Origin of the sequence: Pseudonocardia oroxyli (assembly GCF_900102195.1) — a bacterium.
Lineage (GTDB): Bacteria > Actinomycetota > Actinomycetes > Mycobacteriales > Pseudonocardiaceae > Pseudonocardia > Pseudonocardia oroxyli.
Genome location: NZ_FNBE01000003.1, coordinates 114,081 through 171,751, shown reverse-complemented (window position 1 = coordinate 171,751; position 57,671 = coordinate 114,081). Strand labels below are relative to the sequence as shown.

At 73.1% G+C, this 57,671-nt stretch carries 50 protein-coding genes (1 of these 50 only partly in view); 27 read left to right on the top strand and 23 right to left on the bottom strand.

From position 1 onward, the window contains the following. On the bottom strand, positions 1-94 hold the beginning of the coding sequence (gene purT / locus BLS43_RS05800) for a formate-dependent phosphoribosylglycinamide formyltransferase (protein WP_093077879.1). 1,118 nt of this gene lie to the left of the window's left edge; the window shows 94 of its 1,212 coding nt (coding positions 1-94); the start codon lies at positions 92-94; its stop codon lies beyond the left edge, outside the window. A 4-nt stretch (positions 95-98) separates the two neighbouring features. After that, positions 99-572: a VOC family protein gene (locus BLS43_RS05795; RefSeq protein WP_093077877.1), complete on the bottom strand. Its 474-nt coding sequence runs from the start codon at positions 570-572 to the stop codon at positions 99-101. Between the two features lie 67 nt (positions 573-639). On the opposite strand from BLS43_RS05795, the gene BLS43_RS05790 reads away from it, so the two are divergent. After that, positions 640-1,134 (top strand): Lrp/AsnC family transcriptional regulator, encoded by a 495-nt coding sequence (locus BLS43_RS05790; protein ID WP_218129720.1) that lies wholly within the window; start codon positions 640-642, stop codon positions 1,132-1,134. A gap of 87 nt (positions 1,135-1,221) precedes the next feature. Here BLS43_RS05790 and BLS43_RS05785 read toward each other — a convergent pair whose 3' ends face one another. From BLS43_RS05785 to tkt, 7 genes are read right to left on the bottom strand one after another with little or no spacing between them, the layout of a single operon-like run. Continuing rightward, complete coding sequence (locus BLS43_RS05785; protein WP_093077871.1) at positions 1,222-1,590, bottom strand: PIN domain-containing protein; 369 nt, start codon at positions 1,588-1,590, stop codon at positions 1,222-1,224. Further along, entirely contained in the window at positions 1,590-2,357 is a 768-nt protein-coding gene (pgl, locus tag BLS43_RS05780) for a 6-phosphogluconolactonase (protein ID WP_093077868.1), read from the bottom strand. Before pgl ends, BLS43_RS05785 begins: the two co-directional genes overlap by 1 nt. After that, entirely contained in the window at positions 2,357-3,301 is a 945-nt protein-coding gene (opcA, locus tag BLS43_RS05775) for a glucose-6-phosphate dehydrogenase assembly protein OpcA (RefSeq protein WP_093077865.1), read from the bottom strand. Before opcA ends, pgl begins: the two co-directional genes overlap by 1 nt. Positions 3,302-3,320: 19 nt before the next feature. Continuing rightward, on the bottom strand, positions 3,321-4,883 hold the full coding sequence (zwf, locus tag BLS43_RS05770) for a glucose-6-phosphate dehydrogenase (RefSeq protein WP_093077862.1): 1,563 nt from the start codon (positions 4,881-4,883) through the stop codon (positions 3,321-3,323). A gap of 22 nt (positions 4,884-4,905) precedes the next feature. Next, on the bottom strand, positions 4,906-6,663 hold the full coding sequence (locus BLS43_RS05765) for a hypothetical protein (RefSeq protein ID WP_143029949.1): 1,758 nt from the start codon (positions 6,661-6,663) through the stop codon (positions 4,906-4,908). A 28-nt stretch (positions 6,664-6,691) separates the two neighbouring features. Next, positions 6,692-7,816: a transaldolase gene (gene tal, locus BLS43_RS05760; RefSeq protein WP_093077856.1), complete on the bottom strand. Its 1,125-nt coding sequence runs from the start codon at positions 7,814-7,816 to the stop codon at positions 6,692-6,694. A gap of 11 nt (positions 7,817-7,827) precedes the next feature. Continuing rightward, positions 7,828-9,918 (bottom strand): transketolase, encoded by a 2,091-nt coding sequence (gene tkt, locus BLS43_RS05755; RefSeq protein ID WP_093077853.1) that lies wholly within the window; start codon positions 9,916-9,918, stop codon positions 7,828-7,830. A gap of 309 nt (positions 9,919-10,227) precedes the next feature. Here tkt and BLS43_RS05750 point away from each other — a divergent pair, with 309 nt between their 5' ends. Beyond that, complete coding sequence (locus tag BLS43_RS05750; protein WP_245707323.1) at positions 10,228-11,106, top strand: heme o synthase; 879 nt, start codon at positions 10,228-10,230, stop codon at positions 11,104-11,106. 47 nt (positions 11,107-11,153) lie between these two features. On the opposite strand, the gene BLS43_RS05745 is transcribed toward BLS43_RS05750, so the two are convergent. Continuing rightward, positions 11,154-13,136: a S9 family peptidase gene (locus BLS43_RS05745; RefSeq protein WP_093077848.1), complete on the bottom strand. Its 1,983-nt coding sequence runs from the start codon at positions 13,134-13,136 to the stop codon at positions 11,154-11,156. Between the two features lie 75 nt (positions 13,137-13,211). On the opposite strand from BLS43_RS05745, the gene BLS43_RS05740 reads away from it, so the two are divergent. Beyond that, positions 13,212-14,402, top strand: coding sequence for an MFS transporter (locus BLS43_RS05740; RefSeq protein WP_245707322.1), 1,191 nt, complete (start codon positions 13,212-13,214; stop codon positions 14,400-14,402). A 30-nt stretch (positions 14,403-14,432) separates the two neighbouring features. Here BLS43_RS05740 and BLS43_RS05735 read toward each other — a convergent pair whose 3' ends face one another. Genes BLS43_RS05735 through mptB form a run of 4 tightly spaced genes read right to left on the bottom strand, consistent with a single transcriptional unit; the run spans position 14,433 to position 18,809 of the window. After that, a complete protein-coding gene (locus BLS43_RS05735; protein ID WP_245707321.1) occupies positions 14,433-15,371 on the bottom strand; it encodes a COX15/CtaA family protein in 939 nt (312 codons plus the stop codon). A 47-nt stretch (positions 15,372-15,418) separates the two neighbouring features. Then, complete coding sequence (locus BLS43_RS05730; RefSeq protein WP_093077843.1) at positions 15,419-16,195, bottom strand: ABC transporter permease; 777 nt, start codon at positions 16,193-16,195, stop codon at positions 15,419-15,421. Further along, positions 16,192-17,103, bottom strand: coding sequence for an ABC transporter ATP-binding protein (locus BLS43_RS05725; protein WP_093078510.1), 912 nt, complete (start codon positions 17,101-17,103; stop codon positions 16,192-16,194). The genes BLS43_RS05730 and BLS43_RS05725 overlap by 4 nt, the downstream gene beginning before the upstream one ends. Before the next feature lie 20 nt (positions 17,104-17,123). Continuing rightward, positions 17,124-18,809, bottom strand: coding sequence for a polyprenol phosphomannose-dependent alpha 1,6 mannosyltransferase MptB (gene mptB / locus BLS43_RS05720; protein ID WP_176921186.1), 1,686 nt, complete (start codon positions 18,807-18,809; stop codon positions 17,124-17,126). A gap of 94 nt (positions 18,810-18,903) precedes the next feature. Between mptB and BLS43_RS05715 the strand changes: the two genes are divergently transcribed. The 7 genes from BLS43_RS05715 to BLS43_RS05685 are packed head-to-tail and all read left to right on the top strand — an operon-like array spanning position 18,904 to position 25,138. Then, positions 18,904-19,659 (top strand): helix-turn-helix transcriptional regulator, encoded by a 756-nt coding sequence (locus BLS43_RS05715; protein WP_245707320.1) that lies wholly within the window; start codon positions 18,904-18,906, stop codon positions 19,657-19,659. Continuing rightward, complete coding sequence (gene sufB, locus BLS43_RS05710) at positions 19,643-21,079, top strand: Fe-S cluster assembly protein SufB (RefSeq protein ID WP_093077840.1); 1,437 nt, start codon at positions 19,643-19,645, stop codon at positions 21,077-21,079. The genes BLS43_RS05715 and sufB overlap by 17 nt, the downstream gene beginning before the upstream one ends. After that, positions 21,076-22,254, top strand: coding sequence for a Fe-S cluster assembly protein SufD (sufD, locus tag BLS43_RS05705; RefSeq protein WP_093077837.1), 1,179 nt, complete (start codon positions 21,076-21,078; stop codon positions 22,252-22,254). Before sufB ends, sufD begins: the two co-directional genes overlap by 4 nt. A 23-nt stretch (positions 22,255-22,277) precedes the next feature. Then, entirely contained in the window at positions 22,278-23,033 is a 756-nt protein-coding gene (gene sufC, locus BLS43_RS05700) for a Fe-S cluster assembly ATPase SufC (RefSeq protein ID WP_093077834.1), read from the top strand. After that, positions 23,030-24,313 (top strand): cysteine desulfurase, encoded by a 1,284-nt coding sequence (locus tag BLS43_RS05695; protein WP_093077831.1) that lies wholly within the window; start codon positions 23,030-23,032, stop codon positions 24,311-24,313. The genes sufC and BLS43_RS05695 overlap by 4 nt, the downstream gene beginning before the upstream one ends. A gap of 1 nt (position 24,314) precedes the next feature. Next, the gene (sufU, locus tag BLS43_RS05690; RefSeq protein ID WP_093077828.1) at positions 24,315-24,761 is read left to right on the top strand and encodes a Fe-S cluster assembly sulfur transfer protein SufU; all 447 of its coding nucleotides are present in this window, start codon (positions 24,315-24,317) and stop codon (positions 24,759-24,761) included. Further along, entirely contained in the window at positions 24,758-25,138 is a 381-nt protein-coding gene (locus BLS43_RS05685; protein ID WP_093077825.1) for a metal-sulfur cluster assembly factor, read from the top strand. Before sufU ends, BLS43_RS05685 begins: the two co-directional genes overlap by 4 nt. An 87-nt stretch (positions 25,139-25,225) precedes the next feature. On the opposite strand, the gene BLS43_RS05680 is transcribed toward BLS43_RS05685, so the two are convergent. The 4 genes from BLS43_RS05680 to BLS43_RS05665 all read right to left on the bottom strand — a co-directional run bounded on the left by BLS43_RS05680 (position 25,226) and on the right by BLS43_RS05665 (position 28,722). After that, positions 25,226-26,263: an adenylate/guanylate cyclase domain-containing protein gene (locus tag BLS43_RS05680; protein ID WP_093077822.1), complete on the bottom strand. Its 1,038-nt coding sequence runs from the start codon at positions 26,261-26,263 to the stop codon at positions 25,226-25,228. A gap of 10 nt (positions 26,264-26,273) precedes the next feature. Then, positions 26,274-26,723 carry a universal stress protein gene (locus BLS43_RS05675; protein ID WP_093077819.1) on the bottom strand — a complete coding sequence of 150 codons (450 nt, stop codon included), beginning with the start codon at positions 26,721-26,723 and terminating at the stop codon, positions 26,274-26,276. Between the two features lie 86 nt (positions 26,724-26,809). Beyond that, positions 26,810-27,946 (bottom strand): lycopene cyclase family protein, encoded by a 1,137-nt coding sequence (locus tag BLS43_RS05670; protein WP_093077816.1) that lies wholly within the window; start codon positions 27,944-27,946, stop codon positions 26,810-26,812. Between the two features lie 8 nt (positions 27,947-27,954). Beyond that, positions 27,955-28,722 (bottom strand): SDR family oxidoreductase, encoded by a 768-nt coding sequence (locus BLS43_RS05665; RefSeq protein WP_093077813.1) that lies wholly within the window; start codon positions 28,720-28,722, stop codon positions 27,955-27,957. A 129-nt stretch (positions 28,723-28,851) separates the two neighbouring features. Between BLS43_RS05665 and BLS43_RS05660 the strand changes: the two genes are divergently transcribed. The 4 genes from BLS43_RS05660 to BLS43_RS05645 all read left to right on the top strand — a co-directional run bounded on the left by BLS43_RS05660 (position 28,852) and on the right by BLS43_RS05645 (position 34,358). After that, entirely contained in the window at positions 28,852-30,474 is a 1,623-nt protein-coding gene (locus tag BLS43_RS05660; RefSeq protein WP_093077810.1) for an ABC-F family ATP-binding cassette domain-containing protein, read from the top strand. A 190-nt stretch (positions 30,475-30,664) separates the two neighbouring features. Further along, positions 30,665-30,874 carry a helix-turn-helix domain-containing protein gene (locus tag BLS43_RS05655; protein ID WP_028932228.1) on the top strand — a complete coding sequence of 70 codons (210 nt, stop codon included), beginning with the start codon at positions 30,665-30,667 and terminating at the stop codon, positions 30,872-30,874. A gap of 125 nt (positions 30,875-30,999) precedes the next feature. After that, the gene (locus tag BLS43_RS05650) at positions 31,000-32,919 is read left to right on the top strand and encodes an ABC transporter ATP-binding protein (protein ID WP_093077808.1); all 1,920 of its coding nucleotides are present in this window, start codon (positions 31,000-31,002) and stop codon (positions 32,917-32,919) included. A 23-nt stretch (positions 32,920-32,942) separates the two neighbouring features. Beyond that, positions 32,943-34,358 (top strand): MFS transporter, encoded by a 1,416-nt coding sequence (locus BLS43_RS05645; RefSeq protein WP_093077805.1) that lies wholly within the window; start codon positions 32,943-32,945, stop codon positions 34,356-34,358. On the opposite strand, the gene BLS43_RS05640 is transcribed toward BLS43_RS05645, so the two are convergent. Beyond that, positions 34,348-34,926 (bottom strand): TetR/AcrR family transcriptional regulator, encoded by a 579-nt coding sequence (locus BLS43_RS05640; RefSeq protein ID WP_093078504.1) that lies wholly within the window; start codon positions 34,924-34,926, stop codon positions 34,348-34,350. The genes BLS43_RS05645 and BLS43_RS05640 overlap by 11 nt on opposite strands. Before the next feature lie 154 nt (positions 34,927-35,080). Here BLS43_RS05640 and egtA point away from each other — a divergent pair, with 154 nt between their 5' ends. From egtA to ggh, 9 genes are all read left to right on the top strand, one after another. Next, complete coding sequence (gene egtA, locus BLS43_RS05635; RefSeq protein ID WP_245707319.1) at positions 35,081-36,421, top strand: ergothioneine biosynthesis glutamate--cysteine ligase EgtA; 1,341 nt, start codon at positions 35,081-35,083, stop codon at positions 36,419-36,421. After that, the gene (gene egtB, locus BLS43_RS05630; RefSeq protein WP_093077799.1) at positions 36,408-37,700 is read left to right on the top strand and encodes an ergothioneine biosynthesis protein EgtB; all 1,293 of its coding nucleotides are present in this window, start codon (positions 36,408-36,410) and stop codon (positions 37,698-37,700) included. Before egtA ends, egtB begins: the two co-directional genes overlap by 14 nt. Next, positions 37,693-38,430: an ergothioneine biosynthesis protein EgtC gene (egtC, locus tag BLS43_RS05625; RefSeq protein WP_093077796.1), complete on the top strand. Its 738-nt coding sequence runs from the start codon at positions 37,693-37,695 to the stop codon at positions 38,428-38,430. Before egtB ends, egtC begins: the two co-directional genes overlap by 8 nt. Positions 38,431-38,516: 86 nt before the next feature. After that, complete coding sequence (gene egtD / locus BLS43_RS05620) at positions 38,517-39,497, top strand: L-histidine N(alpha)-methyltransferase (protein WP_093077793.1); 981 nt, start codon at positions 38,517-38,519, stop codon at positions 39,495-39,497. Positions 39,498-39,565: 68 nt separating this feature from the next. Continuing rightward, on the top strand, positions 39,566-40,891 hold the full coding sequence (locus BLS43_RS05615) for an ABC transporter substrate-binding protein (protein ID WP_093077790.1): 1,326 nt from the start codon (positions 39,566-39,568) through the stop codon (positions 40,889-40,891). Beyond that, positions 40,881-41,747 carry a carbohydrate ABC transporter permease gene (locus BLS43_RS05610; RefSeq protein WP_093077787.1) on the top strand — a complete coding sequence of 289 codons (867 nt, stop codon included), beginning with the start codon at positions 40,881-40,883 and terminating at the stop codon, positions 41,745-41,747. The genes BLS43_RS05615 and BLS43_RS05610 overlap by 11 nt, the downstream gene beginning before the upstream one ends. Beyond that, complete coding sequence (locus tag BLS43_RS05605; protein WP_093077784.1) at positions 41,744-42,538, top strand: carbohydrate ABC transporter permease; 795 nt, start codon at positions 41,744-41,746, stop codon at positions 42,536-42,538. The genes BLS43_RS05610 and BLS43_RS05605 overlap by 4 nt, the downstream gene beginning before the upstream one ends. 10 nt (positions 42,539-42,548) lie before the next feature. Further along, positions 42,549-43,559 (top strand): ABC transporter ATP-binding protein, encoded by a 1,011-nt coding sequence (locus tag BLS43_RS05600; RefSeq protein WP_093077781.1) that lies wholly within the window; start codon positions 42,549-42,551, stop codon positions 43,557-43,559. A 247-nt stretch (positions 43,560-43,806) separates the two neighbouring features. Continuing rightward, entirely contained in the window at positions 43,807-45,165 is a 1,359-nt protein-coding gene (gene ggh, locus BLS43_RS05595) for a glucosylglycerate hydrolase (RefSeq protein ID WP_176921185.1), read from the top strand. 840 nt (positions 45,166-46,005) lie between these two features. Here the strand turns inward: ggh and BLS43_RS05585 are convergent. From BLS43_RS05585 to BLS43_RS05570, 4 genes are all read right to left on the bottom strand, one after another. After that, complete coding sequence (locus tag BLS43_RS05585) at positions 46,006-46,890, bottom strand: type IV toxin-antitoxin system AbiEi family antitoxin domain-containing protein (RefSeq protein ID WP_093077775.1); 885 nt, start codon at positions 46,888-46,890, stop codon at positions 46,006-46,008. Positions 46,891-47,817: 927 nt separating this feature from the next. Next, positions 47,818-48,204 (bottom strand): VOC family protein, encoded by a 387-nt coding sequence (locus BLS43_RS05580; protein WP_093077772.1) that lies wholly within the window; start codon positions 48,202-48,204, stop codon positions 47,818-47,820. Between the two features lie 250 nt (positions 48,205-48,454). Further along, positions 48,455-51,256, bottom strand: coding sequence for an aconitate hydratase AcnA (gene acnA / locus BLS43_RS05575; protein ID WP_093077769.1), 2,802 nt, complete (start codon positions 51,254-51,256; stop codon positions 48,455-48,457). Between the two features lie 189 nt (positions 51,257-51,445). Beyond that, a complete protein-coding gene (locus tag BLS43_RS05570; RefSeq protein WP_093077766.1) occupies positions 51,446-52,933 on the bottom strand; it encodes a hypothetical protein in 1,488 nt (495 codons plus the stop codon). Positions 52,934-53,189: 256 nt separating this feature from the next. Here BLS43_RS05570 and BLS43_RS05565 point away from each other — a divergent pair, with 256 nt between their 5' ends. The 4 genes from BLS43_RS05565 to BLS43_RS05550 all read left to right on the top strand — a co-directional run bounded on the left by BLS43_RS05565 (position 53,190) and on the right by BLS43_RS05550 (position 57,647). After that, complete coding sequence (locus tag BLS43_RS05565; RefSeq protein ID WP_093077763.1) at positions 53,190-54,494, top strand: NlpC/P60 family protein; 1,305 nt, start codon at positions 53,190-53,192, stop codon at positions 54,492-54,494. A 97-nt stretch (positions 54,495-54,591) separates the two neighbouring features. Continuing rightward, entirely contained in the window at positions 54,592-55,665 is a 1,074-nt protein-coding gene (locus BLS43_RS05560) for an AAA family ATPase (protein ID WP_093077760.1), read from the top strand. After that, entirely contained in the window at positions 55,662-56,600 is a 939-nt protein-coding gene (locus BLS43_RS05555; RefSeq protein ID WP_093077757.1) for a DUF58 domain-containing protein, read from the top strand. The genes BLS43_RS05560 and BLS43_RS05555 overlap by 4 nt, the downstream gene beginning before the upstream one ends. Before the next feature lie 57 nt (positions 56,601-56,657). Continuing rightward, positions 56,658-57,647, top strand: a complete 990-nt coding sequence (locus BLS43_RS05550; RefSeq protein WP_093077754.1) for a VWA domain-containing protein — start codon at positions 56,658-56,660, stop codon at positions 57,645-57,647. Positions 57,648-57,671 lie beyond the last annotated feature (24 nt).

Sequence of the window (57,671 nt, the reverse complement as noted above, 5' to 3'; positions counted from 1 at the left end):
CGACCTCCTTGCCCAGCTCACCCGCCCCGAGCAGCATGACGCGAGTGGCGGAGGGACTGAGCGGAGTGCCGATGCGCACGGGGCCGGAGTTCATGGGCTCAGCCTAGATAAGCCTTCCGGAGCGTCTCGATGTCCAGCTTGCCGTGCATCTGGAGCATCGCGGCGAAGACGCGGTTCGCCTTCTCGGGATCGGGGTCGCGCATCCACTCGTCGGCCTCCACGGGCACGACCTGCCACGACACGCCGAACCGGTCCTTGAGCCAGCCGCAGGGCTGCTCGGACCCGCCCGCCACGAGCGCGGCGTAGTAGTGGTCGTTCTCCTCGTCCGACTCGACCGGGACCACGAAGGAGACCGCCTCGCTGTGCGGGAACTGCGGACCGCCGTTGAGCCCGGCGAACTCCCGCCCGTCGAGGGTGAACTCCACGTACATGACCTCGCCCGTCGGGCCCGGCGCGCCCTCGGGGTAGTACTGGACGCGGGTGATCCGCGAGTTCGGGAACACCGAGCAGTAGAACTCGGCGGCCTCCCGGGCCTGTCCGTCGAACCAGAGGCAGTTCTGGATGCTCTTCATGCGGGGAGGACCGGCCGCGCGCCGGGTACTCATCGGTGGCGGTGGAATCCACGGCTATTCTCCCGCTGTGCCCACGGAATCCCTGGACGATACGGACTGGCGCCTGCTGGAAGCCCTGCAGCGCGACGGTCGCGCCAGCTACGCCGATCTCGGCAGGCTGGTCGGGCTCTCGCCGAGTGCGGTCACCGAGCGGGTGCGCAGGCTGGAGGACTCGGGCGTGATCACCGGGTACGGCTGCGAGGTCGACGCCGAGAAGCTCGGGCTCCCGATCATGGCGCTCGTCCGGCTGCGCTACCCGAGCGGCAACCATCTGCCGTTCCGGGACCTCCTCGGCACCACACCGGAGATCGTCGAGGCCCACCACGTCACGGGCGAGGACTGCTTCGTGATCACGGTGCGGGCGCGGTCGATGCGCCACCTCGAGGAGGTGACGGGCCGGATCGCGGGGCTGGGCGGGGTCACGACGAGCGTCGTGTACTCCAGCCCGCTCCCGAGGCGGTCGGTGGTGTCGAGCGCGGTGCGGGCCAGCGCCGCCGCGGCCGCCGCGAGCCGTCGCCGCTGACCGCACTGTGGAGCCATAACGCGCGTTCCCGGCCCCGAAAAGCCCATTATGGTTCCACAATGCGCTAATCCGGCCTCGAAAAGCCCGTTATGGTTCCATAATGCGGAGGAGGGTGCGGGGGGAGACGGTGCGGGCGCCGAGGGCGGTCACCAGGCGGATGAGCTCGCGGTCCGCGGTCACCACCGTGACCTCGTCGGGGGACTCGTGCACCAGCTCCACCATCGTCGAGTCCCCGTCCCGCGGGGCGAGCAGGACCTCCAGGTCCTCGGGCACGGCCGCGCCGCGGGCCTCGCCCTCCAGCACCAGGACCACCCGGTCGCCCAGGGCCGCGAGCGCGCCCGACCGCCGGGCCGCGGCGAGCTGTGTGGCGAGGCGTTCCGCCGCGCCCGCGCGGTCCCGCCACCACCCGTCCGGACGGGAGCCGACGACGTTGGCCCCGTCCACGACGAGCAGCATCAGCCCCGGTGCAGGTCGGACGGCAGTTTCGACGCCGCCTCCCGGTCCAGCAGCCACCGCGTGTGCAGCCGCCCCCGCGCCCCGGCCACCGGGATCGCGACCTCACCCGCGCCGCCCAGCGCGAGCGAGACGGCCGCGGCCTTCGCCGACCCGCCCGTGATGATCCAGACCTCCTGGGCCGTGCGGATCGCGGGCAGCGTCAGCGAGACGCGGGTGGGCGGCGGTTTGGGGCAGTTGTAGACCGGCACGACCGTCCGCTCGGTCTCGTAGACGGCCGGGGACTCGGGGAAGATCGAGGCGCAGTGCCCCTCCCCGCCCATGCCGAGCATCAGCACGTCGAACGCGGGGACCTCGCCGTGGTCCTCCGGGCGGGCCTTGCGCGCCAACAGGTCCGCGTACTCCGCGGCGGCCTCGTCGGCCCCCGACGGCCCGTGGCCCACGTCCGCGCCCATCGGGAACACCAGCGACGGGTCGACGTCGACGTGGTCGAGCAGCGCCTCGCGGGCCTGGGTCTCGTTGCGCTCCGGGTGCCCGGCGGGGAGGAAACGCTCGTCCCCCCAGTAGAACTCGATCCGCGACCAGTCCACCGCCGCGCGGGCGGGGGAGTCGCGGATCTGCTCCAGCATCGCGATGCCGACGCCGCCGCCGGTCAGCACGACCCGCGGGATCCCACCCCCCGCCTGCAGGTCGACCAGCTTCGTGACGAGCCGGGCCGCGCACGCCGCGGCCAGGACGTCCGAGTCGGAGTGGATGACGATCTCGGCCATCAGACCTTGACCGCCGACCGGCCGCGGGACACGGCCTCGACGCCCGCGAGCGCCTCGCCGTACGTCTCGTCCGGGTCCAGCCTGCGCAGCTCCTCGGCGATGCAGTCCGGCACGCCGCGGCGCGCGAGGGCGATCATCCGGTCCGGCTGGCCGGGCTGCGACAGCGTGGCCGTCTTCCCGTCCGGACGCGACAGCTCGACCTTGCCCGAGGCGCGGGTGAGCTGCACGAGCGTCATGCCCTGGCCGCCGGCGGCGGGGGAGCGCTTGACCTTGACCCCGAGCCGGGTGGCCAGCCAGCCCGCCAGCAGGTCGGTCGAGGGGGACACCTTCTCCCCGACGACGAGCGCGGACGTGACCTCCTCGTGGGGCGGGAAGTCGAGCGCCGCGGCGAGCAGGGCCCGCCACTGGGTCAGCCGCGTCCAGGTGAGGTCGGTGTCGCCCGCCACGTGGGTGGCGCGGCGCTGCTCGAAGGCCTTGATCGGGTCCTTCGCCGACAGCGCGTCGGTGATGCGGCGCTGGGCCAGCACGCCGATCGGGTCCTCGGCGGGCACCGCGGGCGCCTCGGCGGGCCACCAGGCGACGACCGGGGCGTCCGGCAGCAGGAGCGGCATGACCATGCCCGCACCCGCCTCGCCGCCCGCGAGGGGGCCGTAGCCGCGCAGCACGATCACCTCGCTCGCGCCCGCGTCACCCCCCACGCGGATCTGGGCGTCCAGCCGCGCTGCCGCCCGGCGCGCCCCGCGGGCCAGCACGATCACCCGGCAGGGGTGCTCGTGGCTCGCGGTGTTGGCCGCCTCGATCGCGCTCTCGATGCCCGCACCGTCGTCGGTGACGATCACCAGCGTGAGCACCCGGCCCTGCGCCTGCACACCACCGGACTCGCGCAGCTCGACGAGCTTCTTGTTGACCGCCGAGGTGTTGCTCGACGGGAGGTCGACGATCATCCTCTGCTCCTGCTCGCGCTCACGGCCGACGCCACGTGCGTCCGGTCCGGGCCAGCATCTCGTTGGCCTGTTCGGGCCCCCACGATCCCGCGGGGTACCCGGGCGGGCCCTCCGGGAGCGAGTGCCAGTGCTCGATCACCGGGTCGAGGATCTCCCAGGACCGCTCGACCTCCTCGTTCACCGGGAACAGCGACGGCTCGCCGAGCAGCACGTCGAGGATCAGCCGCTCGTACGCCTCGGGCGAGGCCTCGGTGAACGCCGTGCCGTAGCCGAAGTCCATCGTGACGTCCCGGACCTCCATCTGGCTGCCCGGCACCTTGGACCCGAAGCGCATGGTGATGCCCTCGTCCGGCTGCACCCGGATGACCAGCGCGTTCTGCCCCAGCTCCTCGGTCATCGTGGAGTCGAAGGGCAGGTGCGGCGCCCGCTTGAAGATCACTGCGATCTCGGTGACCCGCCGCCCCAGCCGCTTGCCCGTGCGCAGGTAGAAGGGCACCCCGGCCCACCGGCGGTTCTCGACCTCGAGGGTGATCGCCGCGTACGTCTCGGTGGTGGAGTTCGGGTCGTAGCCCTCCTCCTCCTTGAGGCCGCGGACCAGCTCGCCGCCCTGCCAGCCGCCGGTGTACTGCCCGCGCGCGGTGGTCGCGTCCAGCGGGCCGACGAGCTTGGTCGCGTTCAGGACCTTGATCTTCTCGGTGCGCAGCTCGTCGGAGGAGAAGGACGTCGGCTCCTCCATCGCCGTGAAGGCGAGCAGCTGCAGCAGGTGGTTCTGGATGACGTCCCGGGCCGCGCCGATGCCGTCGTAGTACCCCGCGCGCCCGCCGAGGCCGATGTCCTCGGCCATGGTGATCTGCACGTGGTCGACGTAGTTGCTGTTCCAGATGGGCTCGTAGAGCTGGTTGGCGAAGCGCAGCGCGAGGACGTTCTGCACCGTCTCCTTGCCGAGGTAGTGGTCGATCCGGAAGACCGAGTCCTCGGGGAAGACGTCGTTGACGATCGCGTTGAGCTCCCGCGCCGACGCGAGGTCGTGCCCGAAGGGCTTCTCGATCACCACCCGGCGCCACTGGTCCGCGTTCTGCGCGGACAGCCCGGAGCGGGCGAGCTGCTTGCACACCACCGGGAAGGCCGACGGCGGGATCGACAGGTAGAACGCGTGGTTGCCGTTCGTGCCGCGGACCCGGTCGAGGTCGTGGACGGTCTGCTCGAGCCGGTCGAACGCGTCGTCGTCGTCGAAGGTGCCCTCGACGAACCGGAAGCCCTCGGCCAGCCGGTCCCAGACCTCCTGCCGGAACGGCGTGCGCGAGTGCGCCTTCACCGCGTCGAGGACGATCTGCCCGAAGTCGTCGTTCGACCAGTCCCGGCGGGCGAAGCCGGTCAGCGCGAAGCCCGGGGGGAGCAGCCCGCGGTTGGCGAGGTCGTAGATGGCGGGCATCAGCTTCTTGCGCGACAGGTCCCCGGTCACACCGAAGATCACCAGACCGCACGGGCCCGCGATCCGCGGCAGCCGCTTGTCCCGGGGGTCACGCAGCGGGTTCACCCAGGCCGCCGTATGGGCCGGGATTCCCTTCGTACCGCTGGTCATGGCAGCAAGCCTTCCACTGTTGTCACGGTCTCCGCAGGTCCTGGACCGCGCGAGCGAGCAGGACGAGCCCGGCGACCCGGTCGGCGAGGTGCAGTCGCAGCACGGGCACATCCCGCGCGGCGACCGCGGCAGCGGCGCCGCTCGCCTCGGTCAACGCCAGCCTAGAGCTCTCGGGCCCCGGGTCGGGGACGAGATCATCCGGGGGCTCGCCCGTCACCACGCAGACGGCACCCGGTCGGGGATCGGCGCGCGCGAACGGGGCGAGCACGCCGCGGTGGCGCGGCCCCCACCCGAACGTCACGGGCACGCCGGTGCGGCGGGCCAGCTCACCGCGGAGCACGGCCATCGACGCGTCGTCCGCCGGGTCCAGCCACACGGACAGGGCGAGGTGCCCACCCTCCGGCACGGCGTCGACGAGCGCCTGCAGCGCGTCCCCGGTGGACGGGGCACCGGTCAGCCACGGGCCTGCGTGGACCGTCACCACGCCGTCCGACGCGCGTTCGGGCAGGGCCTCGGGGATCCCGGCGGACCCGGCGACCTCGGCGAACGGGTCGCCGCCGAGCAGCCGGGCGGCGGCCGCGGCCGCGTACTGCCAGAGCAGCAGCTCGGCGCCGAGCGGCCCGCCGGTGGAGATCACCTCGTCCGAGCCGCCGGACCCGGGCTCGTCCGGCTCGGGCTCGAGGGTGGCGGGATCGTCCGGCATCCGGCGCGGTGCGGGGCCCAGCAGCTCGGACAGGTCGTCCGGGGCGGCCGTGGGGTCCTTGGCGGTCGCCGGGGCGAGGGTCGGCCCGGATGGGACACCGTCCTCGCCCGCGTCCCCGCCCTCGCCGTCGAGCAGCACGGGCATCGCCCCCGCCGCCGCGACGAGCATCGCCACCCACTCGGTCAGCGCGGGCGGTGCGAGCCGCCCGTCCAGCCGGACCGCGTCGTTCGCGGACGCCACCAACACGCCCGCGAGCAGCAGGGCGGGGTTCGCCGGGTCGTCACCGGTCAGCAGCTCCACGGCGGCGCGGGCGTCGTCGAGGATCCCGCCGACCGGTGCGCCCGCGAGCCCCGCGGGCACCAGTCCCGGCGCCCCGAGCACGGAGAAGACGGCCGGCACGTCCCGCTCGGTGGTGATCACGACCGAGCCCGCGGCCCGGGCGCGCTCGTCGAGCGGGGACCCGGCCTCGGTCAGCACCACGGTCCGTTCGGCGGCGGCGCGCGGGCCGACCTCGTCGGCGATCGCGTCCGTGAGCAGCTCCTGGACGGCGGCGATCCACGCCGTCCCGCCCTCCGGGTCGGTGATCACCACCACCGTGCCCGTCAGGTCCCCGGCCAGGGCGTGCGAGACCACGCCCGGATCGGGGGAGTCCAGGACCGTGAGGAGATCCACGGAGACGGAGCTTGCGGAGTCGACCATCGACCGGGCGTCGGTACGGACGCCGGCGCGGGCGAGGACCTCGGCGCCGAGCGTCCACCGGCTGTCGCCGACGAGCAGCACCCGGGCGGCGCCGTCCACCCGGAAGGCCTCGCGCAGCGCGTCGATCTGCCCGATCAACGGCCGGGAGGCCCACGGGAGGGCGGCCCAGCCGAGCGCGTCGGCGGCCACCCGGCCCTGCTCGGGTCGCAGGAACGACGGGTCGGCGTCCGTGATCCGGGACGCGACGGTGTCGGCGGCCAGCTGGGCCGCCACCCGCCGCCCCTCGGCGGCGACCCCCGTCCCGGAGCTCGACGGGGTGGACGGGAGACCGCCGCCGAGCTCCACGACCGGGAGCCCGACGGCGGGTCGAGACGTCACGTGCGGGTCGCCTCCGACTAGTCGGCTGTCACTTGCCTGCGGCGTCGAGCTGCCCCTGGACGGACTCCTGCAGCTCCGACCAGGACTTCTCGAACTTCTCGACGCCCTCGTTCTCCAGCACCAGGAACACGTCGGTCAGGTCGATGCCTACCCGCTCCAGCGAGTCGAACACCTCCTGCGCGGCGGGCCCGGTGCCGGTGACCTTGTCGCCCTCGACGACGCCGTGGTCCGCGAACGCGGCCATGGTCTTCTCCGGCATGGTGTTCACGGTGTCCGCGACGACCAGCTCGGTGACGTAGAGGGTGTCCGGGTAGTCCGGGTTCTTGACCCCGGTCGAGGCCCACAGCGGCCGCTGCGGCTTGGCGCCCTGCGCCTCGAGGGCCTTCCAGCGGTCGGAGGAGAAGACCTTCTGGAACGCGTCGTAGGCCAGCCGGGAGTTCGCGACGCCCGCCTTGCCCTTGAGCGCCTTCGCCTCGTCGGTGCCGATGGCGTCCAGCCGCCCGTCGATCTCGGAGTCCACGCGGGACACGAAGAACGACGCGACCGAGGTGAGCGAGGAGACCGCGACGCCGTTCGCCGCGGCCTGCTCGACGCCGTCGAGGTACGCGGCCATGACGGCCTCGTAGCGCTCGACGGAGAAGATCAGCGTGACGTTCACCGACACGCCCTCGGCGAGCGCCCGGGTGATCGCGGGCAGGCCCGCCTCGGTGGCCGGGATCTTCACCAGCAGGTTCGGCCGGGCGACGGCCTTCCACAGGTCCAGCGCCTGCGCGACGGTGGCCTCGGTGTCCCGGGCCAGGGTCGGGTCGACCTCCAGGGAGACCCGGCCGTCGACGCCGCCGGTCTTCTCCCAGACGCCGGAGAAGACGTCACACGCCTGCTGCACGTCCGCGACGGTGACCTCGCGGATGGTGGCCGCGACGTCCGCGCCGCGGGCCGCCAGCTCCCGGACCTGCGCGTCGTACGCCGCGCCGTCCGACAGGGCGGAGGCGAAGATCGTGGGGTTCGTGGTGACCCCGACGACGCTCCACTCGTCGATCAGCTTCGTGAGGTTCCCGGAGGTGATCCGCTCGCGGGAGAGGTCGTCGAGCCAGATCGAGACGCCCGCCTCCGACAGCTGGGCCAGGGCGGCCGACTTGCCGTTGCTGCTCATGTGCACTCCTCTCAGAGCTTGCCGAGGCTCGCGCGGGCGGCGTCGACGACGGCCTCCGGCGTGAACCCGAACTCGCGGAACAGGGTGGCGGCGTCCGCGGAGGCGCCGTAGTGCTCGATGGACACGGGCACGCCCGCGTCTCCGATGAAGCGGTACCAGGGCATCGCGATCCCGGCCTCGACCGAGACCCGCGCCTTGACCGACGGCGGCAGGACGGAGTCCCGGTACGCGGCGTCCTGCTGGTCGAACCACTCGACGCACGGCATGGACACCACGCGGGTGGGAACGCCGTCCGCCTCGAGGGTCTTCCGCGCCTCGACGGCGAGCTGGACCTCCGACCCGGTGGCGATGATCACGACCTGCGGCTCGCCGTCCGTGGCGTCCGCCAGGACGTAGCCGCCCTTCTGCACGCCCTCGTAGGAGGTGCCCTCCAGGGTCGGGACGTTCTGCCGGGTCAGCGCGAGGCCGACCGGGCCCTCCTGCCACTCCAGCGTCGCGCGCCAGGCGTGGGCGGTCTCGTTCGCGTCCGCCGGGCGCAGCATCGACAGGTTCGGGATGGCCCGCAGCGCCGCGAGGTGCTCGATCGGCTGGTGCGTGGGTCCGTCCTCGCCGAGGCCGATGGAGTCGTGCGTCCAGACGAAGACCGCCGCGGACTTCATCAGCGCGCCGAGCCGCACGGCCCCGCGCATGTAGTCCGCGAACTGCAGGAACGTGCCGCCGTAGGGGCGGGTCGGGCCGTGCAGCGAGATGCCGTTGAGGATCGCGCCCATCGCGTGCTCGCGGACGCCGAAGTGCAGCGTGCGGCCGTACGGGTTCGCGTTCCACATCTTCGTGGCCGCGGACTTCGGGCCGAAGCTGTCCGCGCCCTCCATCGTGGTGTTGTTGCTCTCGGCCAGGTCGGCCGAGCCGCCCCACAGCTCCGGCAGCACCGGCGCGAGGGCCTTGAGCACCTCGCCGGAGGCCTTGCGGGTGGCGAGGCCCTTCGGGTCGACGGGCCACTGCGGCAGCGCGTCGGTCCAGCCCTCGGGCAGGGCGTTGGCCAGCAGGCGGTCCCAGAGCTGCTTGCGCTCGGGCTCCCGCATCACCCAGTCGTCGAACGACTTCTGCCAGGCGTCCTTCTTCCCGCCCAGCCGCTCGCCGACGTCCCGGGTGTGGGCCAGCACCTCGTCCTCGACCACGAAGTCCTTGTCCGGGTCGAACCCGAGGACCTTCTTGGTCTCGGCGACCTCCTCGGCGCCCAGCGCCGCGCCGTGCGCCTTGCCGGTGTTCATCTTGGTCGGCGCCGGGAAGCCGATGATGGTGCGGAGCAGGATGAAGGACGGCCGGTCCTTCTCGTCCCGCGCCGCCTCGAGCGCGGCGAGGATGCCGGTGACGTTCTCCCCGCCCTCGACGACCTGGACGTGCCAGCCGTAGGCCTCGTAGCGCTTCGCGGTGTCCTCGGACAGCGCGATCGCGGTGTCGTCCTCGATGGAGATCTTGTTGTCGTCGTAGATCACCGTGAGGTTGCCGAGCTCCTGGCGGCCCGCGAGCGACGACGCCTCGCTGGTCACCCCCTCCTCGATGTCGCCGTCCGAGGCGATGACGTAGATCTGGTGGTCGAAGGGCGAGGAACCCTCGGGGGCGTCCGGGTCGAACAGGCCGCGCTCGCGGCGGGCCGCCATCGCCATGCCGACCGCGGAGGCGAGGCCCTGGCCCAGCGGGCCGGTGGTGATCTCCACACCGTCGGTGTGGCGCCACTCCGGGTGCCCCGGGGTCTTCGAGCCCCACCTCCGCAGCTGCTTGAGGTCCTCGATCTCCAGGCCGTAGCCCGCCAGGAACAGCTGGATGTAGAGGGTGAGGCTGGAGTGGCCCGCCGAGAGGACGAACCGGTCGCGGCCCGGCCAGTCCGGGTTCGCCGGGTCGTGCCGCATGACGCGCTGGAACAGCGTGTAGGCCAGCGGCGCCAGGCTCATCGCGGTGCCCGGGTGGCCGCTGCCGCAGTGCTGCACCGCGTCCGCAGCCAGGACCCGGACGGTGTCGACGGCCCGCTTGTCCAGCTCGGTCCAGTCCGGCGGCACCTCGGCCCGGGTGAGGGCGGCGAAGTCGGGCTCGGTAGAAGACACGGTGCGGAGCTCCTGTCTGCATCGATGGGGGTGTGACGGTTCAGGGAGGACCGCGGGGGCCCGTCCGACTCGACCCCGGACTCTAGTCCGAAGCGGACGCCCGACGCCCGGTTCGGGGAGTTCGGACACGTAGTCCTCACGAACCGGCTACCCCGCGACCCCCTCCGCCACTCCACGAGCTAGCATCGACGCGCTGTAGAAGTACGCTTCCGCAGTCCCACCACTTACGGTCGAGCGAGGTAGCAGCTGGTGAGCACACCCGTGTCACACCGGGGGGCGGCGTCGACCGCTCCGGCGAAACGCGGCGTCGTGGACACGGTTCGGGCGTACGCCGCGCTCACCAAGGCCCGCATCATCGAGCAGCTGCTGGTCGTGACGGTGCCGGCGATGATCCTCGCCGAGCGCGCCATCCCGTCCGTCTGGCTCATCCTGGCCACCCTGGTCGGCGGCACCATGGCCGCGGCGTCGGCGCACGCGCTGAACTGCGTGGTGGACGCGGACATCGACGCGAAGATGAAGCGCACCGCGCGCAGGCCTACGGCCAGGGGCGAGGTGCCGCCGCGGAACGCGCTGGTCTTCGGCCTGGCCCTCGGCGCGTTGTCCGCGGCCTGGCTGTGGCTGACCACCAACCTGCTCTCGGCGATCCTGTCGGTCGCCGCGATCGCCTTCTACGTGCTGGTCTACACGCTGCTGCTCAAGCGGCGGACCTCGCAGAACATCGTCTGGGGCGGCGCCGCGGGCTGCATGCCGGTCGTCATCGGCTGGTCGGCGGTCACCGGCACGGTCGAGTGGCCAGCGCTCGTCATGTTCGGCGTGATCTTCTTCTGGACGCCGCCGCACTTCTGGGCGCTGGCCATGAAGTACAAGGACGACTACGCGGCCGCCGAGGTCCCGATGCTGCCGGTCGTCGCCACCCCGCGGCAGGTGTCGGTGCGGATCGTGGCCTACGCCTGGGTGATGGTCGCCTGGACGCTGCTGCTGGCCCCGGTCACGTCCTGGATCTACGTCGGGTTCGCGCTGGCGGGCGGCCTCTACTTCGTCGTCATGGCGCACCGCCTGCACGCCGGGGTGAAGGCGGGCGAGAACGTCTCCCCGATGAGGCTGTTCCACCTGTCGAACATCTACCTCTGCGGCCTCTTCCTGGCCATCGCGGTCGACGCGGCCATCGGCCTGCCCACCGTCCTCTGACCGTGCGCGGCGATGGTCGCTCCAGCGACGATCGCCGCGCACGAGGGTCATCTCAGCAGGTCCGGGACCTGCCACTCCTCGCCCAGGACGTGGGTCGCGAGGAAGGCGTGGACGGTCTCGTACCAGAGCGCCGCGTGCTGCGGCGTCAGGATCCAGTGGTTCTCGCTGGGGAAGTACAGGAAGCGGTGCGGGTTCGCCTCGGGGTCGGCGACCCGTGACTGCAGGTCCCACCACAGCCGCAGCGCCTCGCCGATCGGGACCCGGTAGTCCTTGTCCCCGTGGACGACCAGCATCGGCGTCCGGATGGCGTCGGCGTGCCGGTCGGGGCTGTTGGCCAGGGCCCGCTCCGGGCTCATCTCCACGCGCCAGTAGTAGGAGAGGTCCGTCGTCGGGCCGAACTGGTCGAGCGACCACAGGCTCGCGTGCGTGACGATCGCCCGGAAGCGGTCCGTGTGGCCCGCGATCCAGTTGGCCATGTAGCCGCCGAAGGAGCCGCCCATCGCGGCCGTGCGGGTGGCGTCGATCTCGGGGAGGGCCTCCGCCGCGTCCTGCAGCGCCATCAGGTCGGTGTAGGGCGCCTCGCCCCACGCGCCCCAGCCGCGCTGCACGAAGTCCTGTCCGTAACCCGTGGACAGCGCCGGGTCGGGGAGCAGGACCGCGTACCCGCGGGCGGCCATCAGCCACGGGTTCCAGCGCCACTGCCAGGTGTTCCAGCTGCCCAGCGGACCGCCGTGCACCCACAGCAGGAGCGGCACGGGGCCCTGCCGGTCGGGGAGGACGAGCCACGCCCGCAGTGGGGCGCCGTCCACCGCGGTCGCGGTGACCTCGGTGAGCGTGCCGGGGAGCACGGGCGGCTCGACCGGCCCGGGCAGCAGGGTCGGCTGCTGGTCGGGGGCCTGGGCGTCGAGCCGGACGGGGGTGGGCGGGCAGTCCACGGCGTTGCGCAGCGCGTAGACCGTGCCCCCGTCCGGCGAGACGACGGCGTTCGAGTAGGCCCCGTGGTCCCCGGTCAGCCGGGTCACCCGGTCGGACTCGAGGTCGATGCGGAACAACGGGGCCCGGCCCCGGTCGTCGGCGGCCACGACCAGGGCGCGGGAGTCCGGCGTCCACGCGACGTCCGCGGGCCGGCGGTCCCACTCCGGCGCCACCGGGCGTGCCTCCCCGCCGGTCAGGGGCAGCAGCACCAGATCGGTCCGCGGGGCCAGCTCGGGGGTGGTCCGCCGGGTCCGCAGCACGACGACGGCGACCCCGTCCGGGCTGACCCACGCCGGCCCGTAGTCGTGGTCGGGGTCCCCGAGCAGCGTGCGGCGGTCCCCGGTCGCGGTGTCGATCGCCTCGACGACGGTCCGCCGGTCACCGCGCGGCAATGCCACGCTCCACGTGGTGAGCACGGTGCGGCCGTCCGGGCTGAGCGTGGCGGCGGCCTCGTCGAGGGCCCGGCCGGGCGCGGGCGTGAGGTCCCGCCAGCCGTCGTCGGTGTGGATCAGCAGGCGGGGCTCGTCCGGGCCGAGGTCGTGGTCCCAGTACCGGATCGGGTAGCCCTCGTGCAGGATCGCCGTGACCGCGCCGTCCTTGCGGGCCTTGCGGCGCGCGGCGTCGTCCGCGTCGGTCACCGCGGCGGGCAGCGTCGGGCTCGTGACCAGCACCGTCCCCGCGTCCCGGGCCACCGCGACGGCCGACACCCCACCCGCCCGGGTGGCCACGCTGCGGGCCTCGCCGCGCGGGGGGAGCGCCCACAGGGAGGACGACTCGGGCGCGTCCTTCGTGTCCGGGTCCTGTCTGCCGGACACGAACAGCAGGTCACCGTCGGGGGTGAAGACCGGCTGCGACTCGCCCTTCTCGCCGCGCGTGAGCCGCCGGGCGGGCTCGCGACCGGCGGGGTCGACCTCCCACAGCGCGGGCCGCCAGGCGGTGCGGTCGGCCGTCAGGGCGGCCGCGGTGGTGACGAGCCGGTGACCGTCCGGGGACAGGGCGAGGCCTGCGACGCGGGGGAGCTCGACGTAGGACTGGAGATCGGTGAAGTCGGGCACGTGACCATGCCTACACCCTCCGTCCGGAGGGGACGGATTCGCCGCGCAACCGGGTTCCGGGAGACCATGGGCGTCGTGCGTACCGAGCAGGAGACCGGGGGACGGGTGTCGTGGGTGGCGACCGCCGCCGTCGCCGCCGCCTTCCTCGTCACGATGATCGGCACCACGATGCCGACACCCCTCTACCCGCTCTACGAGCAGCGGTTCGGGTTCGGCAGTCTCGTGGTCACGGTGGTGTTCGCGACGTACGCGGTGGGCGTCGGGACCGCGCTGGTGGTGCTGGGCGGGCTGTCCGACCGCATCGGGCGTCGACCCGTGCTGCTGCTAGGCCTGGTCTTCGCGCTGCTCAGCTCGCTGGTGTTCCTGATCCCGGTCGAGCCCGCGCTGTTCGTCGGGCGGCTGCTCTCCGGGCTGTCCGCGGGGATCTTCACCGGGACCGCCACCGCGACGATCATCGACCTCGCCCCGCCCACGGGGAAGCGCCGCGCCGGCCTCGTCGCCGCGGTGGTCAACATGCTCGGGCTCGGGTTGGGCCCGGTGCTCGCCGGGCTGTTGGCCCAGGTCGCGCCGCTGCCGCTGGTGCTGACCTACGTCGTGCACGCCGTGCTCGTCGTCCTCGCGGCGGCCGCGCTGGCCGTGGTGCCGGAGACCGTGCGGCCGCGGGGCCTCCGGATCGAGCCCCTGCGCGTCGGCGGGATCCCGCCCGAGGTGCGCGGCGTGTTCGGGTCCGCCGCGGTCGGCGGGTTCGCGGGCTTCGCGGTCCTCGGTCTCTTCACGGCGGTCTCGCCCGCGGTGTTGGCGCAGGTGATGGGGGTGTCCGGGCACCTCGCCGTCGGCGCGACGGTGTTCGGGATGCTCGGCGCGTCGGCGCTCGGCCAGGTCTCCTCCGCGCGGGTCCCGCCGCGGGTGGCGCTGCCGGTCGGCTGCGTGGGGTTGGCCGTCGGGGTGCTGCTGATCGGCACGGGTGTGGCGGTGGCGTCGCTCGTCGTGTTCTGCGTGGGCGCCGTCGTGGCGGGCCTGGGGCAGGGGATGAGCTTCCGCGCGGGCCTCGCCGCGGTCGGGGAGGCGGCGCCGCAGGAGGTGCGCGGGGCCGTGGTGGCCACGTTCTTCCTCGTGCTCTACATCGCGATCTCGGTGCCGGTGATCGCGGTCGGCGCCGCCACCCAGATCGTCGGCCTGGTCCCGACGACGCTCGTCTTCAGCGTCGTCGTCGCGCTGCTGGCCGCGGTGGCGGCCGTCCTGACCCGCCGCGCCGTCCACGACTGACCCCGATCCCGGGACTCGCGGGGCCGCGGCTCAGGCGTGGGCGGGGGTGCGGGGTTCGACGGGGGTGGTCTGCGGGGCCGGGGCGCGCTCGCTGGTGGCCGCCCAGACACCCGCGGCGGCCGCGGTGGTCAGGGCCGCGCCGAGGACGTGGAGGGCCACCAGCAGCTCCGGGACGCCCAGGGCGTACTGGATCCCCCCGAGCGCGCCCTGGGCCAGCACGATCGCGACCAGCAGCGCGAACCGGCGCTTGAGCCGCGCGGGGGCGTGCACCGCCCACAGCGCGAAGCCCAGCCCGACGACCAGCCCGAGGTAGGCGAACAGCAGGTCCGCGTGCAGCTGGGCGAGCAGGGTGACCGGGACGTCCAGCCGGGGGGTGTTCGCGTCCCCCGCGTGCGGGCCCGCCGCGGTGACCAGCGTCCCCGCCACGAGCAGACCCCCGAGCACGACGGTGGAGACGGCGCCCAGGGTCCGCACCGGCCGGGGCACGACGCGGGTCACGGCCCCGCCCGCACGCGCCTCGTCGACCAGCTCGACGGCCAGCCACACCAGCACCGTCGAGGCCAGGAAGTGCGGCATGACGCTCCACCAGGCCAGCCCGGCGAGCACGGTGAACCCGCCGATCACGGCCTGGGCGACCACGCCCAGCGGCATGGCCAGGGCGAGGAGGGTCAACCGCGTCCGGCGGGGCCGGGTGTTCAGCGCGGCCAGGAAGGTGATCCCCGCGACGATCACCAGGAAGATCGACAGCAGCCGGTTGCCGAACTCGATCCACTGCACGAGCGGGGCGATCTCGGGGTGCGGCTCCGGGACGAGCGAGCCGGGGAAGCAGTTCGGCCAGGTCGGGCAGCCGAGCCCGGAGCCCGTGACCCGCACGACCGCCCCGGTCACCATGATCCCCGCCTGGCCGATCAGCGACAGGATCGCGAGCCGCCGCATCCACAGCGGCGAGGTGGCGGGGATTCGCGTCATACTACGCATCGTAGAAGCAGGAGCCCACCGGCGACACCGCCGGGTTCCTACCGGAGCTTCACCGCGCGGACCGCCACCCCACCGGCCACGACGGCCCAGGCGAGCAGCACCAGCACGGGGCCCGCCCCGGGGCCGGTGCCGTCGACCAGCGAGCCCCGCAGCCCCTCGGCCAACGCCCCGGACGGCAGCAGGGCGGCGACCGCGGCGAGGCCCGCGGGCAGCTGGGCCAGGGGGATCACGATCCCGCCGCCGAGCAGCAGCACGAACCAGACGAGGTTGGCCACCGCCAGCACGATGTCCGCGCGCAGGGTGCCGCCCAGCAGGATCCCCAGCGCCCCGAACGCCGCACAGCCGAGCAGCACCGTGACCAGCGCCCACAGCACCCCGCCGAACGTCGGCGTCCAGCCCAGCAGCGCCGCGATCACGCCGAGGACGACCAGCTGCACCGCGACCACGGCCAGCATCGCCGCGAGCCGCCCGGCGACCAGCAGCCAGCGGGGCAGGGCGGTGGCCGCGAGCCTGCGGATCACGCCGTAGCGGCGGTCGAACCCGAGCGCGATGGCCTGGCTGGTGAACGCCGTGGACATCACGGCGAGCGCCAGGATCGACGGGACCACGGAGTTCACCCGCGGCTCCGGCAGCGGGAACACCCGCAGCACCGACAGGCCGACGAGCAGCACGATCGGGATCAGCAGGGTGAGCAGCACGTGTTCGCCGTGCCGCAGCGCCATCCGGGTCTCGGTGCCCGCCTGGACACGGAGCATCCGGCCGAGGGAGCCGCGGCCGGGGGCCGGGGTGAACGTGCCCGCGGGGAACGGGGTCATGAGCGCAGCTCCCGCCCGGTGAGATCGAGGAAGACGTCCTCGAGGCTGCGCCGGGCGACCTGGACGTCGTCGGCCAGGGCGCCCTGGCCCGCGCACCAGCCGGTGATCGCGGAGAGCACCTGGGGGTCGATCCGACCGCGGACGACGTAGCGGCCCGCGACGGTCTCCGCCGCCCGGTAGCCCGGCGGGAGCGCCGCGGCCAGGGCCGTGACGTCCATCCCGGTGCGGGCCCGGAACCGGAGCTCCTGCTCGTCGCCGGTGGAGGTGGTGAGCTCGGCGGGCGTGCCCGCGGCGACGACCGCGCCGTGGTCGACGATCACGACCTGGTCGGCGAGCGCTTCCGCCTCCTCCATCAGGTGCGTGGTGAGCAGCACCGCCACCCCGTCCCGGCGCAGCGCGGCGACGAGGTCCCACACCAGCCGCCGGGCCTGGGGGTCCATGCCCGCGGTCGGCTCGTCGAGGAACACCAGCTCGGGACGGCCGACCAGCGCGCAGGCGAGCGCGAGCCGCTGCTGCTGGCCGCCGGAGAGCCGCTTGTAGGGGGTGCGCGCGGCGGAGTCGAGGCCGAGCACGCCGATCAGCCAGTCCGGGTCCAGCGGATGCGCCGCGCAGGCCGCGACCAGCCGCAGCATCTCGCCCGCCTTCACCCCGGGGTAGGCCCCGCCGCCCTGGGGCATCACGCCGATGCGGGCGCGCAGGCCGTCCGGCCCGCCGGACGGGTCCTCGCCCAGCACCCGGACCTCGCCCGCGTCCGCGTCCTGGAAGCCGGTGCAGATCTCGACGGTGGTGGTCTTGCCCGCGCCGTTGGGCCCGAGCAGGGCGAGCACGGCACCCCGGTCCAGGGTCAGGTCGAGGCCTGCCACGGCGGTGGTGGCGCCGAACCGCTTCACCAGGCCTCGCACCGACAACGCATGCACAACGGGTGAGTCTACGAAGGCGCGCGGATCTCCGCGTCGGGGCCCGACTCAGCACCCGACTCCCGGCGGACGAGCTCGCGCAGGACCACGAGCGCCACCAGCAACATCACCGCGCCGGCCAGGATGGCGAAGGGCAGCTGGTAGGCGCGGAAGTTGAAGTCCGCGCCGGTCGGCGGGACCATCAGCGCGATCACGGCGGACGCCGCGAGGGCGAACCGGCGGTAGCGCGGCATCCCGCGGGTGGCGGCCAGCGGGATCGCCGCCCACAGCAGGTACCACGGGTGCACCACGGGCCCGAGCAGGACGACGGCGCCCAGCCCCACCCCGACGCCCGTGACCGGCTCCACGCGGCCCTTCAGGCACAGCCACAGCAGCCACGCGACGACGGCGGCGATCGCGATCCCGCCGATCCCGCGCGTGATCGCCAGCGTGGTGTCGGTGTGGTCGCCGAGGCCCGCCAGGATCCCGACCTGCCCCGACAGCTGCCCGAGGTCGGTGGACAGCGACATCCAGCTGCGGATCTCGTTGGCCGTGCCCTGGGTGTGGATCCAGCCGAAGCCCAGCCCCGTGCCGAACCCGATGACCAGGTACACGCCGACGGCGACGGCGCCGAGCAGCCCCGCGGCGCGCGCGACGTCCCGGAACCGGCCACCCCACTGCCGGGCCAGGTCCATCCCGACGAACCCGAGCGCCAGCAGCGCGGGCAGCTTCACCGACCCGCCCAGCGTGATCAGCGCCGCCCCCGCGACCCACCGCGCCCACGGCACCGGCGCATCCCCCGGACCGCTCCGACGGTCGACTCTGCGAGCTCCGTCGCTGGGACGAGGGTCGACTCCGCGAGCTCCGCCGCTGGAACGACGGTCGACTCCGCGAGCTCCGCCGCTGGGACGAGGGTCGACTCCGCGAGCTCCGTCTCCGAGCGCCAGATGCAGCCCGGCCAGCAGCAGGCCGATCATCAGCGCCTCGTTGTGGATGCCGCTGACCAGGTGGAACAGCACGAGCGGGTTCGCCGCGCCCAGCCAGAGCGCCAGCCCGGGCTCCATCCCGCAGCGGCGGGCGAGCTTGGGCAGCGCCCACACGATCAGGCCGACGCCGACGAGCGCGAGGGCCCGGTGGGCCAGCACACCGAACACGACGTCGTTGCCGGTCAGCGCGGTGATGCCGCGCCCCACCGCGATGAACAACGGCCCGTACGGCGCCGGGGTGTCCCGCCAGATCGTGGGGATGGTGCGGGTCAGCGGATCGTCGACGCCGAGGGCCTGGGCCGGGCCGAGGACGTACGGGTCCAGGCCGCGAGCCATGATCGCGGACTGCGCGAGGTAGCTGTAGACGTCCTTGGAGAACATCGGCGGCGCCATCGCCAGCGGGATCGCCCACAGGATCCCGGTGCGCCCCAGCGACACCCGGTCCGGCGCGGGCGGGATCGCGCCGCGCGCGGAGAGCATCCGCCCGATCCAGAGCCACGCCAGCACCAGCATGCCCATGCCCGCGTAGGTCAGCGCGATGGCGAGGGTGGCGTTCCGCGCGGGCAGGCCGATCAGGCGCAGCCCGTTGAGCGGGTTCGGGACCGGGAGCGCGCCCGCCCCCAACGACCCGACGGCCATGAGCAGCGCCCCGGTCAGCCCCAGCCTGCGGGCGAGCCGGGCGGGATCGCGCCGCGCCGCCACGGCAGGATCCTGCAGGACGGGCGAGGCCATGCCGTGAGCGTACGGAGCCCGGGTCCAGTGAGCCCGCTCACCCCATGGCGGGGGTGCCTTTGCCGTCCGCGCGGATATAAGCAACACTGGTGTTGTGAAAACAGCCGGACCGACCGAGACCGGGGCGCCGCAGGTGCCCGGGCTCGACCTGTCCGGAGGAACCCGGCGCGCGGTCGCGCGCCTGCTCATGGAGCAGGGCCCGATCACCGCGGCCGAGGTCGCCGCCGAGCTGCACCTGTCCGCCCCCGCGGTGCGCAGGCACCTCGACGCGTTGCTGGCGGACGGCGAGGCCGAGGTCCGGGAGGCCCCGCGCCGCGGCCGCCGCACCCGCGGCCGTCCGGCCAAGCACTTCCTGCTGACGGACGCCGGCCGGGTCCGGTTCGGCCACGGCTACGACGATCTGGCCACCTCGGCGCTGCGCTTCCTCGCCCAGCACGCGGGGGAGCAGGCGGTGGGCGAGTTCGCCCGCACCCGGGTGCGGGACCTGCTCGGCGGGGCCGTCGAGGAGATCCACGCCGCGGGCGGACCGGGGGAGCGGGCCGAGGCCCTCGCCCGGGTCCTCAGCTCCCGCGGCTACGCCGCCGCCGCCCGCGAGGCGGGCGCCGGTGTGCAGCTGTGCCAGCACCACTGCCCGGTGGCCCACGTGGCCGCCGAGTTCCCCGAGCTCTGCGAGGCGGAGACCGAGGCGTTCGCCGAGGTCCTGGGCACGCACGTGCAGCGGCTGGCGACGATCGCACGCGGCGACACCGCGTGCACCACCCACGTACCCCTGATCGCACCCGAACGCGGCCAGGGGCGGCAAGTGACCACCACGTCCCCGAGAGGGAGGCAGCATGACGACCACTCCTGAGGCTCAGCAGGCGCTGACACAGGAGGAGACGCTCGCGACGCTCGGCCGGTACGACTTCGGTTGGGCCGACTCGGACGTCGCCGGGTCCACCGCGCGCCGCGGACTCTCCGCGGACGTGGTGGCGGACATCTCCCGCCTGAAGAACGAGCCCCAGTGGATGCTGGACTTCCGGCTCAAGGCCCTGGACCTCTTCGAGCGCAAGCCCATGCCGCGCTGGGGTTCGGACCTGTCGGGCATCGACTTCGACAACATCAAGTACTTCGTGCGGTCCACGGAGAAGCAGGCCTCCAGCTGGGAGGACCTGCCCGAGGACATCAAGAACACCTACGACAAGCTGGGCATCCCGGAGGCCGAGAAGGCCCGCCTGGTCGCCGGTGTCGCCGCGCAGTACGAGTCCGAGGTCGTCTACCACCAGATCCGCGAGGACCTGGAGGAGCAGGGCGTGATCTTCCTGGACACCGACTCGGGGCTGCGCGAGCACCCGGAGCTGTTCCAGGAGTACTTCGGCTCGGTCATCCCGTCCGGGGACAACAAGTTCTCCGCGCTCAACTCGGCCGTGTGGTCGGGCGGCTCGTTCATCTACGTGCCGAAGGGCGTGCACGTGGAGATCCCGCTGCAGGCCTACTTCCGGATCAACACGGAGAACATGGGCCAGTTCGAGCGCACGCTGATCATCGCGGACGAGGGCTCGTACGTGCACTACGTCGAGGGCTGCACCGCGCCGATCTACAAGTCGGACTCGCTGCACTCGGCCGTCGTCGAGATCGTCGTGAAGAAGAACGCCCGGGTGCGGTACACGACCATCCAGAACTGGTCGAACAACGTCTACAACCTGGTCACCAAGCGCGCCAAGGCCGAGGAGGGCGCGACCATGGAGTGGGTCGACGGCAACCTCGGCTCCAAGGTGACCATGAAGTACCCGGCCGTGATGCTGATGGGCGAGCACGCCAAGGGCGAGGTCCTGTCCATCGCGTTCGCGGGCGAGGGGCAGCACCAGGACGCCGGCGCGAAGATGACGCACCTGGCGCCGAACACGTCGTCGACGATCATCTCGAAGTCGGTGGCGCGCGGCGGCGGGCGGACCTCCTACCGCGGCCTGATCCGGGTCAACCCCCGGGCCAAGAACTCGAAGAGCACGGTGAAGTGCGACGCGCTGCTGGTCGACACGATCAGCCGCTCGGACACCTACCCGTACGTCGACATCCGCACGGACGACGTGCAGATGGGCCACGAGGCCACCGTCTCCAAGGTGTCGGACGACCAGCTCTTCTACCTGATGAGCCGCGGGCTCACCGAGGACGAGGCCATGGCGATGGTCGTGCGCGGGTTCGTCGAGCCCATCGCGCGCGAGCTCCCCATGGAGTACGCCCTCGAGCTGAACCGCCTGATCGAGCTGCAGATGGAGGGTTCGGTCGGATGACCTCGCAGGAAGTCGCCGGTCTGGCGCCCGAGCTCAAGGGCGCCAAGAAGGGCCAGGGCGAGACCCCCGTCCTGTCGGCGGGCGAGCGTTTCACCTCCTACGACGTCGAGGCCTTCGAGGTCCCGAGCGGTCGCGAGGAGAACTGGCGGTTCACCCCGCTCAAGCGCCTCAAGGGCCTGCACGACGGCACCGCCGCGCTCGACGGGCGCGCCACGGTCACCGTCACGGGCGCGTCGGCCGAGACCGTGGGTCGGGACGACCCGCGGATCGGCGAGGCGGGCACCCCGGCCGACCGGGTGGCCGCGCAGGCCTGGTCCGCGTTCGCCGAGGCCACGATCGTCACCCTCGACGGCACCCCCGACCCGGTCACGGTCACGGTCGAGGGCCCCGGCGCGGGTTCGACGGCGGCCGCGCACCTGCAGCTGCGCACCACCACCCACGCCGAGGCCACGGTCGTGCTCGAGCACCGCGGGTCCGGCGTGCTGGCGGACAACCTGGAGATCGTCCTGGCCGATGCGTCGCGCCTCACGGTGGTCGTCACCGAGGAGTGGGCGGACGACGCGGTGCACGTCTCGGCGCAGCACCTGTCGATCGGGCGGGACGCCGTGCTCAAGGTCGTCTCGGTCGCGCTGGGCGGCGACCTCGTCCGGGTCAGCCCGACGGTCACCTACCGCGGCCCCGGCGGGGACGTGGACCTGGTAGGCCTGGGCTACGCGGACGCGGGACAGCACCTGGAGCAGCGGCTCCTCGTGGACCACGCGGTGCCGCAGTGCCGCAGCAACGTGCTCTACAAGAACGCGCTGCAGGGCGAGGGCGCGCACACCGTCTGGATCGGGGACGTGCTGATCCAGGCCGCGGCGGAGAACACCGAGACCTACGAGTTCAACCGCAACCTGGTCCTCACCGAGGGCGCGCGGGCGGACTCGGTGCCGAACCTCGAGATCGAGACCGGCGAGATCATCTCGGCCGGGCACGCCTCGGCCACCGGCCGCTTCGACGACGAGCAGCTGTTCTACCTGCAGAGCCGCGGCATCGACCTGGAGTCGGCCCGCAGGCTCGTCGTGCGGGCGTTCTTCGGCGAGATCCTGCTGCGCATCCCGACCACCACCCTCCCCGAGCTGCGGGCGCGGTTGGAGCAGGCCATCGAGGCCGAGCTCGCCGCGACCGGCGTCTAGTCGACCCACCACTGGAGTACGAAGTGTCCACCCTGGAGATCAAGGACCTGCACGCGTCGGTGACCACCGACGAGGGTCCCAAGCCCATCCTCAAGGGCGTCGACCTCACCGTGAAGGCGGGGGAGACCCACGCGATCATGGGGCCGAACGGCTCCGGCAAGTCCACCCTGGCCTACGCGATCGCGGGCCACCCCAAGTACGAGATCACCTCCGGCGAGGTGCTGCTCGACGGCGAGTCCGTGCTGGACATGACCGTCGACGAGCGGGCCCGGGCGGGCCTGTTCCTCGCCATGCAGTACCCGGTCGAGGTGCCCGGCGTGTCGATGGCGAACTTCCTGCGCTCGGCGGCCACCGCCGTCCGCGGCGAGGCGCCGAAGCTGCGCACCTGGGTCAAGGAGGTCAAGTCCGCGATGTCCGACCTGGACATCTCGGACGAGTTCGCGGACCGCTCCGTGAACGAGGGCTTCTCCGGCGGGGAGAAGAAGCGCCACGAGGTGCTGCAGCTCGCCCTGCTGAACCCGAAGATCGCGATCCTGGACGAGACCGACTCCGGCCTGGACGTCGACGCCCTGCGCGTCGTCTCCGAGGGCGTGAACCGGTTCCGCAACGAGTCCAACGGCGTCCTGCTGATCACGCACTACACGCGGATCCTGCAGCACATCACCCCGGACTTCGTGCACGTCTTCGCCGGTGGCCGGGTCGTCGAGTCCGGCGGTCCGGAGCTGGCGAACGACCTCGAGAAGCACGGCTACGAGCGCTTCGTGAAGGCGCCGGCATGACCGCGGTCCAGGCCCCCTCGGGTCTGGACCTCGCCGCCATCCGCGGCGACTTCCCGATCCTGTCGCGCACCGTCCGCGAGGGTCGTCCGCTCGTCTACCTGGACTCCGGGGCCACCTCCCAGCGGCCCCGGCAGGTGCTCGACGCCGAGCGCACGTTCCTCGAGACGCACAACGCCGCCGTCCACCGCGGCGCCCACCAGCTCGCCGAGGAGGCCACGGACGACTACGAGGCGGCGCGGGCGAAGATCGCGCTGCTCGTGGGGGCCGAGCCCGAGGAGCTGGTGTTCACCAAGAACGCCACCGAGGGCATCAACCTGGTCGCGTACGCGTTCTCCAACGCCTCCATCCGGACCGGCCTGTCGGCGGACTCGGAGCGGTTCGCGCTGGGCCCGGGGGACGAGATCGTCGTCACCGAGCTGGAGCACCACGCCAACCTGGTGCCGTGGCAGGAGCTGTGCCGGCGCACGGAGGCGACCCTGCGCTGGTACGGGATCACGGACGACGGCCGGATCGACCTCGACTCGCTGGAGCTCTCCGAGCGCACACGGGTCGTGGCGTTCGCGCACCAGTCGAACGTCACCGCCGCGATCGCGCCGGTGGCCGAGCTGGTCCGCCGGGCCCGCGAGGTCGGTGCGCTCGTCGTGCTGGACGCCTGCCAGTCCGTGCCGCACATGCCGGTGAACCTCACCGAGCTGGGTGTGGACTTCGCGGCGTTCTCCGGGCACAAGATGCTCGGCCCGTCCGGGGTCGGGGTGCTCTACGGGCGCACCGAGCTGCTCGACGCGATGCCCCCGTTCATCACGGGCGGCTCGATGATCGAGATGGTGCGGATGGAGGGCTCGACCTACGCGCCGCCGCCGCAGAGGTTCGAGGCAGGCGTGCCGATGACCTCCCAGGCGGTGGGCCTGGGCGCGGCCGTGGACTACCTGTCGGCGATCGGCATGGACCGGGTCTTCGCGCACGAGCAGGAGCTCGCCCGCGTGGCCCTGGACACGCTGGGGCAGGTCGAGGGCGTGCGGATCGTCGGGCCGTCCGACCTGACCGACCGCGGCGGCGCCGTGGCGTTCGTGGTGGACGGGGTGCACGCCCACGACGTCGGGCAGGTGCTGGACGACCGGGGCGTCGCCGTGCGGGTGGGTCACCACTGCGCGTGGCCGCTGCACCGGCGGTTCGGAATCGCCGCGACCGTCCGAGCGTCCTTCCACGTGTACACCACGGTGGAGGAGGTGGCCCAGCTCGCCGACGGCGTCCGGGCCGCCCAGAAGTTCTTCGGGGTCTGACATGCAGCTCGAACAGATGTACCAGGAGATCATCCTGGACCACTACCGGCAGCCGCACGGCGCCGGTCTGCGGGACCCGTACGACGCGGAGACCCATCACATCAACCCCACCTGCGGGGACGAGGTGACGCTGCGCGTCAAGCTGGACGGGGACTCCGTGCAGGACGTGTCGTACGAGTCGCTCGGCTGCTCGATCAGCCAGGCGTCCACGTCGGTGCTGACCGACCTGGTCGTCGGCAAGAGCGTCGAGGAGGCGTTCCGGATCCTGGAGTCCTTCCAGGAGATGGCGCAGAGCCGCGGCAAGGTGCCCGGGGACGAGGACGTCATCGGAGACGGGATCGCCTTCGCGGGCGTCTCCAAGTACCCGGCGCGGGTCAAGTGTGCTCTGCTGGGCTGGATGGCGTTCAAGGACGCCGTGGTGCGGGTGAAGGAGGAGGAGACGTCATGACCGAAGAGGTGGTGCGGGGTGCCGCCGGCATGCCGGAGCCCGCTGCGTCGAGCGAGGGTCCCTCGATCGACGACATCGAAGAGGCCATGCGGGACGTCGTGGACCCCGAGCTGGGGATCAACGTCGTCGACCTGGGTCTGGTCTACGGCCTGAAGGTCGAGGACAAGAAGGCGATCATCGACATGACGCTCACGTCCGCGGCCTGCCCGCTGACGGACGTCATCGAGGAGCAGGCCCGCAGCGCCCTCACCGGCCCGAGCAACGGCAGCCTGGTCGAGGACATCGCGATCAACTGGGTCTGGATGCCGCCGTGGGGCCCGGAGAAGATCACCGAGGACGGCCGCGAGCAGCTGCGCGCCTTGGGGTTCCGCGTCTAGGCGCATTATGGATCCATAACGTCGAAACCCGCGCCCAATTCCAGCACTATGGAGCCATAATGCCGGTTTCGGGCCCCGAAAACCGCGTTAAGGTTCCATAGTGCGGAGGGTGTAGGGCTGGAGGTGGCGGTAACCCTTGACCTGCAGCGGGCGTAGGCGCTGGGTGCGGTAGCGGTCGTCCGCGCGCAGTGCCTCGCGCACCTCGCGGTCGACCAGGATGGTGTCCGGCCGGGCGTGGGTGGTGAGCCGGGCGGCGATGTTGACGGTCTCGCCGTAGACGTCTCCGAAGCGGGTGAGCACCTCGCCCGCGGCGAGCCCGATCCGCAGCGGGGGCAGCACCGGCTCGGCGCGCACCCGCTCGTGCAGGGCGACCGCGATCTCGGCGGCCGCCGCCACCGTGTCGGTCACGAACAGCACCTCGTCGCCGACGGTCTTGACGATCCGCCCGCCGCCCCCACCGATGACGTCGGTGGTCACGGCCTCGAACTGGGCGATCATCTCGGCCAGCTCGGCGGGGGAGCGGCGCCGGGTGGTCCGGGTGAAGCCGACCATGTCGGCGAACCCGACGGTCAGCTCGCGCGTGTCGTTCTCGTCGTCGAGCGGGCCGACGACGAACCGGGACACCGCCGCGGCGACGTGGCGGCGCCAGATGTAGGTCTGGGCCCGTTCGAGCAGCGGGAGCAGGTCGCGGGCGGCCGCGAGCGCGTTCTCGGGCTCGGCGCCCTCGGCCCGGTCCGCCACCATCCGCGCCAGCATGCCGACCTGCCAGTCCGCGAGCCGGGACATGGACTGGGCGATCGCCCGGATCACGGTCTCGCGGACGTCGGTGGGCAGCGCCCGGGCGGCCGGGTCGGTCGCGAGCAGGCTCGCGGCCTCGACGTCCCGGTCGGTGAAGTACACGAGATCGTCCGGCACGTCCGGGAAGCCGAGGGACCGCCACAGCCGCAGGGCCTCGTCCTCGGTGACCCCCGCGCGCGCCACCACCTCGCCGCGGGTGTAGCGGCGCGGCCCGTCCAGCACCCGCTCCTCCAGAGCGGTGACCAGCGCGGACGACTCGTCGAGGCGCCGCCGCTCGCCGCGGGCCGCGGCCTCGAGGAACTCCCCGAAGTCCTGCTCCCAGGTCATGAGTGCTCGGTCAGGTGGTGTGCACGATCAGCACGTCGACCCCGGAGCGGCGGGCCACGTCCGACGGCACCGACCCGAGGATGCGGCCGCTGAGCGTGTTCAGGCCCTTGTTGCCGACGACGAGGAGGTCCGCCCGGTGGTTCTCGACGGCCTTGCGCAGCACGTCGGCCGGGGCCCCGTCCTCGGCGACCTTGGTGATCTTCCGCGCGCCGACCGCGGCCGCCCTGTCCTCCGCGGTGCGGAGCACCTCCTCGGCGGGGGTCCAGCCGCGGACCTGGTAGGCCTCGTCGCCGAGCACGTCCTCGGCGTCCGCGGTGTCCTCCCGGGAGGCGGGGGTGTAGGCCGAGACGATCACGAGCTGGGCCTCCGCGTCCCGGGCGACCGCGGCGGCGCGCTCGACGGCGACGTACGAGGTGGACGATCCGTCGGTGCCGACGACGACGGTGGTGTAGGCGGACATCTGCCCTCCGGGGATCGGGTGTGTCGGCAGGTTACCCGGGGGTAGGCGTCGAGCAGCGTCCGGACCGGCCGTGACCTGCGTGGGGTTCACCCGGTGGGGTGGGCGGCGACCCCCAGCGCGGGGCCGACGAGCCGGGCCCGCAGCGGCCAGCTCGCGTGCCGGTAGAGCGCTCCCATCGCGGCGAGCGTGCCGGGCAGGTCGGCACGCGCGGTGAGGTAGGCCCAGCGGTGCCTTTCGGGGAGCCCGAAGAAGACGTCGAAGAAGGCCGGGACCTGGGCGGGCGGCATCCGCAGCAGGGACTCCAGTCCGCGGCGCCGCAGGGCGTGGACGGCGAGCGCCGGGGCGGGCCAGAGCACCCGCCGGGCGGCCGCGACGGCGTCGGGGCGGGTCAGCGCCTCGGCCAGCCGGGGGGCGAGGGTGAGCGCGGTGGCCACGGAGAACCCGGTGGCCGGGTGGACGAGGGGGGTCGCGGCGCCGAAGGCCGGCTCGGAGGGCCGGGCCGGGCCGACGAGACGGCGGGGGGACGGGCTGAGCGGGCCGTCGACCGGGAAGCGGACGCGTTCCGTGCGGGCGTCCGCGGGCGCCGCGATCCCGTGGTGGGCGAGCCGCGCGTGCAGCCGCTCCCGCAGCTCGGGCAGGGGGAGCCCCGGCCGCCGGGCCAGGGACGTCTCCTCCAGCAGCACGGCGCCGCCGCCGAGCGGGACGGCGTAGAGGAACGTCGGCCATCCCGGGCGGCCGTGGTCGGGGCGCCAGTCCATGAACAGCGCCTCGCCGCGGGCGACGAACGGTGCGGCGAGGTCCTCGTCCACCACGACGCCGTAGGCCGTCTGCTCCGCGGCGACGCGGCGCGTGGTGGGCCGGTGGCCGGTCGCGTCGATGACGATCCGGGCGCCGAGGCGGGCCTCCACCTCGCCGAGCCGGGCCCGGTGCAGCGCGACGCCCGCGAGGCCCTCGTCGAGCGCGGCCCGCAGCCCCGCCGTGTCCAGGACCGTGTAGTCCCACCCGAGCGCGTGCTCGCGCCCGGCGACCGCCCGGCCGCGGGAGCGGGAGGCGATCGCGGAGTCGGGGAGCGGGGGGAGCTCGCCGGACCAGGCCGCGAACGTGGACCGCCAGGGGCGCTCCGGCGCGGGATCGGCCAGTGCGGTCCGCAGCCCGACCTTCGCGCACGCCCCCGCCAGCGCCCGGCCCGCGGGTCCCCCGCCCGCCACGAGCACGTCGAGCATCGGGTGCCTCAGCGCCCCGACGCCAGTGCTCCGCCGTCGAGCCGGATGGTCTCGCCGGTGATCCAGCCGGACTCCGCGTCGGAGACCAGGAAACCGACCGCCCGCGCCACGCCCTCGGGCCTGCCGAGGCGCTGCATCGGGTAGCGCTTCGCCACGCCCTCCTCGTCGTGGGCGTAGAGGGCCTCGGCGAACCGCGTCCTGACCACGGCCGGGGCCACCGCGTTCACCCGGATCGCGGGCGCCAGCTGCCCGGCCAGCTCCTGGGTCAGCATGATCAGCGCCGCCTTCGACGCGGCGTACGCGCCGATCGCGCCCGTGGCGCGCAGCCCGGCCATGGACGCGACGTTGACGATCGCGCCGCCGGACTCGGCCATCCCCGCCCGGTACGCGAGCTGCGCGAACCCGAGCGCGGCGACCACGTTGACGTCGAACGTCCTGGTCACGGCGGCCAGGTCGGCGTCGATCAGCGACCCGAACTGGGGGTTGATCCCCGCGTTGTTGACCAGGATCGACAGGTCGCCGAACTCGGCCACCGTCCGCTCGACGGCCTCGGCGCGGGAGTCCGGGTCACCCGCGTTGCCGGCGACGGTCAGCACCCGGCCGCCGAGCGCGGCCGCGGCCGCGGCGAGCTCGGGCTCCTTGCGCCCGGTGATCGTGACGGCGGCGCCGCGCCGCAGCAGCTCCTCGGCGATCGCGTAGCCGATCCCGCGGCTCCCGCCGGTGACGAGGGCGGCCCGGCCGGCCAGCTCGGCGCCTGCTCCGGTGACATCGGTCATGACCGGCACCCTACGGCGCAATCCGGTCGCCCCGGCCCGGTAGCCTGGGGGCGTGATCCAGATCGAGTAGGTCAGACGCGCCCCGTCGTGCGTCCCTGCTCGTGTGCCCACCCTCCTTGGAGTACTGCTGTGATCACCGCCTCCGACCTGGAGCTGCGTGCCGGTTCCCGCATCCTGCTGGCCGGCGCGAACCTGCGCGTGCAGCCCGGCGACCGGATCGGTCTCGTCGGGCGCAACGGCGCGGGCAAGACCACCTCGATGCGCGTGCTGGCGGGCGAGGGCGAGCCCTACGGCGGCCGCGTCACCAGCAACGCGCCGATCGGCTACCTCCCGCAGGACCCGCGCGAGGGCGACCTGTCCGTCACCGCGAAGGACCGGGTGCTCTCCGCCCGCGGGCTGGACGAGCTGCTCCGCAAGCTGGAGAAGGTGCAGCTGCGGATGGCCGAGGTCCTCGACGGGCCGGAGAACGACAAGGCCGTCCGCGAGTACGGGCGCCTGGAGGAGCGGTTCTCCTCCCTCGGCGGGTACGCCGCGGAGTCCGAGGCCGCGCGGATCTGCACGAACCTCGGCCTGCCCGAGCGGGTGCTGCACCAGCAGATGCGGACCCTGTCGGGTGGTCAGCGGCGCCGCGTGGAGCTCGCCCGGATCCTGTTCGCGGCCAGCGACGGCGGGTCCCAGTCCGCCACCACGCTGCTGATCGACGAGCCCACCAACCACCTCGACGCCGACTCGATCACGTGGCTGCGCGGTTTCCTCAAGTCCCACGAGGGCGGGCTCGTGGTCATCAGCCACGACACCGACCTGCTGGCGGACGTGGTGAACAAGGTCTGGTTCCTCGACGCCACCCGCGGCGAGGTCGACCAGTACAACATGGACTGGAAGCGCTACCTCGAGGCGCGCGCCACGGACGAGAAGCGCCGCCGCCGCGAGCGGGCCAACGCGGAGAAGAAGGCCTCGGCCCTGCACGCCCAGGCGGCCAAGATGGGCGCCAAGGCCACCAAGGCGGTCGCGGCCAAGAACATGGCCCGCCGCGCGGACGAGCTGCTGGCCGGGCTGGAGCCCGAGCGGCAGGCGGACCGCGTCGCGAAGATCCGCTTCCCCACGCCCGCCCCGTGCGGCCGCACCCCGCTCACGGCGGAGAACCTGTCCAAGGCCTACGGGTCCCTGGAGGTGTTCACCGGCGTCGACCTGGCGATCGACCGCGGCACGAAGGTCGTGGTGCTGGGCCTCAACGGCGCGGGCAAGACCACGCTGCTGCGCATGCTCGCCGGCACCGAGACGTCGGACTCGGGCGAGGTCGTGGCCGGGCACGGGCTGCGCACCGGCTACTTCGCCCAGGAGCACGACACGCTCGACATGAGCGCCAGCGTCTGGGAGAACATCCGGCACGCCTCGCCGGACTCGCCGGAGCAGCAGCTGCGCACCGTGCTCGGCACGTTCATGTTCTCCGGGGAGCAGCTGGAACAGCCCGCGGGCACGCTGTCCGGCGGCGAGCGCACGCGGCTCGCCATGGCGGGTCTGGTCTCCAGTGCCGCCAACGTGCTGCTGCTCGACGAGCCGACGAACAACCTCGACCCGGCCAGCCGCGAGCAGGTGCTGGACGCGCTGCGCCGCTTCGAGGGCGCCGTCGTGCTCGTCACCCACGACCCCGGCGCCGTCGAGGCCCTGGAGCCGGACAAGGTCATCGTGTTGCCGGACGGGACCGAGGACCACTGGTCCGCCGAGTATCTCGAGCTCGTCCAATTGGCCTGAATCGTCACGATTCGCACGCCTCGTGCTGTGGTCCAGTTCACGTGGATCACCCGTACGCGTGATCCGTTCGGGGGAACCGCTCACCGATCATGCGTGATGTTGCGCTGGCCACATCCCGGCGGTTGGATCATCATGACCTGCACCGACGAGCCGATGGGCGGCTCCGGTGGGGCCGAGGAGGTCAAGAGTCGTGGCCGACCTGAAGAAGGGCGCCCGGATCACGGGGACCCAGCGTGACAAACTCGCCACCGACCTGAAGAAGAAGTACGAGAAGGGGGCGAGCATCCGCGCACTGGCCGAGCAGACGGGCCGGTCGTACGGATTCGTGCACCGCGTGCTGAGCGAGACCGGGGTGACGCTGCGCGGTCGCGGCGGCGCCACCCGCACCAAGAAGAAGTAGCCCTCCGCCGAGGTGCGCCCGCCGGCGTCAGCAGCGTACGGCGGCGGGCCGCGCTACCCGTCCGTCCGCCACGGATTCCCGGTGCCTGTCGCGCCGCGGCGAGCGGGACGGCGCACCATGGTCGAATGGATCGGCCCTTCACCATCATGCGCGCGACGATGCGCGCGGCGGACACCCCGCGGTCCGTGGCCCCCGGGACCGTGCGGCGCATCTGGGGGTTCGCCCATCCCTACCGCGGTCGGCTGCTGGCGTTCCTGCTGCTCACGACCGGGACCGCGGTCATCGGGGTGGTCACCCCGCTGCTCGCCGGCCGGGTCGTCGACACCATCGTCGGCCGGGCGGACGGGGCCGCCCGCCAGGTCGTCGTCCTCGCGCTGACCATCGCCGCCCTGGCCGTGTGCGAGGCGCTCATCGGGCTCGCCGCGCGCTGGTTCTCCTCCCGGATCGGCGAGGGTCTCATCGTGGACCTGCGCACCGCCGTGTTCGGGCACGTGCAGCGGATGCCGGTCGCCTTCTTCACCCGCACCCGCACCGGTGCGCTGGTCAGCAGGCTCAACAGCGACGTCATCGGGGCCCAGTCGGCGATCACGACGACGCTGGCGAGCGTCCTGTCGAACGTCATCCAGCTGACCCTCGCGCTCGCCGTGATGATCGGGCTCGCCTGGCAGGTCACCGTGCTCGCGCTGGTGCTGCTGCCGATCTTCGTGCTGCCCGCCCGCCGGATGGGCAGGCGGATCGCGGACCTGCGCCGCGAGGCGGTCGACCTCAACGCCGGCATGAGCACCCAGATGACCGAGCGGTTCTCGGCGGCGGGCGCCACGCTGGTCAAGCTGTTCGGCCGCCCGCGCGAGGAGGCGGCGGAGTTCACCGCGCGGGCCGAGCATGTGCGGGACATCGGGGTCCGGACGGCGATGGTGTCCCGGGTCTTCGTCACATCGTTGTCGCTGGTCTCCGCCCTGGCGCAGGCGCTGGTCTACGGCCTGGGCGGCTGGCTGGCGGTGACGGGGCGGATCGAGCCCGGCACCGTCGTCACTCTGGCGCTGCTGTTGACCCGGCTCTACACGCCGATGACCGCACTCGCCAACGCCCGCGTGGACGTGATGTCCGCGCTGGTGGCGTTCGAGCGGGTCTTCGAGGTCCTCGACCTCCCGCCGATGATCACCGAGGGCACCCGGGAGCTGCCGCCGGGCCCGGTGTCCGTACGGCTGCGGGACGTGCACTTCTCCTACCCCACGGCGGAGCAGGTGTCGCTGGCCTCGCTGGAGGACGTCGCCGTCCTCGACCGCCGGGCGCCCGGCGAGGTGCTGCACGGGATCTCCCTGGAGGCGCCCGCCGGGTCACTCGTCGCGCTCGTCGGGCCGTCCGGGGCCGGGAAGTCGACGATCGCCGCGCTGCTCCCGCGGCTCTACGACGTCGACTCCGGCGCGGTCGAGCTGGCCGGGACGGACGTGCGGGAGCTGACGTTCGCGTCGCTGCGCCGCACGGTCGGCGTCGTCACCCAGGACGGTCACCTCTTCCACGACACCATCGCCGCCAACCTGCGCTACGCCGCGCCGGAGGCCACGGACGCCGAGCTGCGGGAGGCCGTCGAGCGGGCGCGGCTCGGGGAGGTGCTGGCCCAGCTGCCGGACGGGCTCGACACGGTGGTCGGCGAACGGGGCTACCGGCTCTCCGGCGGGGAGCGCCAGCGGCTGACGATCGCCCGGTTGCTGCTGGCCAGGCCGCCCGTCGTCGTGCTGGACGAGGCCACCGCCCACCTGGACTCGGAGTCCGAGGTCGCCGTCCAGGAGGCCTTGGCGGAGGCCCTCGCCGGTCGCACCGCCATCGTCATCGCCCACCGGCTCTCGACGATCCGGGCGGCCGACCGGATCGCGGTCGTCGAGGCGGGCCGGATCGTGGAGCAGGGGACCCACGAGCAGCTCCTGGCCGCGGGCGGCCGCTACGCCGCCCTGTACCGGACCCAGTTCGCCGCCCCGGTCACCGACGCCTCCTGCGGCCTCCCGGGCTGCGACCACGCTCACACGGTCGGGACGGGGTCGCCCTGACCCGGTCGGCCTACGTTGGGAGCGTGCCCGAACTCGACCGTCGGCACCGCCTCGTCGTCCTGGTGATCTGCTGCTCGAGCCTGTTCGTGGTCAGCATGGACGCCACGATCGTCAACCTGGCGCTGCCCAGCATCCAGACCGACCTCGACGCGTCGGTGACCGCGCTGCAGTGGACCGTGGACGCCTACACCCTCACGTTGGCCTCGCTGCTGCTGCTCGCGGGCTCGACGGCGGACCGCGTGGGGCGGCGGCGGGTCTTCCGGATCGGGCTGCTGCTCTTCGGCGTGGGCTCGCTGCTCTGCAGCATCGCGCCCACCGCGGGGGCGCTCGTCGCCTTCCGGGTGGTCCAGGCGCTGGGTGGGGCCATGCTCAACCCGGTCGCGATGTCGATCATCGTCACCGTGTTCACCGACCCCCGGGAGCGGGCGCGGGCGATCGGGGCGTGGGCGAGCGTGATCGGGCTCAGCATGGCGCTCGGCCCCCTCGTCGGCGGGGCGCTGGTGGACACGGTCGGCTGGCGCTCGATCTTCTGGCTGAACGTCCCGGTCGTGCTGGTGGCCACCGCGGCCGCGACCCGGTGGGTGCCCGAGTCCCGGGCCGCGCACCCGCGCAGGCTGGACCCGGTCGGTCAGCTGCTGGTCACGGTGCTGCTCGGGGGCGCCGTCTTCGCGATCATCGAGGGGCCCGCGCGGGGCTGGGCCTCGCCGTGGGTGCTCGGCGCGGCGGTGCTCGCGGCGGCGGCGCTCGGCGCCCTGGTGCCGTGGGAGCTGCGGCGTGCCGAGCCGCTGATCGACCCGCGCTTCTTCCGCAGCGTCCCGTTCGCGGGCGCGACCGTCGTGGCCGTCTGCGCGTTCGTCTGCCTGTCGGGGTTCCTGTTCGTCAACGCGCTGTACCTGCAGGTCGCCCGCGGGTACTCGCCACTGCACGCCGGGCTGCTCACGCTCCCGATGGCGGCGATGATGGCCGTGCTGCCGAGCGTGTCCGGGCGGCTGGTCGGCAGCCGCGGGACCCGGATCCCGCTGGTCGTGGGCGGGGCCGCGCTGGCGCTGTCCGGGGCGGTGCTGCTGTTCCTGCGCACGGACTCCCCGCTCTGGCTGCCGATCACCGCGTACGTGGTGTTCGGCGTCGGGTTCGGGATGATCAACCCGCCCATCACCACGACGGCCGTGTCCGGCATGCCCGCCGCGCAGGCCGGGGTGGCCTCGGCGGTCGCGTCGACGAGCCGCCAGGTCGGGGCCGCGCTCGGCGTGGCGGTGATCGGATCGCTGGTCACCTCGTCCGTGGTGGGCCCGCTGGGGCCGGGTCTCGCCGCGGCGAGCCACGCGGGGTGGGGCGTGGTCATCGGCTGCGGCGTGGCCGTGGTCGTCCTCGGCGTCCTGACGACGGGGGAGTGGGCGCGCGGTACCGCGCGCCGCTCGGCCGAGCTGATCAGCGCCTGACCGACTGCTCCACCACGTCCAGCACCCCGTCGAGCGCGTCCGCGGGCAGCCCCATCGCCAGGTGGCTGACCAGGCCTTCGAGGACCAGCTCGAGGTACTGGGCGACGACGGCGACCGGCACGTCGTCCCGCAGCGTGCCGTTGGCGGCCTGGCGTTCCAGGCGGTCACGGGTGGCGGCGGTCAGCTCCGCCGAGTGCGCCTGCCAGCGCTTGCGGAAGTCCGGGTCGGTGCGCAGCCGCCGCGAGACCTCGAGCCGGGTGCCCAGCCAGCTGGACTCGTCGCCCGGGTCGGGCTTGCGGGCGGTGGCGAGCAGGTCGCGCATGACCTGGACCAGGCCCTGCTCGGCGACGACGTCCGCCATCCGGGCCGCGTCCTGTTCGGCGAGGGCGAGGAACAGCGCGTCCTTGTCGCGGAAGTAGTGGAAGATCGCGCCGCGGGACAGCCCGGTGCTCTGCTCGAGCCTGCGCACCGTCGCCCCCTCGTAGCCGTAGGCCGCGAAGCAGCGCCGCGCACCGTCGAGGATGTGCTGGCGCCGGGCGGCGAGCTGGTCGGTACTCACGCGGGGCACGGGTCCAGTATCCCGTACGTACGTCTTGTGGCGCACGACATGCCGACGTGGGGTGCGTCGCGCTCGGACGGACACCCGTTATGCGCGGTTCGCGCGCCTTCGGGGGCTCCCGGCGACGAGAAATTGTCGGACCCCGCGGGTAGCGTTCTCGGGCGTGGCACCGGAACCGGGTCAGGCGCTCGACGCCGCACTGTCCGCCCAGGGCACCGAGCCGGGAGAGGCGGATCTCTCGCTCCGCACCCGCGCGGAGGCCGAGGCGTTCGTGGCGTCCGTCTGCTTCAAGCACGGGCCCCCGCGGCTCGTCGGCGTCGAGCTCGAATGGCTGCTGCGCGCCGCAGACCCACCCGATCTGACCGCGATCCTCGCCGGTCTCGGTCCCCATGCCCCCGCCTCCCTCGCCCCGGGCTCGCCCGCCGCGCCGCTGCCCCACGGCTCGCTCGTCACGGTCGAGCCGGGCGGCCAGGTCGAGCTGGCCAGCCCGCCGCTCGCCTCGCTCCGCGCGTTGACCGCCGCGGTCGAGGAGGACACCCGGTCCCTGCACGCAGGCCTCGCCGCGTACGGGTTGACCCCTGAGCCCCGGGCCGCGGATCCCGACCGTCCCGCCCGGCGCCTGCTCGACCTGCCCCGCTACGCGGCCATGGAGCGCGTGTTCGACCGGCAGGGCCCCTACGGCCGCTCCGGCATGTGCTCGACGTCCGCGGTGCAGGTCGCGCTGGACGCGGGGGAACGCGCCCACATCGCGGCCCGGTGGGCCGCGGTCCACGAGCTCGGGCCGGTGCTGCTCGCCGCGTTCGCCAACTCGCCGGTCCTGCACGGCAGGCGCACCGGGTGGAAGTCGAGCCGGTTCGCGGCGTGGCTGGCCTCGGACCCGGCGCGCACGGCCCCGCCCACCGACCTGGACCGGCCGGACCCGGCGCAGGCCTGGGCGGAGCGCGTGGTCGCGACCCCGCTGCTGTGCGTGCGCGGGGAGGGCGAGTGGATCACACCCGTGGGGGTCACGTTCGCGGACTGGATCGCGGGGGCGCTGCCGGGCACCCCGACCACCGCGGACCTGGAGTACCACGTCTCCACCCTCTTCCCGCCGGTCCGCCCGCGCGGGTTCCTCGAGGTCCGCTACGTCGACGGACAGCAGGGCGCGGACTGGGCGCTGCCCGTGGCGGTGCTCGCGGCGCTGACCGCGCGGCCCGCCACGGTCGACCGGGTGCGGGAGCTCTGCGAGCCCGTCCGGGACCGGTGGGTGCAGGCGTGCCGCGTCGGGCTCGAGGACCCCGCGCTCGCCGCCGCGGCACGCGAGGTGTTCGCGCTGGCGCGGGCCGCCCTGCCCGCGCTCGACCCGCCGCCCGCGCTGGCCGCCCGGCTCGCCGCGGTCACCGAGGGGCGGATCGCCGCGGGCCGGTCCCCGGCGGACGAGCCGCTGCCCGGTGAACCCACCGTGCCCGAACTGGTCGAGATCATCCCGTCCCGGACCGAGGGAGCCCGTCGTGAACCTGCGTGACCGTCTCGTGGCGCAGCTGGAGACCGCCCGCCACCGCAGCAGCGTCCTGACCGCGATCGACGACACCGAGCTGGTCGCGCAGCACTCGCCGCTGATGTCCCCGCTGGTCTGGGACCTGGCCCACATCGGGAGCCAGGAGGAGCTCTGGCTGGTGCGAGACGTCGGGGGCCGTGAGGCGCTGCGCCCCGAGATCGACGGGCTGTACGACGCGTTCCAGCACTCGCGGGCCAGCCGCGTCGCGCTGCCGCTGCTCACCCCGGAGGAGGCGCGCGCCTACGTCGCGGAGGTGCGGGAGAAGTCGCTGGACGTGCTGGAGCGGCACCCGCTGACCGGGCGCAGGCTGGAGGAGGCGGGCTTCGCCTTCGGCATGATCGTGCAGCACGAGCAGCAGCACGACGAGACGATGCTCGCCACCCACCAGCTGCGCGTTGGCGGCCCGCTGCTGTCCGCCCCGCCGCCGCCCCCGGGCCGGGCGCTGCCGGCGCGCGAGGTGTACGTCCCGGCGGGGGAGTCGGTGCAGGGCACGTCCACCGAGCCGTGGGCGCTGGACAACGAACGCCCCGCCCACACCGTCAGCCTGCCCGCGTACTGGATCGACACCCACCCGGTGACGAACGCCGAGTTCACCGCGTTCGTCGAGGCGGGCGGGTACCGGGACCCGCGCTGGTGGAGCGTCGTCGGTTTCCAGCACGTCCTGGACGAGGGCCTGGTGGCGCCGCGGTTCTGGTCGCGGGACTCGGGCGGCACGTGGTTCCGGCGGCGGTTCGGCGTGGTCGAGCCCGTGCCGGGGGACGAGCCGGTGATGCACGTGAGCTTCCACGAGGCCGAGGCGTACGCCCGCTGGGTCGGCAAGCGCCTGCCCACCGAGGCGGAGTGGGAGAAGGCGGCCCGCTGGGACCCGGAGGCGGGCCGGTCCCGCCGGTTCCCGTGGGGAGACGGCGACCCCACCCCCGAGCACGCCAACCTGGGGCAGCGGCACCTGCAGCCGGCCCCGGTCGGCGCCTACCCGGCCGGGGCGTCGCCGCTCGGGGTGGAACAGCTGATCGGAGACGTCTGGGAGTGGTGCTCGTCGGGGTGGGAGCCCTACCCGGGGTTCGAGGCCTTCCCGTACCGCGAGTACAGCGAGGTGTTCTTCGGCGGCGACTACAAGGTGCTGCGCGGGGGCTCGTTCGGCACGGACGCCGCAGCCGTCCGCGGCACCTTCCGGAACTGGGACCACCCGATCCGCAGGCAGATCTTCTCGGGCTTCCGCTGCGCGCGGGACGCGTCCGGTGTGTAGGCACCACGCGTGGATCGGTCCGCCGCGCCCGGTGTCCGCGCTGGTCCTGGACCCGCCGCACGGGCTGCTGCGCCAGTCGTACGCGCCCGCGGACATGCGCGGGGGCGGCACCGTGAACGCGGACGGGTTCGGGGTCGGCTGGTACGCCGAGGCCGGTCCTCCGGTGCGCTACCGCTCGGCCCGGCCGATCTGGTCGGACACGGCGTTCGCCTCGGTCGCGGCGGCGTCCTGCCGGGCGATGCTCGGCGCGGTCCGGTCGGCCACGACCGGCATGCCGGTGACCGACACGGCGGCGGCGCCGTTCGCGGCGGACCGCTGGCTGTTCAGCCACAACGGCGTCGTCCGCGGGTGGCCGGACGCGGTGGCGAAGCTCGCCGAGCGGCTCCCGGTCGTCGACCTGCTCACCCTCGACGCCCCGACGGACGCGGCCCTGCTCTGGGCGCTCGTCCGGGATCGGCTCCGGGCGGGGGAGGAGCCCGGCGCGGCGCTCGCGGACACGGTGGCGGCGGTCGCGGCCGCCGCCCCGGGCTCGCGGCTGAACCTGCTGCTCATCGACGGGGAGACGGTCTGGGGCACGGCCTGGGACCACGCCCTGTCGGTGCGCGTCACCGACGAGGAGGCGGAGGTCGCCAGCGAGCCCGTCACCTCCGACGAGCGCTGGCGCCCGGTGCCGGAGGGCCACCTGGTCACCGCAGGCCCCGGCACCCACCACCTCACCCGCATCCGCTGACCGCACCGCACCGCCCGAGTCGTCCGCCGCGGTGTTCGCCACCACCGGTGCCGTTCGCGCCGGTGGGTCTACGCAAGGAGCACGTGATGAACCGCCTGTCCGCGCAGTCGCCCGTCCTCGACGTCCACCTGACCCCCGACCACGCCGAACGCGCGCTGCGGGAGGACGCCCGTGCCGGGCTCACGGCCAGTCCGAAGGAGCTGCCGCCCAAGTACTTCTACGACGCGCGCGGCAGCGAGCTCTTCGAGCGGATCACCGCGCTGCCGGAGTACTACCCGACCCGCACGGAGCGGGCCCTGCTCGAGGAGTCCGTCGCCGCCATCGCCGAGGCGTCCGGCGCGGACACCATCGTCGAGCTCGGGTCGGGGTCGTCGGCCAAGACGCGGCTGCTGCTCGACGCGTTCCGCCCGACCCTGCGCCGCTACGTCCCGCAGGACGTGTCCGAGGCGGCGCTGCGCGGCGCCCTGGACGCGCTCGCCGCCGAGTACCCGGACCTCGAGCTGCACGGCGTGGTCGGCGACTTCACGAAGGACCTCGGGTTCCTGCCCGAACGCGGTACGCGGCTGATCGCCTTCCTCGGCGGGACCATCGGCAACCTGCGCCCCGCCGAGCGCGCGGCGTTCCTCGCGCACGTCCGGTCGGTCCTCCGGCCGGGCGAGCAGCTGTTGCTGGGCACCGGCCTGGTGATCGACGAGCCCACCCTCGTCGCCGCCTACGACGACGCCGAGGGGGTCACCGCCGAGTTCAACCGGAACGTGCTGCACGTGCTCAACCGCGCGCTGGGTGCGGACTTCGACCCGGACGCGTTCGCCCACGTCGCGCTGTGGGACGCCGAGAACTCCTGGATCGAGATGCGATTGCGGGCTGAGCGCGCCATGCGGGTGCGCGTCGCGGAGCTGGACCTGGAGGTGGACTTCGCGGAGGGCGAGGAGCTGCGCACGGAGATCTCGGCGAAGTTCGAGCCCGAGACCGTCCGCGCGATGCTCACGGACGCGGGGTTCGACCTGGTCCGCTGGTGGGCGGACGAGGACCGCCGCTTCGCCCTGAGCCTCGCCACCGCTGTCTGACCCGCCGCCTGACCCGCCCCGCCGACTCTCGCTCTGCGTGATCCATCCACTCCGGATAGCGTTCGCGCATGGGGGTCTCGCGGCGGGATGCGCTCCGGCTCGGGATCGGCACGGCGGCCCTCGGTCTGCTCTCCGGGTGCGCCCTCGACACCAGCGGGGCGCCGGGCGGGACCGGGTCCGGCGCGCTCGTCTTCTACTCGACCCAGCTCTCGACGACCGCGGAGGCCGAGTCCGTCCGCCGTCAGATCCTCACGGGGTTCGACCGGGAGGTGCAGTTCGTCGCCGACTCGTCGGTCACGAAGCTGCTGGACCGGGTGCGGGCCGAGGCGCAGGCCGGGACGTCGAACCTCGGACTGGTCGGCGCGCTGCAGGGCGAGCTCGCGACCCTGCACGCGGAGGGGCTGCTCCGCGACATGACGGACGTCGTGGAGTCCCTCGACGACCGCGGGTTCACCGCCCGGTACCTCGACCTCGCCCGCGTCGACGGCCGCTACGCCTTCGTCCCGTGGATCTCCGCGAGCTACATCATGGCCGCCCGCCGCGAGGCGCTGCCGTTCCTGCCGCCGGGCGCCGACCTCCAGAACCTCACCTACGACCAGGTCCTGGAGTGGTCGCGTGCGGTGCAGCGGGCCACCGGCTCGCCGCGGTTCGGGCTGCCCGCGGGCGAGAGCGGCCTGCTCAAGCGGTTCCTGCAGGGGTACGCCTACCCGAGCTTCACCGGCGGGGTGAACACCACGTTCGCCGGCCCGGACGCCGTCCCGATGTGGGAGTGGCTGCGCGAGATCTGGGCGACGACCAACCCGCAGTCGGTGACCTACGGCTTCATGCAGGAACCGCTGCTCACCGGCGAGGTCTGGATCGCCTGGGACCACGCCGTCCGGCTGGTCGACGCGCTGCAGACCCGGCCGGACGACATCGTCTCGTTCCCCGCGCCCACCGGCCCGCGCGGCCTCGGCTACCTCCCCGTGCTCGGCGGGCTGGCGATCCCCGCGAGCGTCCCCGACCCGCAGCCGTCGATCGACCTCATCCGGCACCTGACCGACCCGGCCCGCGTCTCGACGACGGTGCGGACCGTCGCCTGGTTCCCGCCGCAGAGCCTGGACTCCATCCCCGGCGGCCTGCCCCCGGGCGTCGGGCAGGAGGCGCAGACGCTGCAGCGCATGGTCGAGACGCCCGGGGCGCTGGCGTCGTCGCTGGCCGTCGGCCTGGGCGGGCAGAGCGGCGCCTACGACAAGGTCTTCACCGACACCTTCCGCGCGATCGCGCTCGACGGCGCCGACATCCGCGACACGCTGGCGAACCAGGCGGTGGCGCTGCAGGGTGTGCTGGACACCGCGGGCGCCGCGTGCTGGGCACCCGACCCGCTCGGCCAGGGGGTCTGCCGTGTCGGTTAGCTCGCCGCGGCCGTCGGCGGCCCTGCCCTATCTGCTGCTCCTGCCGAGCGTCGCGTACCTGGTGATCTTCTTCGCCTCCCCGATGGTGCAGGCGTTCGGGCTGGCCTTCACCAGCACGACGGGGGAGTGGGGCCTCACGTCGCTGTCCGCCATGGTCTCCGACGACCGGTTCTGGCCCGCCGTCTGGACGACCCTGATCCTGCTCGTGGTCCTGCTCCCGATCCAGCTCGCGCTGGCCCTGGCGATGTCGATGATCATCACGGGGCGGCTGCGCGGCCGGGGCTTCTGGCTCTACGTCTTCCTGCTGCCGCTGGGCGTCTCCGAGCTCGGCGCGGGCATCCTGTGGTACTCGATCTTCGTGGAGCAGGGCTGGCTGAACACCGTCCTGCAGGGCGTCGGGCTGATCGACCGGCCGGTGATCTGGCTGGACTACCGGGAGCCGTGGCGGGTGATCGGCACGATCGTGGTCGCGGAGGCCTGGCGGTCGACGTCGTTGCTGGTGATCATCCTCGTCGGCGGGCTCCGGCAGATCCCGAAGGACTACCTGGAGGCCGCGGACGTCTTCCACGCCGGGCCCTGGCAGCGGATGCGCCACGTCGTCCTCCCGCTGCTGCGCCCGACGATCCGCACGGCGATGATCGTGCGCGTGGTGCTGGCGTTCGAGGTGTTCGCGACCGTGATCGCGTTGGGCGGCACCGCGACCGACACGCTCGCCACCCAGGCCAACCGCGCCTACACCGAGTTCCAGGACGCCCATCTGGCCTCCGCCTACGGGCTCGTCATCCTCGTCGTCTCGCTGGTGGCGGTGGGGCTGGTCCTCGCCGCCCTCCCCGCGCGCAGGGAGCGCGGCGAATGAGGCGGGTGCTCGGGTACGGCGGCGCCGCCCTGCTCGCCGGGTGGATCCTGGTGCCGATCTGGTTCGTGGTCGTCGGCGCGTTCTCCACGGCGGACTCGGTCTACACGTATCCGCTCGCGCCCTGGCCGGACTGGTCGCTGGAGTCGATGCGGTTCTTCGTGACGTCCGCCGGGGTGCCGCAGGCACTGCTGTCCAGTGTGGTCGTCGCACTGATCACGGGGGTGCTCACGCTCCTGCTCGCCGCCCCCGCCGGATACGCCTTGGCGCGCTTCGTGTTCCCGGGCGCCTCGGCCTACCGCCTGACCGTCCTGGCCACCCGCGCGTTCCCCGTCGTCGTGCTGTCGATCCCGCTCGCCGTGTTCTTCCTGCAGTGGGGGATCTACGACTCGGTGTGGGGCGTCGCGTTCATGCACACCGCGCTGGCGCTGCCGTTCGTGGTGCTGATGGTGGCGGGGGTGTTCGCGGGTGTCCCCGTGGACATCGAGGAGGCCGCGCAGATCTTCGGCTGCTCCCGGTTCGGCGCGTTCCGCCGGGCGGTGGTCCCCAACGCCGCCCCCGGCCTGGCCGCGGCGGGCACGTTCGCGGTGCTGCTGTCCTACAACGAGGTGTTCGCCGCCTCGATCCTCACCCTCCAGGAGCCGACGCTGCCGGTGTTCGTCCTCACCGGACTCACCCAGGCGCCGCTGCCGTTCCGCTACGCGGGCGCGCTGTTCCTGCTGGCGCCCGCCTTCCTGTTCATCCTGCTGATCCGCAGGCGCCTCGTCGGCGTCGGCGGACCCACCTTGCGGTAAGGGGAACCCGTTGTCGGACATCAGGATCTCCGGGCTGACCAAGCGCTATGCGCGCGGCGCCGCACCGGCGGTGAAGGACGTGAGCGTCACCGTCGAGGACGGCGAGTTCTTCGTCCTGCTCGGACCGTCCGGCTGCGGGAAGACGACCCTGCTCCGCGCGATCGCGGGCCTGGAGACCCCGGATACGGGCACCGTCCACCTCGGGGACCGGGACGTCACGGCGCTGCCGCCGCGCCGCCGCGACCTCGCCATGGTCTTCCAGGGCTACGCCGTGTTCCCGCACCTCACGGTGGCCGAGAACATCGGGTTCGGGCTGCGGATGCGCAAGGAGCCCCGCGCCGACGTCGACGCGGCGGTGCGCTACGCCGCCGGGCTCGTCCAGCTCGGCGACTACCTCGACCGCTACCCGAGCGCCCTGTCCGGGGGGCAGCGCCAACGCGTCGCGGTGGCCAGGGCGGTCGCCGTCCGGCCGTCGGTCCTGCTCATGGACGAGCCGCTGTCCAACCTGGACGCCCTGCTGCGGCTGTCCTTCCGGTCCGAGCTCAAGGCGTTGGCCAAGGAGCTGCACACCACCATCGTCTACGTGACCCACGACCAGGTGGAGGCGCTGTCGCTGGGGGACCGCGTCGCCGTCATGCGGGCTGGGGAGATCGTGCAGTGCGGCACGCCCATGGAGGTCTACGACCGCCCGGTCGACCGCTTCGTCGGCGGCTTCCTCGGCACGCCGCCGATGAACATGCTGCCCGGTGAGGTCTTCGGCGGCCGCGGCGTGGCCGGGATCCGGGCCGAGAACATCGAGGCCTCCACGACGGAGCGGGCGGGGGCGCTGGCCGGCCGGGTCCGGCTCGTCGAGCCGCTGGGGTCGCAGCTGCTGGTCACCGTGGCGGCGGGGGAGCAGGACGTGAAGATCCTCACGCCCACGGACTTCCCGGCGGGCGACGGGGCGGACGTGTGGCTGTCCGTCGCGCCCGAGCGGATCCGCTGGTTCGACGCCGACACGGAGCGTGCACTCGCGGGCTGATCTGCGTGATCGCTCTGTCTGCTGTGGAGCGCGGTCGGCCGGGCGGCGGGTCCATCCCGCCGTGCCGACCCCGGTCCGGTCGGTCCCGGTCCGTCCGGTGACTCGGCTGTCCGGCGTAACGGGCCTTCGTCGATCCCGATGAAGCTCGCAGCGGGTGGTTGAGATCGAACTCACTCGTTGTTACTGTGGAGTTAAGTACCTCGTGAACCGATAGGGCGTTGCCAAACGTCGGAAGGAAGCGCATCCCGTGAGTACGGAGACCGGCCACCCCACGTCGCACGGAACCACCCTCACGGACACCGCCCTCGGCGACCTCGCCGCGGACGTGTTGCGCGCCAACGACATGGGCGGCTGGACCAAGGCCGCCCCGCTGCTGTACCCGCACCAGTGGAGCTGGGACAGCGCCTTCGTCGCGATCGGGTGGGCGCAGGTCGACGTGCGCCGGGCGATGACCGAGCAGCAGCGGCTGTTCGAGGCCCAGTGGGCGAACGGCATGGTCCCGCAGATCGTGTTCAACCCGCTCGCGGGCCCGGACTCGTACTTCCCGGACCCCGCCCGGTGGGCGGTCGAGGTGTCCCCGGACGCGCCGGTCGGCGTCGCCGAGACCAGCGGGATCTGCCAGCCGCCCGTGCACGCGATCGCCGTGGCGCGGATCTGGGAGGTCGCCGCCGGGACCGAGGCCGAGGCGGACGTCCGCGCGGAGATCCGCACCCTGTTCCCGAAGCTGATGGCCTGGCACCGCTACCTGGCCGAGCACCGCGACCCCTCCGGCTCCGGGCTCGTCACGACGTACCACCCGTGGGAGGGCATCGACAACTCCCCGCGATGGGACGCGGTGCTGGAGCGGCTCGAGGTCGGGGACGTGCCCGCCTACGTCCGCCGGGACCTGTCCCACGTGGCGGACGCGGGCCAGCGCCCGTCGAACGACGCGTACGACCGCTTCCTCTGGCTGCTCGAGCTGCTCAAGCGCCACCGCTACGACGACGCCGCGATCCACCGCTCCTACCCCTTCCTGGTCAAGGACGTGTTCCTGACGTCCGTGCTCGTCATGGCCAACCAGGCGCTGCTCGGGCTGGCGGACGCGGTGGGTGCCACCTCCTCGGCCCGCGCCGAGATCGAGTCCTGGATCGCCCGCGGGCGATCCGGCATCGCGTCCACCGTGGACACCGAGACCGGCCTGGCCTACGACCTGGACCTGGGCACCGGCACCCCGGTCGAGATCCGCACCTTCGCGGGCCTCTGCCCGCTGCTCGACGCCGAGAGCGGCGACCGCGACCGGGCCCTGAAGAACCTCGACTCCGAGGCCTTCGCCGGCCACCCGGACCTGCGCTGGGCCATGGTCCCGAGCACCAGCCCGCTGGAGGAGTGCTTCGACCCGCGCAACTACTGGCGCGGCCCGGTCTGGCCGATCGTCAACTGGCTCTACTGGCGCGGCCTGCGAGACGGCGGCGACCTCGTCCGCGCGGACGCCCTGCGTGAGGCGAGCCTGGACTCGCTGCGGCACGTCGGCTTCGCGGAGTACTTCCACCCCGTGACCGGCGAAGCCCTCGGTTCGGCGATGCAGTCCTGGACCGCCGCCGTAGCCCTCGACTGGCTGGCCTCCTAGCAACGGTCGGCCCGGGCGGCGGTTCGCCGGGTAGCGGTCTGCCTGGTGACGGTCTGCTCGGTGACGGTCTGCTCGGTGACGGTCTGCTCGGTGACGGCTTGTCCGGGGACGGTCCGCCCGGCGATGATCCGCGGGCGGGGAGCGAGGCGGTCGGCTCTCGACCGCTCCGCTCCTCGTTCGTGGATCATGTGCGTCCGGTGGCAGCGAGCTCGTGGTGATCCACTTGTGGGGAGTGAGGCGGTCGCTGACAGACTGCTCCGCTCCCCGATGGTGGATCTGCACTGGTCGCGGCCGTGCGGCCAGTAGCCTGTGATGATCCACTCGTGGGGAGTGGGGCGGTCGCCGATCGACCTCCCTGCTCCCCAGACGTTGATCAGCGCGCAGGCCCGCACAGCCGGGTTTAGTGATCCACTCGTCTGGAGTGGCCGGGTCGCTGACAGGCCGCTCGGCTCCCCGATAATGGATCATCCGCTGGTCGCGGCCGGTGGGGTTGGCAGCCTGTGATGATCCACTCGTGAGGGGTGGTCGCCTACAGGCCCGCTGCGCCCCGTCACTGATCGCGCGGGCTGCCCTGCACGGCCGCATTGCATGATCCACCTGCGAGGAGTGGTGCGGTCGTGTGGCGACCGCTGTGCTCCGGGATTGCGGATCATGCCCCGGTTCGGCTCCGGGTGCCCAGGTGCCGCGATGATCCACCCGTGGGGAGCAGAGCGGTCGCTGAGCGACCGACCTGCTCCCCGATCTCGGATCAACGAGCGGGTTCGCTCGGCCGGGGTTAGGTGATCCACTCTTCGGGAGGAGCGCGGTCCAACCACGACCGCGTTGCGCCCGGACGGTGGATCATCCAGCGGCCTGCGTGGGGGGTGTGGCGAGGGCACGGCGGATCCGAGCGACGACCGCGCCGGGCTCGGTGGTGACGTCCTTCCAGGTGAAGCGCAGGATCCGCCAGCCCGCGTCGACCAGGGCGTTCTGCTTGCGGCGGTCCTCCTGGAAGCGATCGGGCTCGACGTGCCATGCCCAGCCGTCGGTCTCGATCACGAGCCGCGCCTCGAGGAACGCGATGTCGAGGAACCAGCCGCGGAAGGGGACGTTACGGGTCCACCCGCCGATGCCCGCCGCACGCATCAGCTGGAACAGCATGCGCTCCAGCCGCGAGTCCGCGCGGTCGGCCGCGGCGACCACGAGCTCGCGCATCCGGGCCGACCCGGTCGACCCCATCGCGCGTCGGTACGCGGAGAGCAGGTCGTCGAAGCGGACCCGACGCCGCAGCGCGCTGTCCAGCAACGTGTCGCCGTCCGGGAGGGCGGTCGCGACCTCCAGCACCGCGAGCGGGACGGCGAGTACGGCCATACCCCGGCGCCGCGTGACGTCGAGTGGATCGAGGTCCCGACGCCGCACCCGCACACCCTCGACGCGGCCGGGGCGACGCCGTCGGGGCACGGTCACGTCGACGAGTGGGCCGGGGCGGTCGGCGAGATCGTGAACCCACGCCGCCGCCATGCCGGACACCACGCCGTCGCTCCAGAGCGAGGCGGTCCGGACACGGACCGCGGGAGCCGAGCGGTCGCCGTGCACGAGATGGACGCGCGGCGCGACCCGGGTCCACACGCCCGCCTCGACGCGCCGTCCGACGGACCGGCGTGAGAGCCCGAGCTCGGCTGCCTGCGCGAGGGTGATCAGTCCGTCCTGACGGGTGAGGAGACGGGCGAGTGGGGTGGAGGCCATGAGGGGCAGCCTCGCCGCCCCACCTCACCCTCGTGTCGATTCCGCGGATCCCGTTCGCGATCGCGAACTCACGAGATCCGCGAGGAGGAAGCACGACGGTCGCATCCCGACCGCACCCCTCCCGGAGAGTGGATCATCGGCACGAGCCTTCTCCGCCCCGCTCCGTGATCCACGGTTCGGGAGCGTCCAGGTCGACCTGCGACCCTTCGGCTCCCGAACGGCGGATCACGTGGCGGGCGGGTCGGCGGGACGTGGCGCAGGGCGTGATCCACATCTGAGGAGTGGAGCGGCCGGATGCCGACCGTCCCGCTCCCGAGCGACGGATCACGTGCCGAGCGGTCCGCGGCTCGCCCAGCGAGTGTGATCCACTGCTCAGGAGTGGGACGGTCGGGAGTCGACCGCCGCGCTCCCGGGCTATGGATCATGTGACGGGCGGGTCCGGGTCAGGTCCGCACAGCATGATCCACGTCTGAGGAGCGGGGTGGTCGTCTTCCGGCCACTCCGCTCCCGAGACATGGATCACCTGACGGGCGGGTCCGTGCCGGGTCCGCGGACGGTGATCCACGTCTGGGGAGCGGAGTGGCCGGAAGTCGACCGTCCCGCTCCCGAAGAGCGGATCATGGGGCGGGCGGGTCGGTTCCAGGTTCGCGGACGGTGATCCACGTCTGAGGAGCGGGGTGGTCGGGAGTCGACCGCCTGGCGCCCGAGCTGCGGATCACCTGGCCGGCGGGACGTCGGGCATGAGCATGGGCATGGGCATGATCCACATCTGAGGGGCGGGGCGGTCGTCTCCCGACCGCCGCGCTCCCGAGACATGGATCACCTGACGGGTGGTCCGAGCCGGGTCCGGGGGAGGGTGATCCACATCTGAGGAGCGGAGCGGTCGGGAACCGACCGCCCCGCTCCCCGTTCGTGGATCGAGGAGGCTCAGAGGTACGGCGTGGTGATCATCTCGAGGAAATGGCCCGCCGGGTCGCGGAAGTAGACGCCGCGGCCGCCGTGTTCGGTGTTGGTCTCGCCCGGACGTCGCCTCTGCGGGTCCGCCCAGTGCTCGACTCCCGTGTCGCGCAGTCGCCGGTGGGCGCGGTCGAAGAGGGCGTCGTCGACCAGGAAGGCGTAGTGCTGGTCCTGGATCTCGGGAAAGGCCTCGACCGGGAGGTCGGCGAACTGGATCACCATGCCGCCGTCGAGCAGGACGTTGGTGAACGGGCCCCAGGAGGGGGCGCTCGCGGCTTCGAAGATCTCCTGGAAGAAGCGGGCGGACTCCGTGCGGTCGCGCGCAGCGACGATCGTGTGGTTGAACGTGACGGGCATGAGGTGTCCTCTCGGTCGTACCGGGAGGGCGCCCGCGCAGACCGGTGAGCACGTCGAACCGGTGGGCGCGCCCGGGCCTGTTCGGGGTGCTCGGCCCGACGTCACGTCGGTGCCGGCCGGTACAGCCGCTCCTTCCCGATAGGCCCATGGGGGCGCGGGGTCAGCGTAGCGGCTGCGGTGACGGGACCCGCGGGACGGGTCGGGCCCCGCACCTCGTCGAGGTGCGGGGCCCGGCCGAGCGGTGTGCGGGTCAGCTCGCGAGCATGCCCCGGAGCACGTACTGGAGGATGCCGCCGTTGCGGTAGTAGTCCGCCTCGCCGGGGGTGTCGATGCGGACGACCGCGTCGAACTCCACCTTCTCGCCGGACTCCTTGGTCGCCGTCACGTGCACCGTGCGAGGGGTCGTGCCCGAGTTGAGCTCGGTGATCCCCACGATGTCGAAGGTCTCGGTGCCGTCGAGGCCGAGCGAGGCGGCCGACTCACCCTGCGGGAACTGCAGCGGGATGACGCCCATGCCGATCAGGTTGGAGCGGTGGATGCGCTCGAAGGACTCGACGATCACGGCCTTGACGCCCAGCAGCGCCGTGCCCTTGGCCGCCCAGTCGCGCGACGACCCGGAGCCGTACTCCTTGCCGCCCAGCACGACCAGCGGGATGCCCGCGGCCGCGTAGTTCTGCGCGGCGTCGTAGATGAACGCCTGCGGGCCGCCCTCGACGGTGAAGTCACGGGTGTAGCCGCCGGACACGTCGTCCAGCAGCTGGTTGCGCAGCCGGATGTTGGCGAACGTGCCGCGGATCATGACCTCGTGGTTGCCGCGGCGCGAGCCGAAGGAGTTGTAGTCCTTCTTGTCCACCCCGTGCGAGTCCAGGTAGACCGCGGCCGGGGTGCCCGGCTTGATCGCACCGGCGGGGGAGATGTGGTCGGTGGTGACCGAGTCGCCCAGCAGCGCCATCACGCGTGCGCCGGAGATGTCGGTGACCGGCGCGGGCTCCGACGCCATGCCCTCGAAGTACGGGGGCTTGCGCACGTAGGTGGACTGGGGGTCCCACTCGAAGGTCTTGCCCTCCGGGGTGGGCAGCGCGCGCCAGCGCTCGTCGCCGCGGAAGACGTCCGAGTAGGACTTGGCGAACATGTCCTCGTCGATCGCACCGTCCATGACGGTGTTGATGTCCTCGGTGGAGGGCCAGATGTCGCGCAGGAACACGTCGTTCCCGTCGGTGTCCTTGCCGAGCGGCTGCGACTCGAAGTCGAAGTCCATGGTCCCGGCCAGCGCGTAGGCGACCACCAGGGGCGGGGACGCCAGGTAGTTCATCTTGACGTCCGGGTTGATCCGGCCCTCGAAGTTCCGGTTCCCGGACAGCACCGAGACGACCGAGAGGTCGGCCTCGTTCACGGCGGTGGAGATCTCCTCGGGCAGCGGGCCCGAGTTGCCGATGCAGGTGGTGCAGCCGTAGCCGACGAGGTTGTAGCCCAGCTTGTCGAGGTAGGGCCAGAGCCCGGCCTTCTCGTAGTAGTCGGTGACGACCTGCGAGCCCGGCGCCATCGACGTCTTGACCCACGGCTTGACCGTGAGGCCCTTCTCGACGGCGTTCTTGGCCAGCAGGGCCGCACCCAGCATGACCGACGGGTTCGACGTGTTGGTGCAGGAGGTGATCGAGGCGATCACCACGGCGCCGTGGTCCAGCACGAACTCGCCGCGCTCGCCCTTGACCGTGGTGGGCTTCGACGGGCGGCCCGCGCAGCCCTCGGCGGCCGAGAACACGACCGGGGCGGCCTCGTGGCCGTCGGTCGAGGTGGCGGGGGCGTCGCTGGCGGGGAAGGACTCGTCCGAGGACTCGTCGACGCCGCTGAGCTCCTCGGCGACCGCGTCCGTCGTGTAGTTCTGCACCGCGGTGCGGAACGCGGCCTTGGCCGACGCCAGCTCGATGCGGTCCTGCGGGCGCTTCGGGCCGGAGATCGACGGGACGACCGTCGACAGGTCCAGCTCCAGCGTCTCGGAGAAGGTCGGCTCGGCGTCGGGGTCCAGCCACAGCCCCTGCTCCTTGGCGTACGCCTCGACGAGCGCGATCTGTTCGGCGGAGCGGCCGGTGAGCTTGAGGTAGCGGACGGTCTCGTCGTCGATCGGGAAGATCGCGGCGGTGGAGCCGAACTCGGGGCTCATGTTGCCGATGGTGGCGCGGTTGGCCAGCGGGACCGCGGACACGCCCGCGCCGTAGAACTCGACGAACTTGCCGACGACGCCCTGCTTGCGCAGCATCTCGGTGATCGTGAGCACCACGTCGGTGGCGGTGACGCCCGCGGGGATCTCGCCGCTGAGCTTGAAGCCCAGGACCTTCGGGATGAGCATCGACACGGGCTGGCCGAGCATGGCCGCCTCGGCCTCGATGCCGCCGACGCCCCAGCCCAGCACGCCCAGGCCGTTGACCATCGTGGTGTGCGAGTCCGTGCCGACGAGGGTGTCGGGGTAGGCCTGGCCGTTGCGGGCCATGACCGTGCGGGCCAGGTGCTCGATGTTGACCTGGTGCACGATGCCGGTGCCCGGCGGGACGACCTTGAACTCGTCGAACGCGCCCTGGCCCCAGCGCAGGAACTGGTAGCGCTCCTTGTTGCGGCCGTACTCGAACTCGATGTTCTTCTCGAACGCGTCGCTCGTGCCGAAGAAGTCGATCATCACCGAGTGGTCGATGACCAGCTCGGCGGGGGCGAGCGGGTTGACCTTCGCGGGGTCGCCGCCCATCTCGGTCACGGCCTCGCGCATGGTCGCCAGGTCGACGACGCACGGGACGCCGGTGAAGTCCTGCATGATCACCCGGGCGGGGGTGAACTGGATCTCGGTGTCCGGCTCGGCGGCGGGGTCCCAGTTCGCCAGGGCGCGGACGTGGTCGGCCGTGACGTTGGCGCCGTCCTCCGTGCGCAGCAGGTTCTCGAGCAGGACCTTGAGGCTGTACGGGAGCTTCTCGGCGCCCTCGACGGCGGACAGTCGGAAGATCTCGTACGAGTTGTCACCGACCTCGAGGTTTCCCTTGGCTCCGAAGCTGTCGGTACTGGCCACTTCCGGCTCTCCTCTGCGATCGCTCAAGTGGTGGGCGCGTCGTGCGGGAGTCTCGCGCATCGAGTCGGTCGCGGCATCGTGACCCCCGTCCTGACTCAAACAGTACGCCTGTCCTATTTCGGGGTCCAGGCGACCCCCGACACAGCGGAACGGCCGGTCGCGGGGTGCGACCGGCCGTTCCGTCCCTCGTCAGTTCCCTGCGGCGATGAGCGCGTCGATGTCACCGGGCTGCAGGGCGCCCAGGACGTCGGCGTAGAGCTGCACGACGGTCTGGCCGGGGGAGACGTACCACTGGCCGTCGACCTCGGTGGTCAGCACCTTGACGTTGAGCAGGGCGGTGACCAGACGCGGGGCCAGGTCGTTCAGGGCGGGGGAGTTCCCGACCTCCGACAGGCCCGCGGCGGCGAGGTCGGCCGTGCAGAGCCGCTGCTGGCCGCCGCCCTGGGGGGACGACATCAGGAGGCAGTCGCCGTCCCGCTTGACGTCGAGCCGGACGCCGTCGGGCGTCTGGATGCTGACGCTCGCGAGCGAGAGACCGGTGTGGCCGCGGACGTCCGTCTCGGTCGTCTGCAGGTCGAGCAGCTTCGCCCCGGACGGCTGCGACCCGGCGGCGGCCGCGACGAGCGCGGGGCCCGCGTCGTGCAGGGCGCCCATCTCCTCGGGGTCGGTCAGCGCGATCACCCGCTGGACGTCCGAGTCCAGCGCCGCGGTGATCACGTCCTTCAGCGCGTCCTGCGCGGTGGGGGCGCCCGCGGCGGGCACCGACGTCGTCGGCCAGGGCTCGTTCTCCGACTTCAGCGCGTAGTCCGCGGCGGTGTAGAGGCCGCTGACGTACCAGCTGCCGTCGACCTGGACGGTGGCGATCCGGATGGGCTCGCCCTCCTGCTGCACGACCTGCGCGATGTCGATCGTCTCGGGCGTGCCCGCGGGGGGCTCGCCGTTCGGGAACAGCTTCTGCTTGAAGGAGTCCGTGAACGGCAGGTCGCCCGCCTGCGGGTTGGTGGTGATGGTGCCCGCGACCAGCTTGGTGATCGTCACGTTGGGGCGCACCGACTCCGCGGCCGCCTCGTCGAACCGCAGGCCGGTGAACGTGACCGTGTCGAGGCTCTGGTTCGCCGCGGCGTCCGGCTTGAGGATCTCCAGCCGCACCAGCTCGCGGGTGAGCACGTCGCCCAGGTCGGTGAGCAGCGCGGTCTCGTTGGGGGCGATGCGGCTCGCGGCCCGCAGGTAGTCCTTGCCCTCGAGGTCCCCGGCCAGCGCCGTGACGACCTCGGTCGGGGAGCTCGCACCGCCGGAGTTCCCGAGCAGGGCGTACGCGGTGTAGCCGCCGCCGCCGAGCACCGCCACGATCGCGATGATCGCCGCGATCAGCGGCCACCGCTTCTTCTTGCGCGGGGGCTCGCCGCCGCCCTCGCCGCCGTAGCCGGGAGGGGGCCCGAAGTTCGGGGGCGGGCCGCCGTAGCCCTGCTGGGGCGGGTACTGCTGCGGCGGGTACTGCTGGGTCGGGTACTGCTGCGGCGGGTATTGCTGGGGGTACTGGGGCTGCTGGGGATGGGGGGCGGTCTGGCCCCACCCGGGCGCGGGGGGCGCGCCGGCGCCCGGGCCCTGCGCCCACTGCTGCTCTCCGGGCTGGGGGCCGTTCGGTGGCGGCCATCCCCCCTGCTGCGGTCCGGTCACGGCCTGCGTCCCCTCGTCATGCGCCCCGGGCTGGGAACGCTGGTGTCTCGCTCGGAAGCACTATCGCGGATGATCTTCGGTCTGAAACAGGGTGGAAGTACTGAGATCGGGTGGTGTCAGCACCGTGATCCGAATGGTCCGAGTGGAGCAACGGGTCCTTCGACCGGAGGAACGCCCGCGGTCGTGTCGGCGTGGCGCCGGGGCCGGGCGCCCGCGCGATGTCAAGGTTCCCCGCGTCTGATCTTGGAGGGGAAGCGTGCGGGTCCTGCGTGGCGTCCTGGTGGTCGTGCTGGCCGCGGCGCTCTCGACGACGGGTGTGGCGGTCGCCCAGCCGTCCCCGCCGCCGAACCCCACCAACGACGACCTGCAGCGCAGCCGCGACCAGGTCGACCAGCGGGCCTCCTCGGTCGCCCAGCTCACCCAGCGGCTGGCCGACCTGCAGGCGGAGGCGGACGACCTGCAGATCCAGGTCGCCGTCGAGCACGAGTCGGCGAACCAGGCGCTCGACGTCCTGACCGGCGCCGAGGCCGCGGCCGACGCGGCGACGGCGCGGGCCGAGTCCGCCCGCGCGCAGACGGAGGCGGCAGGCAAGGCCATCGACGCCGCCCGCACCCGGCTCGACGACTTCGTGGCGGGCACCTACTCCCAGGGGCTCGACCTCGGGCCGATCGGCCTGCTCACCACCGCGAGCGGCCCGGACGACCTCGTCGACCGCGCGCAGCTCACCGACGCCCTGGCCCAGCAGCAGGCCGCCGCGCTCGACGGGCTGCAGCGCGCCCGCGTCCAGAAGGCCAACGCCGACTCCGCCGCCCGCGCGGCGCAGGAGGAGGCCGAGCGCGAGCGGCAGGCCGCCGCGGACGCGAAGACCGCCGCCGACCAGGCCCTGGCGGGCGCGCAGGCCAACGCGGCCGCGCAGGCGCAGCGGCTCTCGGCCGTCGCGACCGAGCAGCAGCAGGTCCAGGCCCAGCTCGACGCCGCCGAGAACGCCGACGCCGGCCTGCGCGCCCAACGCCAGCGGTTCCTCGACTGGCAGTCGGCCCAGCGTGCGGCCGAGCTCGCCGAGCAGCGCCGCGCCCAGGAGGAGGCCGCGGGCCGTGCGGCCGCCGCACCCCCGGCGACGTCCCGGCAGACCGGTTCGGCCGCCGTGCAGACCGTGATCGACCGCGCCATGGCCCAGCTCGGCGTGCGGTACTCGTGGGGCGGCGGCAACTCCCGCGGCCCGACGGTCGGCGTGCGCGACGGCGGCGTCGCGGACTCCTTCGGCGACTACCGCAAGGTCGGGTTCGACTGCTCCGGGCTGATGCTCTACGCCTTCGCGGGCGCCGGGGTGAACCTGCCGCGCTGGAGCGGCAACCAGGCCACCTTCGGGCTGCAGGTCCCGCGGTCGCAGATGCAGCCCGGCGACATGCTGTCCTGGGCGCGCAACGGGCGGACCTACCACATCGCGCTGTACATCGGGAACGGCCGGATGATCGAGGCGCCGTACTCCGGGGCGTCGGTCAAGATCTCCCCGGTCCGCTACACCGGCGGCCTCGCCCCGACGGTCTCCCGCGTCCTTTAGGTCCTGCGGCTTCGCCGCTCGTGCGCGGTAAGTGGTGCTCTGGCACCACTTACCGCGCACGAGCGCCGTAGGCGCATTTCACGTCCGGTGGTGTCTCATGAGCGGCGTGCAGCCGTCTTCCTCGCCCGAGCCGACGCCCAAGTCCGACGCCGAGCTCCTGGAGCGGGCGGTCTTCGAGATCAAGCGGGTCATCGTCGGGCAGGACGTGCTCGTCGAGCGGATGCTCGTCGGGCTGCTCGCCAAGGGACACCTGCTGCTCGAGGGCGTCCCCGGCGTCGCGAAGACCCTGGCCGTGGAGACGGTCGCGAAGGTCGTCGGCGGCTCGTTCGCGCGCCTGCAGTTCACCCCCGACCTCGTCCCGGCGGACATCCTGGGCACCCGGATCTACCGGCAGGGCCGGGAGGAGTTCGACGTCGAGCTGGGCCCGGTCGTCGCGAACTTCGTCCTGGCGGACGAGATCAACCGCGCCCCGGCGAAGGTCCAGTCGGCGATGCTCGAGGTGATGGCCGAGCGGCACCTGTCCATCGGCGGCCGCACCTTCCCGATGCCCGACCCGTTCCTGGTGCTCGCCACCCAGAACCCCATCGAGAACGAGGGCGTCTACCCGCTGCCCGAGGCGCAGCGGGACCGCTTCCTGTTCAAGATCGTCGTGGAGTACCCGGGGATCGAGGAGGAGCGGGAGATCGTCTACCGGATGGGCGCCACGCCGCCCGTGGCCGAGCAGGTGATGAGCCCCGCCGAGCTCGTCCGGCTGCAGAACACGGCCGCCGAGGTATTCGTGCACCACGCGCTCGTCGACTACGTGGTGCGGCTCGTGGTCGCCACGCGGACGCCCGCCGAGCACGGCCTGGGGGACATCGCGGGCTGGGTGTCCTACGGCGCGTCGCCGCGCGCCACGCTCGGCATCGTCGCGGGCGCCCGGGCGCTCGCGCTGGTCCGCGGCCGGGACTACGTGCTGCCCCAGGACGTCCTCGACGTCGCGCCGGACGTCCTGCGCCACCGCCTCGTCCTGTCCTACGACGCGATCGCCGACCAGGTCCCCGTGGACCACATCCTGCAGCGGGTGCTCGCCACCGTGCCGTTGCCGCAGGTCACAGCGCGTCCGCAGGCCGCAGCACCCGGCCCGGTCCCGCCCACCGCCGCGTCCGTCCCGCAGGCGCCGCCCGCATGACGGTGCCGGCCGGCGGATCCGCGTCCTCGGGAACGCACCCGCCGTCGCTGGGGGAGGGGCGCCTGGAGGCCGGGCTGCGGACGCTCGAGCTGACCGTCCGCCGTCGGCTCGACGGGCTGTTGCAGGGCAACCACATCGGCCTGCTGCCCGGGCCCGGGTCCGAGCCCGCCGAGGCGCGGCCGTACCGCGCGGGCGACGACGTCCGGCGCATGGACTGGGCCGTCACCGCCCGGACGACCGAGCCGCACGTCCGCGAGACCGTCGCGGACCGCGAGCTGGAGACCTGGGTCGTGCTCGACCTGTCGCCGAGCCTGGACTTCGGCACGGCCGACTGCGAGAAGCGGGACCTGGCGATCGCCGCACTGGCAGCGGTCGCGCACCTGACCCGCGGGGGCGGGAACCGGATCGGGGCGATCGTCTCGACGGGCGCGGAGACGGTCCGCATCCCGGCGCGCGGGGGAGTGGGGCACGTCCGCACCCTGATGCGCCGGGTGGCGTCGATCCCGTCCGCGGCGGAGGGCACCCGCGGGGACCTGACGGCCGCACTCGACCAGCTCCGTCGCCCGCCGCGGCGGCGCGGGCTGGCCGTGGTGATCTCGGACTTCCTCGGCGAGCCCGTCTGGGAACGGTCGCTGCGCGCCCTGTCCGCCCGGCACGAGCTGCTGGCCGTCGAGGTGGTGGACCCGCGCGAGCTGGACCTGCCGGACGTCGGGACGGTCGTGCTGGCCGACCCCGAGACCGGCCGGCAGCGCGAGGTCGAGACCACGCCCCTGCTGCGCCGGGAGTTCGCCGCGGCGGCCGCGGAGCACCGGGACCGGGTGGCGGAGGCGTTGCGCCGCTGCGGGGCCGGGCACCTGCGGCTGAGCACGGACTCGGACTGGGTGGCGGACATCGTGCGCTTCGCCCTCGCCCGCAAACGGGTGGGATCGCGATGAGCGCCGCGCGGGTGCGCCGTTCGCCGGGGGGTGCGCGATGAGCCCGGGGAGGGTGCGATGAGCTTCGCCTCGCCGTGGTGGTTGCTCGGGCTGCTGGTCGTCGCGGCGCTCGTCGTGGGCTACCTCGTGCTGCTGCGCCGCCGCCGCCGGGACGTCGTGCGGTTCACCAACCTGGAGCTGCTGGAGAAGGTCGCGCCGGAGCGGCCCGGCTGGTACCGGCACGTGCCCGCCGCGGCGCTGCTGACCGCGCTCGCCGTGCTGACGGTCGCGCTGGCCGGGCCCGAGGCCGAGGCGCGGGTGCCGCGCAACCGGGCGACGGTCGTGCTGGTGATCGACGTGTCGCTGTCGATGCAGGCCACGGACGTCGAGCCGACCCGGCTGGCGGCCGCCCAGGCCGCGGCGAAGTCGTTCGCCGACCAGCTCACGCCGGGGGTCAACCTCGGCCTGGTGGCCTTCGCCGGGACCGCGGCGGTGCTCGTGTCGCCGACCACCGACCGGACGTCGGTGAAACGGGCCGTCGACGGGCTGAAGCTCTCCGAGTCGACGGCGACGGGTGAGGCGATCTTCGCCTCCCTGCAGTCGATCGAGTCGTTCTCCCAGTCCGTCGCGGCGGCCGGGAGCGGCGACGACGGCCCGCCGCCCGCCCGGATCGTGCTGATGTCCGACGGCAAGCAGACCGTCCCCGGCCCCGACGGCGAGAACGAGCCGCGCGGTGCGTTCACCGCGGCCCGACAGGCGGCCGAGTCCCGGATCCCGGTGTCCACCATCTCCTTCGGCACCGAGTACGGGACCATCGACATCGAGGGCGGCCGCACCCGCGTCGCCGTGGACGACGCGTCCATGCAGACCATCGCCGAGCTCTCCGGCGGACAGTTCTTCACCGCGGCCAGCGAGGACGAGCTCCGGCGCGTCTACGCGGACCTCTCCGAACAGATCGGCTACGAGATCCGCCGCGTGGACGCCAGCCGCCCCTGGCTCGTGGGCGGGGCGCTGCTGCTGGTCGTCGGGCTGGGCGTGGGGCTGGTGCTGGGCCGCCGGCTGCCCTGACGACCTTCCTGTAACGAGACGATG

Coding starts and splice junctions, on each gene's coding strand:
- BLS43_RS05555 (WP_093077757.1), top strand. CDS start 55,662: ATGACGGTGCCGGCCGGCGGATCCGCGTCCTCGGGAACGCACCCGCCG.
- BLS43_RS05670 (WP_093077816.1), bottom strand. CDS start 27,946: ATGCTCGACGTGCTCGTGGCGGGCGGGGGACCCGCGGGCCGGGCGCTG.
- BLS43_RS05580 (WP_093077772.1), bottom strand. CDS start 48,204: ATGCCCGTCACGTTCAACCACACGATCGTCGCTGCGCGCGACCGCACG.
- BLS43_RS05665 (WP_093077813.1), bottom strand. CDS start 28,722: ATGACCGATGTCACCGGAGCAGGCGCCGAGCTGGCCGGCCGGGCCGCC.
- BLS43_RS05785 (WP_093077871.1), bottom strand. CDS start 1,590: ATGCTGCTCGTCGTGGACGGGGCCAACGTCGTCGGCTCCCGTCCGGAC.
- egtD (WP_093077793.1), top strand. CDS start 38,517: ATGAACCGCCTGTCCGCGCAGTCGCCCGTCCTCGACGTCCACCTGACC.
- mptB (WP_176921186.1), bottom strand. CDS start 18,809: ATGGCCTCGCCCGTCCTGCAGGATCCTGCCGTGGCGGCGCGGCGCGAT.
- sufD (WP_093077837.1), top strand. CDS start 21,076: ATGACCTCGCAGGAAGTCGCCGGTCTGGCGCCCGAGCTCAAGGGCGCC.
- BLS43_RS05730 (WP_093077843.1), bottom strand. CDS start 16,195: ATGACCCCGTTCCCCGCGGGCACGTTCACCCCGGCCCCCGGCCGCGGC.
- BLS43_RS05550 (WP_093077754.1), top strand. CDS start 56,658: ATGAGCTTCGCCTCGCCGTGGTGGTTGCTCGGGCTGCTGGTCGTCGCG.
- zwf (WP_093077862.1), bottom strand. CDS start 4,883: ATGACCAGCGGTACGAAGGGAATCCCGGCCCATACGGCGGCCTGGGTG.
- sufB (WP_093077840.1), top strand. CDS start 19,643: ATGACGACCACTCCTGAGGCTCAGCAGGCGCTGACACAGGAGGAGACG.
- BLS43_RS05685 (WP_093077825.1), top strand. CDS start 24,758: ATGACCGAAGAGGTGGTGCGGGGTGCCGCCGGCATGCCGGAGCCCGCT.
- BLS43_RS05650 (WP_093077808.1), top strand. CDS start 31,000: ATGGATCGGCCCTTCACCATCATGCGCGCGACGATGCGCGCGGCGGAC.
- BLS43_RS05585 (WP_093077775.1), bottom strand. CDS start 46,890: ATGGCCTCCACCCCACTCGCCCGTCTCCTCACCCGTCAGGACGGACTG.
- sufU (WP_093077828.1), top strand. CDS start 24,315: ATGCAGCTCGAACAGATGTACCAGGAGATCATCCTGGACCACTACCGG.
- BLS43_RS05560 (WP_093077760.1), top strand. CDS start 54,592: ATGAGCGGCGTGCAGCCGTCTTCCTCGCCCGAGCCGACGCCCAAGTCC.
- BLS43_RS05695 (WP_093077831.1), top strand. CDS start 23,030: ATGACCGCGGTCCAGGCCCCCTCGGGTCTGGACCTCGCCGCCATCCGC.
- pgl (WP_093077868.1), bottom strand. CDS start 2,357: ATGGCCGAGATCGTCATCCACTCCGACTCGGACGTCCTGGCCGCGGCG.
- BLS43_RS05680 (WP_093077822.1), bottom strand. CDS start 26,263: ATGACCTGGGAGCAGGACTTCGGGGAGTTCCTCGAGGCCGCGGCCCGC.
- BLS43_RS05795 (WP_093077877.1), bottom strand. CDS start 572: ATGAAGAGCATCCAGAACTGCCTCTGGTTCGACGGACAGGCCCGGGAG.
- tal (WP_093077856.1), bottom strand. CDS start 7,816: ATGAGCAGCAACGGCAAGTCGGCCGCCCTGGCCCAGCTGTCGGAGGCG.
- BLS43_RS05735 (WP_245707321.1), bottom strand. CDS start 15,371: ATGACGCGAATCCCCGCCACCTCGCCGCTGTGGATGCGGCGGCTCGCG.
- BLS43_RS05615 (WP_093077790.1), top strand. CDS start 39,566: ATGGGGGTCTCGCGGCGGGATGCGCTCCGGCTCGGGATCGGCACGGCG.
- opcA (WP_093077865.1), bottom strand. CDS start 3,301: ATGATCGTCGACCTCCCGTCGAGCAACACCTCGGCGGTCAACAAGAAG.
- BLS43_RS05605 (WP_093077784.1), top strand. CDS start 41,744: ATGAGGCGGGTGCTCGGGTACGGCGGCGCCGCCCTGCTCGCCGGGTGG.
- BLS43_RS05675 (WP_093077819.1), bottom strand. CDS start 26,723: ATGTCCGCCTACACCACCGTCGTCGTCGGCACCGACGGATCGTCCACC.